Annotated in this window: 47 protein-coding genes and 2 pseudogenes; 27 read left to right on the top strand and 22 right to left on the bottom strand. The window is 71.6% G+C overall.

The features are described from left to right. Window positions 1-153 precede the first annotated feature (153 nt). A complete protein-coding gene (gene katG, locus ACWD01_RS32045; RefSeq protein ID WP_451166753.1) occupies window positions 154-2,385 on the bottom strand; it encodes a catalase/peroxidase HPI in 2,232 nt (743 codons plus the stop codon). 541 nt (window positions 2,386-2,926) lie between these two features. On the opposite strand from katG, the gene ACWD01_RS32050 reads away from it, so the two are divergent. Continuing rightward, window positions 2,927-3,337, top strand: a complete 411-nt coding sequence (locus tag ACWD01_RS32050; protein WP_451166755.1) for a Fur family transcriptional regulator — start codon at window positions 2,927-2,929, stop codon at window positions 3,335-3,337. Between the two features lie 111 nt (window positions 3,338-3,448). Here the strand turns inward: ACWD01_RS32050 and ACWD01_RS32055 are convergent, their stop codons facing one another. The 4 genes and pseudogenes from ACWD01_RS32055 to ACWD01_RS32070 all read right to left on the bottom strand — a co-directional run bounded on the left by ACWD01_RS32055 (window position 3,449) and on the right by ACWD01_RS32070 (window position 9,329). Next, a complete protein-coding gene (locus ACWD01_RS32055; protein ID WP_451166832.1) occupies window positions 3,449-5,764 on the bottom strand; it encodes a collagenase in 2,316 nt (771 codons plus the stop codon). Between the two features lie 230 nt (window positions 5,765-5,994). Beyond that, the gene (locus ACWD01_RS32060) at window positions 5,995-6,933 is read right to left on the bottom strand and encodes an ABC transporter ATP-binding protein (protein ID WP_451166757.1); all 939 of its coding nucleotides are present in this window, start codon (window positions 6,931-6,933) and stop codon (window positions 5,995-5,997) included. Between the two features lie 14 nt (window positions 6,934-6,947). Then, window positions 6,948-7,568 (bottom strand): annotated as a pseudogene (locus ACWD01_RS32065) (ABC transporter permease); the annotation flags it as partial. A 12-nt stretch (window positions 7,569-7,580) separates the two neighbouring features. After that, the gene (locus ACWD01_RS32070; protein WP_451166759.1) at window positions 7,581-9,329 is read right to left on the bottom strand and encodes an ABC transporter substrate-binding protein; all 1,749 of its coding nucleotides are present in this window, start codon (window positions 9,327-9,329) and stop codon (window positions 7,581-7,583) included. Between the two features lie 111 nt (window positions 9,330-9,440). On the opposite strand from ACWD01_RS32070, the gene ACWD01_RS32075 reads away from it, so the two are divergent. The 7 genes from ACWD01_RS32075 (at window position 9,441) to ACWD01_RS32105 (ending at window position 16,839) form a co-directional block, all read left to right on the top strand. Next, window positions 9,441-10,814: an aminopeptidase P family protein gene (locus tag ACWD01_RS32075; RefSeq protein WP_451166761.1), complete on the top strand. Its 1,374-nt coding sequence runs from the start codon at window positions 9,441-9,443 to the stop codon at window positions 10,812-10,814. A 74-nt stretch (window positions 10,815-10,888) separates the two neighbouring features. Beyond that, window positions 10,889-12,091: an NAD(P)/FAD-dependent oxidoreductase gene (locus tag ACWD01_RS32080; protein WP_451166763.1), complete on the top strand. Its 1,203-nt coding sequence runs from the start codon at window positions 10,889-10,891 to the stop codon at window positions 12,089-12,091. Continuing rightward, a complete protein-coding gene (locus tag ACWD01_RS32085; RefSeq protein ID WP_451166765.1) occupies window positions 12,081-12,404 on the top strand; it encodes a (2Fe-2S)-binding protein in 324 nt (107 codons plus the stop codon). Before ACWD01_RS32080 ends, ACWD01_RS32085 begins: the two co-directional genes overlap by 11 nt. After that, complete coding sequence (locus ACWD01_RS32090) at window positions 12,385-13,932, top strand: FAD/NAD(P)-dependent oxidoreductase (protein WP_451166766.1); 1,548 nt, start codon at window positions 12,385-12,387, stop codon at window positions 13,930-13,932. The genes ACWD01_RS32085 and ACWD01_RS32090 overlap by 20 nt, the downstream gene beginning before the upstream one ends. Before the next feature lie 70 nt (window positions 13,933-14,002). After that, window positions 14,003-14,923, top strand: a complete 921-nt coding sequence (locus ACWD01_RS32095) for a dihydrodipicolinate synthase family protein (RefSeq protein WP_451166768.1) — start codon at window positions 14,003-14,005, stop codon at window positions 14,921-14,923. 29 nt (window positions 14,924-14,952) lie between these two features. Continuing rightward, window positions 14,953-15,957, top strand: a complete 1,005-nt coding sequence (locus ACWD01_RS32100) for a proline racemase family protein (RefSeq protein WP_451166769.1) — start codon at window positions 14,953-14,955, stop codon at window positions 15,955-15,957. 156 nt (window positions 15,958-16,113) lie between these two features. Beyond that, complete coding sequence (locus ACWD01_RS32105; RefSeq protein ID WP_451166771.1) at window positions 16,114-16,839, top strand: GntR family transcriptional regulator; 726 nt, start codon at window positions 16,114-16,116, stop codon at window positions 16,837-16,839. A gap of 51 nt (window positions 16,840-16,890) precedes the next feature. On the opposite strand, the gene ACWD01_RS32110 is transcribed toward ACWD01_RS32105, so the two are convergent. Continuing rightward, window positions 16,891-18,210 (bottom strand): cytochrome P450, encoded by a 1,320-nt coding sequence (locus ACWD01_RS32110; protein WP_451166773.1) that lies wholly within the window; start codon window positions 18,208-18,210, stop codon window positions 16,891-16,893. Window positions 18,211-18,488: 278 nt separating this feature from the next. Here ACWD01_RS32110 and ACWD01_RS32115 point away from each other — a divergent pair, with 278 nt between their 5' ends. Both ACWD01_RS32115 and ACWD01_RS32120 read left to right on the top strand, forming a co-directional pair. Next, on the top strand, window positions 18,489-19,088 hold the full coding sequence (locus tag ACWD01_RS32115; RefSeq protein WP_451166775.1) for a PadR family transcriptional regulator: 600 nt from the start codon (window positions 18,489-18,491) through the stop codon (window positions 19,086-19,088). 98 nt (window positions 19,089-19,186) lie between these two features. Further along, entirely contained in the window at window positions 19,187-20,911 is a 1,725-nt protein-coding gene (locus ACWD01_RS32120; protein WP_451166777.1) for an acyl-CoA dehydrogenase family protein, read from the top strand. An 87-nt stretch (window positions 20,912-20,998) separates the two neighbouring features. Here ACWD01_RS32120 and ACWD01_RS32125 read toward each other — a convergent pair whose 3' ends face one another. After that, window positions 20,999-21,352: a hypothetical protein gene (locus ACWD01_RS32125; RefSeq protein ID WP_451166779.1), complete on the bottom strand. Its 354-nt coding sequence runs from the start codon at window positions 21,350-21,352 to the stop codon at window positions 20,999-21,001. Between the two features lie 389 nt (window positions 21,353-21,741). Between ACWD01_RS32125 and ACWD01_RS32130 the strand changes: the two genes are divergently transcribed. The 3 genes from ACWD01_RS32130 (at window position 21,742) to ACWD01_RS32140 (ending at window position 27,629) form a co-directional block, all read left to right on the top strand. Continuing rightward, entirely contained in the window at window positions 21,742-24,606 is a 2,865-nt protein-coding gene (locus ACWD01_RS32130) for a PQQ-dependent sugar dehydrogenase (protein ID WP_451166781.1), read from the top strand. A 21-nt stretch (window positions 24,607-24,627) separates the two neighbouring features. After that, the gene (locus ACWD01_RS32135) at window positions 24,628-26,385 is read left to right on the top strand and encodes a lectin (RefSeq protein WP_451166783.1); all 1,758 of its coding nucleotides are present in this window, start codon (window positions 24,628-24,630) and stop codon (window positions 26,383-26,385) included. Window positions 26,386-26,519: 134 nt separating this feature from the next. After that, window positions 26,520-27,629 carry a PP2C family protein-serine/threonine phosphatase gene (locus ACWD01_RS32140; protein WP_451166784.1) on the top strand — a complete coding sequence of 370 codons (1,110 nt, stop codon included), beginning with the start codon at window positions 26,520-26,522 and terminating at the stop codon, window positions 27,627-27,629. Window positions 27,630-27,719: 90 nt separating this feature from the next. On the opposite strand, the gene ACWD01_RS32145 is transcribed toward ACWD01_RS32140, so the two are convergent. The 7 genes and pseudogenes from ACWD01_RS32145 to ACWD01_RS32175 form a co-directional block, all read right to left on the bottom strand. Continuing rightward, a complete protein-coding gene (locus ACWD01_RS32145) occupies window positions 27,720-30,146 on the bottom strand; it encodes an ATP-binding cassette domain-containing protein (RefSeq protein WP_451166785.1) in 2,427 nt (808 codons plus the stop codon). A gap of 346 nt (window positions 30,147-30,492) precedes the next feature. Beyond that, window positions 30,493-31,590: a catalase family protein gene (locus tag ACWD01_RS32150; protein WP_451166786.1), complete on the bottom strand. Its 1,098-nt coding sequence runs from the start codon at window positions 31,588-31,590 to the stop codon at window positions 30,493-30,495. Window positions 31,591-31,720: 130 nt separating this feature from the next. Further along, the gene (locus ACWD01_RS32155) at window positions 31,721-32,176 is read right to left on the bottom strand and encodes a MarR family winged helix-turn-helix transcriptional regulator (protein ID WP_451166788.1); all 456 of its coding nucleotides are present in this window, start codon (window positions 32,174-32,176) and stop codon (window positions 31,721-31,723) included. A gap of 110 nt (window positions 32,177-32,286) precedes the next feature. Further along, window positions 32,287-32,490 (bottom strand): cold-shock protein, encoded by a 204-nt coding sequence (locus ACWD01_RS32160; protein WP_451166790.1) that lies wholly within the window; start codon window positions 32,488-32,490, stop codon window positions 32,287-32,289. A 156-nt stretch (window positions 32,491-32,646) separates the two neighbouring features. Further along, a pseudogene (locus tag ACWD01_RS32165) lies at window positions 32,647-32,989 on the bottom strand (fumarylacetoacetate hydrolase family protein); the annotation flags it as partial. Then, window positions 32,982-33,803, bottom strand: a complete 822-nt coding sequence (locus tag ACWD01_RS32170; protein WP_451166792.1) for an SCO6745 family protein — start codon at window positions 33,801-33,803, stop codon at window positions 32,982-32,984. The pseudogene ACWD01_RS32165 and the gene ACWD01_RS32170, both read right to left, overlap by 8 nt. Window positions 33,804-33,809: 6 nt before the next feature. Further along, a complete protein-coding gene (locus ACWD01_RS32175; RefSeq protein ID WP_451166833.1) occupies window positions 33,810-34,682 on the bottom strand; it encodes an alpha/beta fold hydrolase in 873 nt (290 codons plus the stop codon). A gap of 275 nt (window positions 34,683-34,957) precedes the next feature. Between ACWD01_RS32175 and ACWD01_RS32180 the strand changes: the two genes are divergently transcribed. The 4 genes from ACWD01_RS32180 (at window position 34,958) to ACWD01_RS32195 (ending at window position 38,647) form a co-directional block, all read left to right on the top strand. Beyond that, window positions 34,958-35,596 (top strand): HAD family hydrolase, encoded by a 639-nt coding sequence (locus ACWD01_RS32180; RefSeq protein ID WP_451166794.1) that lies wholly within the window; start codon window positions 34,958-34,960, stop codon window positions 35,594-35,596. Between the two features lie 77 nt (window positions 35,597-35,673). Then, complete coding sequence (locus ACWD01_RS32185) at window positions 35,674-36,366, top strand: TetR/AcrR family transcriptional regulator (RefSeq protein WP_451166795.1); 693 nt, start codon at window positions 35,674-35,676, stop codon at window positions 36,364-36,366. A 192-nt stretch (window positions 36,367-36,558) separates the two neighbouring features. Further along, window positions 36,559-37,431 carry an enoyl-CoA hydratase-related protein gene (locus tag ACWD01_RS32190; RefSeq protein ID WP_451166797.1) on the top strand — a complete coding sequence of 291 codons (873 nt, stop codon included), beginning with the start codon at window positions 36,559-36,561 and terminating at the stop codon, window positions 37,429-37,431. Beyond that, window positions 37,418-38,647 carry an acyl-CoA dehydrogenase family protein gene (locus tag ACWD01_RS32195; RefSeq protein ID WP_451166799.1) on the top strand — a complete coding sequence of 410 codons (1,230 nt, stop codon included), beginning with the start codon at window positions 37,418-37,420 and terminating at the stop codon, window positions 38,645-38,647. The genes ACWD01_RS32190 and ACWD01_RS32195 overlap by 14 nt, the downstream gene beginning before the upstream one ends. A 45-nt stretch (window positions 38,648-38,692) precedes the next feature. Here ACWD01_RS32195 and ACWD01_RS32200 read toward each other — a convergent pair whose 3' ends face one another. From ACWD01_RS32200 to ACWD01_RS32210, 3 genes are read right to left on the bottom strand one after another with little or no spacing between them, the layout of a single operon-like run. Beyond that, window positions 38,693-40,012 carry an aldehyde dehydrogenase family protein gene (locus tag ACWD01_RS32200; RefSeq protein WP_451166801.1) on the bottom strand — a complete coding sequence of 440 codons (1,320 nt, stop codon included), beginning with the start codon at window positions 40,010-40,012 and terminating at the stop codon, window positions 38,693-38,695. A gap of 41 nt (window positions 40,013-40,053) precedes the next feature. Beyond that, window positions 40,054-40,980, bottom strand: coding sequence for an NADP-dependent oxidoreductase (locus ACWD01_RS32205; protein ID WP_451166803.1), 927 nt, complete (start codon window positions 40,978-40,980; stop codon window positions 40,054-40,056). Window positions 40,981-41,027: 47 nt separating this feature from the next. Then, the gene (locus tag ACWD01_RS32210) at window positions 41,028-42,527 is read right to left on the bottom strand and encodes an MFS transporter (RefSeq protein WP_451166805.1); all 1,500 of its coding nucleotides are present in this window, start codon (window positions 42,525-42,527) and stop codon (window positions 41,028-41,030) included. Between the two features lie 159 nt (window positions 42,528-42,686). On the opposite strand from ACWD01_RS32210, the gene ACWD01_RS32215 reads away from it, so the two are divergent. Then, the gene (locus ACWD01_RS32215; RefSeq protein ID WP_451166807.1) at window positions 42,687-43,151 is read left to right on the top strand and encodes a MarR family winged helix-turn-helix transcriptional regulator; all 465 of its coding nucleotides are present in this window, start codon (window positions 42,687-42,689) and stop codon (window positions 43,149-43,151) included. Window positions 43,152-43,214: 63 nt separating this feature from the next. On the opposite strand, the gene ACWD01_RS32220 is transcribed toward ACWD01_RS32215, so the two are convergent. The 3 genes from ACWD01_RS32220 to ACWD01_RS32230 all read right to left on the bottom strand — a co-directional run bounded on the left by ACWD01_RS32220 (window position 43,215) and on the right by ACWD01_RS32230 (window position 45,577). Next, entirely contained in the window at window positions 43,215-44,444 is a 1,230-nt protein-coding gene (locus ACWD01_RS32220) for a hypothetical protein (protein WP_451166809.1), read from the bottom strand. 79 nt (window positions 44,445-44,523) lie between these two features. Next, entirely contained in the window at window positions 44,524-45,363 is an 840-nt protein-coding gene (locus ACWD01_RS32225) for a hypothetical protein (protein ID WP_451166810.1), read from the bottom strand. Between the two features lie 73 nt (window positions 45,364-45,436). Further along, a complete protein-coding gene (locus ACWD01_RS32230) occupies window positions 45,437-45,577 on the bottom strand; it encodes a hypothetical protein (RefSeq protein ID WP_451166812.1) in 141 nt (46 codons plus the stop codon). A gap of 98 nt (window positions 45,578-45,675) precedes the next feature. Between ACWD01_RS32230 and ACWD01_RS32235 the strand changes: the two genes are divergently transcribed. The 4 genes from ACWD01_RS32235 (at window position 45,676) to ACWD01_RS32250 (ending at window position 48,414) form a co-directional block, all read left to right on the top strand. Further along, on the top strand, window positions 45,676-46,077 hold the full coding sequence (locus tag ACWD01_RS32235; RefSeq protein WP_451166814.1) for a PucR family transcriptional regulator: 402 nt from the start codon (window positions 45,676-45,678) through the stop codon (window positions 46,075-46,077). Window positions 46,078-46,328: 251 nt separating this feature from the next. After that, window positions 46,329-46,532, top strand: a complete 204-nt coding sequence (locus ACWD01_RS32240; protein WP_100105551.1) for a cold-shock protein — start codon at window positions 46,329-46,331, stop codon at window positions 46,530-46,532. A gap of 167 nt (window positions 46,533-46,699) precedes the next feature. Then, the gene (locus tag ACWD01_RS32245) at window positions 46,700-47,791 is read left to right on the top strand and encodes a PP2C family protein-serine/threonine phosphatase (RefSeq protein WP_451166817.1); all 1,092 of its coding nucleotides are present in this window, start codon (window positions 46,700-46,702) and stop codon (window positions 47,789-47,791) included. 89 nt (window positions 47,792-47,880) lie between these two features. After that, window positions 47,881-48,414 carry a GNAT family N-acetyltransferase gene (locus ACWD01_RS32250; protein ID WP_451166819.1) on the top strand — a complete coding sequence of 178 codons (534 nt, stop codon included), beginning with the start codon at window positions 47,881-47,883 and terminating at the stop codon, window positions 48,412-48,414. A 12-nt stretch (window positions 48,415-48,426) separates the two neighbouring features. On the opposite strand, the gene ACWD01_RS32255 is transcribed toward ACWD01_RS32250, so the two are convergent. Continuing rightward, window positions 48,427-48,921: a GNAT family N-acetyltransferase gene (locus ACWD01_RS32255; protein WP_451166821.1), complete on the bottom strand. Its 495-nt coding sequence runs from the start codon at window positions 48,919-48,921 to the stop codon at window positions 48,427-48,429. A gap of 50 nt (window positions 48,922-48,971) precedes the next feature. Next, the gene (locus tag ACWD01_RS32260; protein ID WP_451166822.1) at window positions 48,972-50,237 is read right to left on the bottom strand and encodes a PucR family transcriptional regulator; all 1,266 of its coding nucleotides are present in this window, start codon (window positions 50,235-50,237) and stop codon (window positions 48,972-48,974) included. Between the two features lie 174 nt (window positions 50,238-50,411). Between ACWD01_RS32260 and ACWD01_RS32265 the strand changes: the two genes are divergently transcribed. From ACWD01_RS32265 to ACWD01_RS32285, 5 genes are all read left to right on the top strand, one after another. Then, window positions 50,412-51,236, top strand: a complete 825-nt coding sequence (locus tag ACWD01_RS32265; RefSeq protein WP_451166824.1) for an ABC transporter ATP-binding protein — start codon at window positions 50,412-50,414, stop codon at window positions 51,234-51,236. 2 nt (window positions 51,237-51,238) lie between these two features. Then, complete coding sequence (locus ACWD01_RS32270; protein WP_451166826.1) at window positions 51,239-51,943, top strand: ABC transporter ATP-binding protein; 705 nt, start codon at window positions 51,239-51,241, stop codon at window positions 51,941-51,943. Window positions 51,944-51,957: 14 nt separating this feature from the next. Beyond that, window positions 51,958-52,836: a branched-chain amino acid ABC transporter permease gene (locus ACWD01_RS32275; RefSeq protein WP_356893147.1), complete on the top strand. Its 879-nt coding sequence runs from the start codon at window positions 51,958-51,960 to the stop codon at window positions 52,834-52,836. A 1-nt stretch (window position 52,837) separates the two neighbouring features. Further along, window positions 52,838-53,947, top strand: a complete 1,110-nt coding sequence (locus ACWD01_RS32280; protein WP_451166828.1) for a branched-chain amino acid ABC transporter permease — start codon at window positions 52,838-52,840, stop codon at window positions 53,945-53,947. Window positions 53,948-54,009: 62 nt separating this feature from the next. Further along, a complete protein-coding gene (locus tag ACWD01_RS32285; protein ID WP_451166830.1) occupies window positions 54,010-55,350 on the top strand; it encodes an ABC transporter substrate-binding protein in 1,341 nt (446 codons plus the stop codon). Window positions 55,351-55,600: the final 250 nt, after the last annotated feature.

The raw sequence follows: 55,600 nt of genomic DNA on the forward strand, positions 1-55,600 counted from the left end.
GCCCGCGCCCGGGTGGGCCGGCCGCCCCCCCCCCCGCCGCCGCCCCCCGCCCCCCCCCCCCCCCGGGGGGGGGGGGGGCCCCCCCCCCGGCCCCCCCCCCCCGCCGAGGACGTCCGGGCCGGCCGGTTTCCCCGCCCGGCCCGGACATCAGGATCAGGCGAGGTCGAACCGGTCCAGGTTCATGACCTTGTCCCACGCGGCGACGAAGTCGTTCACGAACTTCTCCTTCGCGTCGTCGCTCGCGTAGACCTCCGCGAGCGCCCGCAGCTCGGAGTTCGACCCGAAGACCAGGTCGGCCCGGGTGCCGGTCCACTTGACCTGGCCCGTGCCGTCGCGGCCCTCGAAGGTGTTCGCGTCCTCGGACGTCGCCTGCCACGTCGTGCCCAGGTCGAGCAGGTTGACGAAGAAGTCGTTGGTCAGCGTCCCGGGGGACTCGGTGAAGACGCCGAGCGGCGACTGCTGGAGGTTCGCGCCCAGTACGCGCAGACCGCCGACGAGGACCGTCATCTCGGGGGCGCTGAGGGTCAGCAGGTTCGCCCGGTCGAGCAGCAGGTACTCGGCCGGCAGCCGGTTGCCCTTGCCGAGGTAGTTGCGGAACCCGTCCGCGGTCGGCTCCAGCGCGGCGAACGACTCCACGTCGGTCTGCTCCTGCGTCGCGTCCACGCGGCCCGGCGTGAAGGGCACCTGGACGTCGAAGCCGGCGTCCTTGGCGGCCTGCTCGACGGCGGCGGCGCCGGCGAGCACGATCAGGTCCGCGAGCGAGACCCGCTTGCCGCCGGTCTGCGCGGAGTTGAAGGACTCCTGGACGCCCTCCAGGGTCCGCAGCACCGTCGCCAGCTGGTCGGGGTCGTTGACCTCCCAGCCGTTCTGCGGCTGGAGGCGGATGCGCGCGCCGTTGGCGCCGCCGCGCTTGTCGCTGCCGCGGAAGGACGAGGCCGACGCCCAGGCGGTGGACACGAGCTGCGACACCGTCAGGTCGGTGGCGAGGACGCGGCTCTTGAGGTCGGCGACGTCCGCGGCGTCGACGAGCTCGTGCGTGACCTCGGGGAGCGGGTCCTGCCACAGCTGGGTCTCGCTCGGGACCTCCGGGCCGAGGTAGCGCACGACCGGACCAAGGTCACGGTGGGTGAGCTTGTACCACGCCCGGGCGAAGGCGTCCGCGAACTCGTCGGGGTTCTCGAGGAAGCGCCGCGAGATCTGCTCGTACGCCGGGTCGACGCGGAGCGACAGGTCGGTCGTCAGCATCGTCGGGGCGTGGGTCTTCGACGGGTCGTGGGCGTCGGGCACGGTGCCCGCGCCGCCGCCGTCCTTCGGCCGCCACTGGTGCGCGCCGGCGGGGCTCTTGAACAGCTCCCACTCGTGGCCGAACAGGATCTCGAAGAAGCTGTTGTCCCAGGTGGTCGGGGTGTCCGTCCAGACTCCCTCGAGACCGCTGGTGATCGTGTCGCCGCCCTTGCCCGTGCCGTGGCCGTTCCGCCAGCCGAGGCCCTGCTCCTCGAGTGGGGCGGCCTCGGGGGCGGGGCCGACGGCGTCGGCCGGGCCCGCGCCGTGGGCCTTGCCGAAGGTGTGACCGCCGGCGATGAGGGCGACCGTCTCCTCGTCGTTCATGGCCATCCGGCGGAACGTCTCACGGATGTCGCGGGCCGCGGCCAGCGGGTCCGGATTGCCGTTCGGGCCCTCGGGGTTGACGTAGATGAGGCCCATCTGCACCGCGCCGAGCGGGCTCTCCAGCTCCCGGTCGCCGGTGTAGCGCTCGTCGCCGAGCCAGGTGGACTCGGGGCCCCAGTAGACGTCCTCCTCGGGCTCCCACACGTCCTCACGGCCGCCGGCGAAGCCGAAGGTCTCGAAGCCCATCGACTCCAGGGCGACGTTGCCGGCCAGGATCATCAGGTCGGCCCAGGACAGCGCCTGGCCGTACTTCTTCTTGACCGGCCACAGCAGACGGCGGGCCTTGTCGAGGTTTCCGTTGTCCGGCCAGCTGTTGAGCGGGGCGAAGCGCTGCTGGCCCGCACCGGCGCCGCCGCGGCCGTCGCTTATCCGGTAGGTGCCCGCGCTGTGCCAGGCCATCCGGACCATGAGGGGGCCGTAGTGGCCGAAGTCGGCGGGCCACCAGTCCTGGGAGGTCGTCAGCACCTCCGCGATGTCCTGTTTCACGGCCGGGAGGTCGAGGGACCGGAACGCCGCGGCGTAGTCGAACTCCTCACCGAGCGGGTTCGCCACGGCCGGGTTCTTGGCGAGGATCTTCAGGTTGAGCCGCTCCGACCACCACTGGCGGTTTCCGCCGCCCTGGGTCGGGTGCGGGGCGCGCCCGTGCGCGACCGGGCAACCGCCCCCTCCGCCCTCCGTCTTCGGGTCTGTGACGATTGCATCCGGGTTCTCGGACATGGGAATCCTTTCGAGCGGGGCGGGATCGTGGTGCTCGGCAGTCACCGGCGGTGGAACGGCCGGGGCGCGTGAGCCCATTGAAGGGCCCGGCTTGCCCGACCGGTCCGACGTGGCGTGGGGCGCCCCTCGCAGGGAGGGGAAACGGCTTCCTCGCGGAGAGGGGGTACGGCTCTCTGCGCGGGGGACGGGGGCGGAGGGCTTCGACGACGGTCCGCGGCGACGCACCGCCTGCGCGACAGACAGCGACACCGGGGCCACCACGCCGACGCGGAGTGGTCCCGGCTCGCAAGGCCGTCGGCGGCATGACGTGAACGGCCGTCAGTCGCGGTCCCGCAACGCCGTGCTGCTGCTCGGCGGTGGTCCTGTCATGTCTCAGTCTCCTGCCGTAACGAAGGCTCCGGCGCCCTTGGCTATTGCCGGAACCGATCCTACGATGGACACAGTCCAGGTCAAGAAGTTTCCGCGTTTCATATCCCATCGGGATCCGGACACTGGCCGGTAAACTTCGGGTATTCCGCCGAGCCTGAATAGGTGAACCGATATGAGTGACCTGCTGCAGCGACTGCGAGGACGCGGCTGGCGGGTGACCTCCCAGCGGCGCGTCGTCGCGGAGGTCCTCGACGGCGACCACGTACATCTCACCGCCGACGAGGTGCACGCCCGCGCGGCCCAGCTGCTTCCCGAGATCTCCCGGGCGACCGTCTACAACACCCTGGGCGAACTGGTCTCCCTCGGCGAGGTCCTGGAGGTTGCCACCGACGGCCGCGCCAAGCGCTACGACCCCAACGCGCACCGGCCGCACCACCATCTGATCTGCTCCCGCTGCGGCACCATCCGGGACGTCCACCCGACCGGCGATCCGCTCGCCGACCTGCCGGCGGAGGAGCGGTTCGGCTTCACGGTGTCGGAGGTCGAGATCACCTACCGGGGCGTCTGCTCCTCCTGCGCCTGACGCCGGGGCCTCAGGCGGCGGACCGCCCTGCCGCGTCGGCGGCGCGGCATGAGGAGCCCGCGCGCCACCGTGTGGGCGGTGTGCGCGCGGGTGCGGGTGTCCTTCGGTCCGTCAGGCGCGGAGGGGGCCCTCGCAGGTGTATTCCGACGTGCCCGCCCGTCCGCCGGACCAGATGTCCACGTCGTCGAACGAGCAGTTCATGTCGGTCAGGTTGTTGTCGCCGCCCGCGGCGCGGTCTAGGAGGAAGTGGTCGACCGTCTCCGACATGTCCTTGAAGACGAGGTCGGCGTCGCCGGCGTCGGTCAGGTTCGCGGTGACGCGGCCGGTGCAGACGAACCGGGGACGCTCGGCCGTGCCGCTGCCGTGGCAGGCGGGGATGCTGCCGGTCGTCGCGACGAAGGACGCGCGGACCGCGTCGGCCGAGTCGTCGTGCAGCCGGTCCACGGGGACGTAGCCGGTGTCCGGCACGAACAGTTCGTCGACGTGGGCGATCTGCGCGTCGAGGAAGGCGTCGTACGCGCTCTGCAGCCCCGCGTCCTTGCCGAGCCGGTCGCGCCAGGCGTCGAAGGCGGCCGGATCGTCGGCGCGCAGGCTGCCGTACATCTCCCGCAGCAGGGAGGGGCGCTCGGTCCAGAGGAACTCGAAGAAGGTGCCCGCGTAGTCGTAGAAGCGGAAGCCGTCGCCGGCGTACGTGGCGTGCAGCAGCCGGTCCACCGTCATGCGCGGTCCGCCCTTCGCTGTGTCGTCGATGACGCCCTGCACGAGCGACTTGCGCACCTTGACACCGTCACTGCGGCTGGCCCCGGCGAAGAACTCCGCGGTGCCCTCGTCCATCGCCGTGGTCCGGTCGCCCTCGTACCAGGGGCCCTCGCCGAAGAAGCCGGGCACCGCCCAGCGGCCGTTGAGGTAGTGACCGTACTCGTGGCGGAACAGCTCCTCCAGGGTCAGCGAGGAGTCCTGCGGCACCCGGCGCTGGTACGTGTAGAAGGTCGCGCCCTTCTCGATGTAGATGCCGCCGTTGTCGGTTCCCATGCCGGTCAGGAGCGGGTGGAAGATCTCGTACTCCTTGCGGGAGGAGTACAGCACGATGTTCAGGGCGGAGTTCGGGTCCCCGGCGAGCGGCTCCTCACTGCCGACCACGCGGTGGAACTGCGCCTTGACCTGCTTGCTCGCGTAGTACAACTGGTCGACGGTGGCCCGGTCGAGGCCGGTGCGGACCCTGATGCGGTCGGTGCCGTCGACACCGTAGACGTACGTGTGCGGGAAGAGACGCTTCTCGATGTCGGACGCGCACACGTGGTACCGGGCGCAGGCCTTGTACACGCCCAGCCAGCCGGCGACCTTCGCCCAGGGGGCACTGCTGTCACCGAAGGTGCGCGCCGTGACGCCAAGAAGCGTGCCGAGGCCGGAGACGGTCTCGGTGCGCAGTCCGTCGATCTGGCCGAAGCGGCCGTACTCGCTCAGCGCGTCACGCACGACCCAGGCGTTGGGCCGGTCCTTGAGGTGGGTGTGGCGGGCGAAGGCCCGGAAGGCTGCCCGGTAGGACGGGGACGCCTTCGCCGCGGCGTGGAAGGCGGTGTCCTGGTTGCCGGGGTAGACGCCGAGGTAGTTCAGGCTGAGCGCGGCGAGGGCGGCCCCGGCCCATGAAGTGTCCTGTGCGGTGTCGGGGTGCCGGGTGTCCATGGTGGCCAGCACCCGCTTCACAAGCCCGAGTTGGTACTGGCGCAGGCCGGGTGCCGAGGCGGCGTAGAGCGCTTCGCGGAGGCTCTGCGCGTTGGTGCCGGTGGCGTCGAAGGTGCGGGACGCCGAGCCGAAGCGGGCGACGGCACGGCGCATGGTGGTCAGGGTCGGCGTGTCGGTGACGTCGATCTCGTCGCGCGAGAAGTCGTGGTAGGCGACGGCGTGGAGATACGTGAACATCTCCAGCAGGTGGCTGCCGTTCCTGCCGTCGTGGGAGTCGGCGAGGCCGGTGGCGCGGCGGGAGACGGCCTGGACGTGCGCGTCCGACATGACCGGGACGAGGCGCTGGTCCCAGGTCCACAGGATGGAGCGAAGGCAGCCGTCGGCGGTGACGGCGGGGTCGGCGAGGAAGTCCGCGAACTGCCCAGGGGTGAGGCCCGTGACGCCGTCGAGCGTGCAGGGCGCATGCGCCGCGCCGACCTCGGCCTTGCCCTTCTGTTCCGGGGTACGGGGTCCGGGGACGCGGCCGCCGGTGATGCCGCCCGGGGCCGGCAGCGGACGGGCGGCTCGAGGGTCCGGGGCCTCGGCCAGGCGGTCCACCTTGTCGGTGGGGTCCGTCTGGGATGCCGCCCGTGTCGCAGAGGGCGTGACGGGAGTCGTGGGGGCGGGTTCGGCCGCGGGGGCGGGCTGGACGGCCGTCACGCAGAGTGTGAGTGCTGTCGCGGCGGTGAGCAGGCCTGCGCGCAGGGATCTGCGCGCGACGGGGCGCGGACGTGGGCGTGGGTTTCTGGGCTGGAACACATCGGCTCCTGTGTGGGAGGTGGCAAGAGGTGCGCTGTGCGGCGGAAGGCGTTTCGGGCGTCAACTGCCGTGGCGCGAGCGCCAGTTGAAGGTGCGGCGCTATGTGATGCGTAACGTAGTAATGTGAAATGGCACTGTAAAGAGCTGTGCACCGCGGATCGCGGTTCGTGCCCCGGTCAGGGGGTCTCGGGGAAGTGGCAGGCCACCTGACGGACCTCGCCGGGGGCCGGAGGCCCGAGCTCCGGCGTCTCGGTCCGGCAGATCTGCCGCGCCTTCGGGCAGCGGGGGTGGAAGGCGCAGCCCGGCGGGGGAGAGGCCGGATTCGGCGGATCGCCGAGCAGCGTGATCCGCTCGCGGGCCCGCTCACGCACCGGGTCGGGCAGCGGTACGGCGGACAGCAGGGACCGCGTGTAGGGGTGGGCCGGGGCGTCGTACACCCGCTCCTTGGGGCCGATCTCGACGATGCGGCCCAGATACATCACGGCGACCCGGTCGCACACCCGCTTGACCACCGAGAGATCGTGGGCGATGAAGAGGTAGGCGAGAGAGAGGTCCCGTTGCAGCCGGCCCATCAGGTTGACGATCTGGGCCTGTACGGAGACGTCGAGCGCGGAGACCGGTTCGTCCGCGACGATCAGGCGCGGGCTTGTGGCCAGTGCACGGGCGATGCCGATGCGCTGGGCCTGGCCGCCGGAGAACTCGTGCGGATAGCGGTCGATGTGCTCGGGGATCAGTCCGACGAGCTCCATCAGCTCGGCGGCCCTGCGGCGCGCGTCGGCGGCCCCACTGCCCTGGACCAGAAGGGGGTCGGAGATGATCCGGGCCACGGTCTGGCGCGGGTTGAGGGAGGAGTGCGGATCCTGGAACACCATCTGGATCTCCCGCCGCAGCGGCCTCAGCTCGCGCTGCGAGAGACGGCTGATGTCGCGGCCGTCGTACGTGACCGAGCCGCCGGTCGGTTCCAGGAGACGCACGATCATCCGGCCCGTGGTCGACTTTCCGCAGCCGGATTCCCCCACCAGGCCGAGGGTCTCGCCCCTCGCCACATCGAAGCCGACTTTGTCGACGGCCCGCACGTGCCTGGCCGAGCGACCCCGCCCGCCGTGGAACGTCATGGTCAGATCCCGTAGCCGACGCGGGCGGCGTCGACGTACTCGCGGTGCTTGAGCGAGAGCGTCTGTCCGCGTACGACGCGGGCGATGCCGGGCCAGCCGAAGAGGCCGATGACCGCGGTCATCAGCACGATCCGGTTGACGTCGCGGGCCACGGACATCATCGCGATCATGAAGATGAGGGACGGGAAGGACATGGTGAGGTCCATCAGCCGGGAGAGCACGGCGTCGGTGGTGCCGCCGAAGTAGCCGGCCGCGGTGCCGGCCGCGACACCCGTGACGACGACGATGGCGGTGGCGGCGAAGGCGATGAGCAGCGAGACCCGGGCACCGTGCACGACCCGGGCGAACAGGTCGCGGCCGGTGACGGGTTCGACACCGAGCCAGTGCTCGGCGGAGACGCCGCCGAGCGGTCCGACGGGCTGCCCGCCGAGATAGGGGTCGACGGCGTTCTTGTCGAACTCTTCGGGGCCCCAGCCGCTCAGCGCGCTGAGCAGCGGAGCTGCCACCGCCATGAACACGAAGAGGGCCACCACGGCGAGGGAGAGTTTCACCGAGGTCCGGCGGCGCAGTTCCGCGCGAGCGAGCTGCCAGGGGCCGCTGCCCGGGGGGACGGTCCGGGATTCGATGGCTGCCACAGCGGCCGGCTCTCAGCGGCCGCTCCGGGAGGGTTCCTTGAGACCGACGGTGGCGTAGTCGATCTGGCCGCCGAAGGAGCTGTGGCCGAAGGCGCCGGCGATGTTGGTGCCGAGCAGCAGCGGCATGCGCTCGATGACGGCGGGCGCGGTCGGGGCCTTGGCGAGGATCCGTCCGTCCAGGTCCTGCCAGGCATTGGCGGCCTGCCGGGCGTCGGTCATGGCGGCGATCTCGTCCATCCGCTGCATGGTCGCCGGGTCGCGGAAGAGCGAGTGGTTGCCGGAGTTGCCCTTCTCCTTGATGTAGCGGCCGTCGAAGACGAAGGGCAGGAAGGTGGAGCCGGACGGGTAGTCCGGGCACCAGCCCGTGTAGACGAGGTCGGTGCGGTTCCCGATGTCGCCGATGCTGTCGTAGAAGGCGGACGGGTCGACGGTCTCGATGGTGACCTTGATCCCGGCCCGGCCGAGCGACTGCTGGATCGCCTCGCCGACGCCCTTGTCGCCACTGGACACGGTGATGCTGGTGGTGAAGCCGTTTGGGCGGCCGGCCTCCCTGAGGAGCTGCTCGGCCTTCGCCACGTCGCCGGCGAGGGGGATCTTCAGGGTGTCGGGCTGTTTGCCGCCGAAGAGGGAGCCCGGCATGAGGGCTGTGGCCGGGTCGTTCAACGCCGGACCGCCGGATGCGGTCAGTACGGCCTCGCGGTCGAGGGCGTACTGCACGGCCTGACGGGCCTTCACTTGGTCGAACGGCGCACGGCCCGTGTGCATCTGGAGCATCTCTGTGCAGTTGGTGGACTCGGCGAGCAGCCGTCGCCTGACGTCGGCCTTGGTCAGCACCTTGGGGATGCTTTCCGGGCGCAGCTTCCCCCAGGGAACGGCGGAGGCGTCGGCGCCGGAGGAGGCGATGAGGCGGTCGTCGATCTGGTTGCCCTTCAGGCCCATCGTCACGACGATCCTGTCCGGGTACGCCTTGCGCACGGTGTCGGAGTCGGGGTCCCAGTGAGGGTTGCGGACCAGCACCAGCTGCTTGTCCCTGGCGTACGACTCGATCCTGTACGGGCCCGAGGAGAAGGGACGGCTGTCGTACCGGGGGCCCATGTCGCGCGACTTCGGGACCGGAGCGAACGTCGGCAGCGCGGTGGCGTAGGGGAACTCGGCGAAAGGTTTGCGCAGTTCGAAGGTGATCGTGTGGTCGTCGGGCACCTTGACGGAGCCGAGGTGCTCGCCCTGGGCCGGGCCCCGGAAGTCATCGGCGCCGGCGAGGTAGCGGGCCGCGTAGTCGGGGCCGCCGGGCAGGTCGGGAGAGAAGGACCGCTCCACGTTGTACTTGATGTCGTGGGCGGTGACGGGCGACCCGTCCTCGTACTTCAGCCCCTTCTTGAGCCTGAACGTCCAGGTCCTGGCCCCGTTGGAGGAGGTGCCGAGGTCCTCGGCCAGGTCGGGGGTCAGCTCCCCGCCGTCGGCTCCGGGTTCGGCCCGGTACGTCACGAGGGTGCGGTAGAGCAGCCGGGTGCCGAAGTCCATGTCGCCCATGACCCAGTTGCGGGCGGGGTCGAGGTGGGTGAAGTCCTGGTTGGACAGGACGGTGAGGGTGCCGCCCTTCACGGGTGTGCCGCCGATGACGGCGCCCTGGTTGGCGAGGGCGGGATTCGTGCCCCGGCCCCTGCCGTCCGTGGCGTGGGTGTCGCCGGAGCAGCCCGCCGTGCCGAGGGCCAGGGCCGCCACCAGCGAGAAGGCGAGGGCGGTGCAGGTGCGCTTGTTCATCAGTGGTCACTCCGTGAACAGTCGGACAGCCCGAACGGCTGGGGTGTGACCGGTAACATAGTAATGTGAAATTGTACTCAACAAGTGGCGTGCGCGAATCAAGGAGGAAGCATGACGGGATCCATCGCCCGGGCCCACCGGACGGTCAGTCACGATCTGCCCGAATCCGAGGAGTTGGCGCAGTTCATGGCCGGGAACTGGATGGCGTCCCGGCTCCCCGACCCGGTCCGGCCTTCCGTCGCCGGCCTCACGCCCGTCCGTCGCGGCCGGCTGTCGGCCCGCTTCCCCGGTGAGCGGCTGATCGTCCCCGCGGGGGAGCTCAAGGTCCGCTCGAACGACTGCGACCACCGCTTCCGGCCGCACAGCGCGTACGCCTGGCTCACCGGCCTGACCGGCGAGGAGCAGGCCGGGCATGTGCTGGTCATGGAGCCGAACGGGCCGCACGGGCACGAGCCGGTGCTGTACGTACGGCCGCGCTCACCGCGCACCGACGCCGGCTTCTACCGGGACCGCCGCTACGGCGAATTCTGGGTCGGCCGGCGCCCCGATCTGGCCGAGGCCGAGCACATGACCGGAATCCGCTGTGTCGCTCTGGACGTGCAGGGGGCACTGCCGCCGGGCCGGGACGCTTCCACCGACGCCGAACTCGCGTCCGCACTGAGCGAGTTGAGACTCGTCAAAGATGCCTGGGAGGTGGAGCAGCTCCAACTCGCCGTGGACCACACCACCGCGGGCTTCGAGGACGTCGTCCGGTCCCTGCCGCGCGCGCTCGCCCATCCGCGCGGCGAGCGCTGGATCGAGGGCGTCTTCGGCCTGCGCGCCCGCGCCGAGGGCAACGGCACCGGCTACGAGACCATCGCGGCGGCCGGCGCCCACGCCTGCGTCCTGCACTGGATACGCAACGATGGCCCCCTGGACGCCCAGCAGTTGCTGCTCCTGGACGCGGGCGTGGAGACGGGCAGCCTGTACACCGCGGACATCACACGCACCGTCCCGCTCTCCGGGCGGTTCTCGCCCGTGCAGCGGCAGGTCTACGAGCTCGTGCTCGCCGCCCAGGACGCGGGCATCGCCGCGCTCAGGCCGGGGGCGCGATTCCGTGACTTCCACCGCGCCGCGATGCAGGTGATCGCGGAGGGGCTCACGGAGTGGGGCGTCCTCAAGAGCCCGGAGGGCGACTTCCACCGGCGATACACCCTGTGCAGCAGCGGGCACATGCTCGGGCTCGACGTCCACGACTGCGCGCAGGCGCGGGCGGACGCCTATCTCGACGGGGTGCTGGAGCAGGGCCAGGTGCTGACGGTCGAACCCGGCCTCTACCTCCAGCCCGACGACGGGACGCTCCCGGCCGAACTGCGCGGGATCGGCGTGCGCATCGAGGACGACCTCGTCATCACGGACGAGGGGGCGCGGCTGATGTCGCAGGCGCTGCCACGCACCCCGGACGCGATCGAGGCATGGATGGGGGCGCTGACGGCGGGGCACTGATCCACAGTCAGGTCCGAGGTTCGGCGGGGGCGGACCTCTTCCCTCCGCGCAGTGCAATGTGAAATATTACTCTCGTGCCCACGAGGAACTCACCGGATCTCATCGTCGTCGGAGCGGGTGTGGTCGGCGCCGCCTGTGCCTACTACGCGGCCCGCTCCGGCCTCTCCGTCACTGTGATCGACCGCGGCCCCGTCGCGGGCGGCACCACGGGAGCCGGAGAGGGAAATCTGCTGGTCTCCGACAAGGAGCCGGGCCCCGAGCTCGAACTGGCCCTGCTGTCCACACGGTTGTGGCGTGAGCTGTCCGACGTGCTGCCGTCCCGTGTCGAGTACGAGGCGAAGGGCGGCCTGGTCGTCGCCTCCGGCGAGGCGTCCCTGGCGGTCCTGCGTGACCTCGCCGCGCGGCAGGAGCGGGCGGGAGTGAAGAACCAGGAGGTCGTCGGCGGCCGGCTCCGCGACCTGGAGCCCCACCTGTCCCCGGGTCTGGCGGGTGGCTTCCACTATCCGCAGGACGCCCAGGTGCAGCCCGCGCTCGCCGCGGCGCATCTGCTGCGCGCCGTGGGCGGGCAGGGCTCCGCCCGGGTCCTCCTGCGGCTGGGGGAGGAGGTCACCGGCGTGCTCAAGGGCCCGAGTGGCGAGGTACGGGGCGTACGGACGGCGGGTGGTGATCTGCACGCCCCCTGTGTGGTGAACGCCGCCGGCGCCTGGGGCGGGCAGCTGGCCGGGCTTGCGGGAGTGGACCTGCCGGTGCTTCCCCGCCGGGGCTTCGTCCTGGTCACCGAGCCGCTGCCGCGTGTGGTACGGCACAAGGTCTACACGGCCGATTACGTCGCCGATGTCGCCAGCGGCGCGGCGGCGCTCCAGACCTCCGCCGTCGTCGAGGGCACCCCGGCGGGGCCGGTCCTGATCGGCGCGAGCCGGGAACGGGTCGGCTTCGACCGCACCCTGTCGGTGGAGGCCCTGCGCCGCCTCGCGGTCCAGGCGACCTGCCTGTTCCCGGTGCTCTCCCGGGTGCGGGCGATACGGACGTACGCCGGTTTCCGCCCGTACCTGCCGGACCATCTGCCCGCGATCGGCCCAGACCCGCGTGTACCCGGCCTGCTGCACGCCTGCGGGCACGAGGGCGCGGGGATAGGGCTCGCCCCTGCCACGGGGATGATCGTCGCTCGCATCCTGTCCGGGACCGGACTCCCCATGGACATCGAGCCGTTCAGGCCGGACCGTTTCGAAACTGCAGCGCCCCGCCCACCGCGGAAGGAGACGTGCCATGACGCGTGACCGCACCCCCGCCGAACTCGTCGGCGCGGCCCCCGAGCCGCCCTCGTTCGAGATCACGTTCGACGGGCGCACGATCCCCGCGCTGCCCGGTCAGTCCGTCGCCGCCGTCCTCTGGTCGGCCGGCGTCCTTGCCTGGCGCACCACGCGCCGGGGCGGCCGCCCGAGCGGAGCCTTCTGCGGCATCGGCCATTGCTACGACTGCCTCGCCGTGATCAACGGGCGGCCCAACAGGCGGGCCTGTCTGGCGCCCGCCCGTCCCGGCGACACGGTCACCACTCAGGAAGGACACGGTCATGCCGAACTCGCCGTCTGACCGGGCCATCGGCGACCCGTCTGCCGCGGTGTACGACCTCGCGGTGATCGGCGCGGGCTGCGCGGGCCTCGCGGGTGCCGTCACCGCATCCGAACAAGGGCTCTCCGTCGCCCTGCTGGACACGGCGGGCCGGATCGGCGGCCAGTTCTACCGCCACCCCGCCCCGGCCCTCGGTGCGGTGCGCCCGGAGGCCCTGCACCACGACTGGTCCGCCTTCGCCGGTCTGCGCGGCCGCCTCGAGGCGAGCGACGCCGTCCATCTCCCCGGGCACCACGTCTGGACCGTGGAGCGGCAGGAGGGGGCGGACGCGCCGTGGACGGTGCACGCGGTCACCGGCGTGGACGGCGACGGCGAGCGCCCCGTGCGGGTTCGGGCCCGTGCGGTCCTGCTCGCGACCGGCGCGTACGAACGCCAACTGCCCTTCCCCGGCTGGACGCTGCCGGGGGTCGTGGGTGCCGCAGGAGCGCAGGCGATGCTGAAATCCGGGCTCGTCCTGCCCGGCAGGCGCGTCGTCGTGGCGGGCAGCGGCCCGCTGCTGCTCGCTGTCGCCGCCTCACTCGCCACGGCCGGGGCTCGCGTTCCCGCGGTGGTGGAGGCGGCCGGTTATCTCGGCTATGCGCGCCGGCCGGCCGTCCTCGCCGCCAACCCGCAGAAGCTGGCCGAGGCCGTGGTCCACGGTGCGGCTCTGCTCGGGCACGGCGTGCGGCTGCGCACCCGCAGCGCGGTGACCCGGGTCCACGGCACGGACCGGGTGGAGGCGGTCACCGTCTCCCGGATCGACCGTGACTGGCGGCCCGTACGGGGGACGGGCCGCCGGATCGTCTGCGACGCCCTTGCGGTCGGGCACGGTCTCGTCCCGCAGACCGAGCTCGCCACCGGCCTGGGATGCGCGATGCGGCGTACACAGGACGGGACGTACGCCCTGGCGCTGGACGCGCTGCAGCAGACCTCGGTGCCCGGTCTGTGGGCGGCGGGCGAGCCCGGTGGCATCGGCGGCGCGCAACTCGCCCGGGTGGAAGGCGAGATCGCAGGCATCGCGGTGGCCGCCCAACTGCGCGGCGGGCCCGGACCGGCGCGCGACGGGCGGGTGCGGGAGCTTCGACGGAGGCGTGAGCGCATGCGCGCCTTCGCCGGCGCCATGGCCGCGGTGCACGCGCCGGGGCCGGGCTGGGCCGAGTGGCTGGACGACGCAACGGAAGTGTGCCGCTGCGAGGAGGTGTCGGCGGGCGCCGTCCGTGAGGCGGTCGACGACTACGGCGCCCGTGACGCCCGCACGGTCAAGCTCCTCACCCGCGCGGGCATGGGCTGGTGCCAGGGCCGGGTGTGCGGGGCCGCCGTGACCTGCCTCGCGGCGGGGGAGGGCACCGGGTCCCGGCCGTCGTCTCCCGAGCGCAGACCGCTCGCGGTGCCCGTGCCCCTGGGCGTGCTGGGAGCCCTCGACGAGAGCGCGCCGGACGCCACGCCCACAGGCACGTCCGAACAGCCCGGCACCGCCCGTCCGGACGGCGCCGACGGCCCCGGCGACTGAGAGACGCGGCGCCCCTGCGGGTGTCGCCAACGGCTCGACCAGATGTCACACCTACAAAAGAGGTTCCCGCATGACCGCCACCAGAGCCACCCCCGCATGGACCGCCGACCGCCCCTGGCGCGGCATCATGGTCGCCACCGCTCTCCCCCTGCGCGACGATCTCTCCGTCGACCTCGACGCCTACGCCGAGCACGTCCGCCGGCTCGTCGACGAGGGCTGCGACGGCGTCGTGCCCAACGGTTCCCTCGGCGAGTACCAGACTCTCACCGACGACGAGCGTGCCCGTGTGGTCCGCACCGCCGTCGAGGCTGCGGGCGACGGCGCGCGTGTGATGCCCGGGGTCGCCGCCTACGGCAGCGCGGAGTCCCGCCGCTGGGCGGAGCAGGCAGCCGAGGAGGGCTGCGGAAGCGTGCTGCTGCTGCCGCCGAACGCCTATCGCGCCGACGAGCCGGCGGTGCGCGCCCACTACGCGGAGGTCGCCCGCGTGGGGGTGCCCGTGGTGGGCTACAACAACCCCGTCGACACCAAGGTCGACCTCACCCCCGACCTGCTTGCCCGGCTGCACGGCGACGGCAGCATCGTGGCCGTCAAGGAGTTCAGCGGTGATGTGCGCAGGGCCTACGAAATCGGCGAACTCGCCCCGGACCTCGATCTGCTGATCGGCGCGGACGACGTGCTGCTGGAGCTGGCCCTCGCGGGTGCGGTCGGCTGGATCGCCGGCTACCCGAACGCCTTCCCCGCCACCTGCGCCGAGCTCTACCACGCCGCCGTCTCCTGGCAGCTCGACACCGCAGTGCCCCTCTACAAGTCACTGCACTCGCTGCTGCGCTGGGACTCCAGGACCGAGTTCGTGCAGGCCATCAAGGTGTCCATGGACGTCGTCGGCCGCCGCGGCGGCCCCACCCGTCCGCCGCGTACGCCGTTGCCCGCCGCGGCGGCGGCCGCAGTGCGCGCGGCGACCGAGAAGGCCGTCGCCGACGGCCACCACTGACCAGATCCGCCTCGCAGGAAGGGACGTCCGTGCGGACCCGCCATGTCTTCCACGCCGTCGACACACACACCGAGGGCATGCCCACGCGCGTGATCACCGGGGGCGTCGGGGTGGTCCCCGGCGCCACGATGGCCGAGCGCAGGCTCCACTTCATCGAGCACCTCGACCGTCTGCGCACGCTCCTGATGTACGAGCCGCGCGGCCACGCCTCGATGAGCGGCGCGATACTCCAGCCGCCGACCCGCTCCGACGCCGACTACGGAGTGCTGTACATCGAGGTCTCCGGACTGCTGCCGATGTGCGGGCACGGCACCATCGGCGTGGCCACCGTCCTCGTCGAGACCGGCATGGTCACGGTCACCGAACCCGTCACCACCGTCCGCCTCGACACCCCCGCCGGGCTCGTCTCCGTCGACGTGCAGGTCGAGGACGGTGCGGCCAAGGCGGTCACGCTCACCAACGTCCCCGCGTTCTGCGCCGGCCTGGACCGCAAGGTGGACGTGGCGGGGCACGGGACGGTGACGTACGACCTCGCCTTCGGCGGGAACTTCTACGCCTTCGTCGAACTGGACTCGCTGGGGCTGCCGTTCGACCGGTCCCGCAAGGACGAACTGCTTGCGGCCGGACTCGCCGTCATGGACGCGATCAACGCCTCCCCGGACCGCCCCGTACACCCGGAGCAACCCGAGATCGCGGGGGTCAAGCACGTGTATCTCGCCGCCCCCGACTCTGACGCGCACCGCTCACGCCATGCCATGGCCATCCACCCCGGCTGGTTCGACCGCTCACCGTGCGGCACCGGCACCTCCGCGCGAATGGCGCAGCTGCACGCTCGTGGCGCATTGCCGCTGCACCGCGACTTCATCAACGAGTCCTTCATCGGTACCGAGTTCACCGGCCGGCTCGTGGCGGAGACCGAGGTCGGCGGCGTATCGGCGGTCGTGCCCCGTATCACCGGACGCGCCTGGATCACGGGCACCGCGCAGTACTTCCTCGACCCGGACGACCCCTTCCCCGGAGGGTTTCTCCTGTGACCACCGCCCCGGCCAGGGCGTCCCACGCGCCCCGGCCGACCCTTCCGACGTCCTGGTGCGGCTGTCCGTCCAGCCACCTGCGAAAGCAACGTGACATTGTACGCTGGTGATCCTCTCTCGGCCACGAGGGCACAGGGCGAAGGGAACACCACCACCATGGGCCACCTGAAGCAGCGCAACCTCATCACCGCCAGGGAGCGGCTGCGTGACCAGGTCGCTCACGCCCTGCGCGCCGCGCTCATCTCCGGCGAACTGCGTCCCGGCGAGGTCTACTCCGCGCCCGGCCTCGCCGAGGACTTCGGAATCTCCGCGACACCAGTGCGCGAGGCGATGCTCGACCTGGCCCGGGAGGGCCTCGTCGAGCCGGTCCGCAACAAGGGCTTCCGCGTCACCGAGGTCAACGAGCGCGATCTCGACCAGTACAGCGAGATCCGCATCCTGATCGAGGTCCCCATGGTCCGCCGGATCACCCGAAGTGCCTCCCGCGAAGACCTGGAGGCGCTGCGGCCGGTGGCCGAGGAGATCGTGCGTGCCGCGCGCGAGCACGACCTCATCGGCTATCTCGAGGCCGACCGCCAGTTCCATCTCTCTCTTCTCGCGCTCGCGGGCAACGACCGGCTCGTCGAGACCGTCGGCGATCTGCGCAAGCGTTCGCGACTGTACGGGCTGACCGCACTGGACGAGCGCGACCAGCTGATCCCGTCCGCCGAGGAGCATGTCGAACTGCTCGACCTGATGGTGGCGGGTGACGCGAAGGGCGCCGAGAAGTGCATGGCCCGCCACCTCGGACATGTGCGCTCGCTCTGGGCCGAGGGCGCGCAGGAGAAGGAGCGCCGGTCCGCCGCACCCGGCCCCAGGAGGCAGCTGGGCGCCGCCCGCTGAGCCTGGTCCGCAGACAGACCTACCGACCCGGGCCACCGCCCACCGGCCGCTCTACCGAGCGGGCCGCCGTTCCACCACGACCTCCAGCGGCGCCCGGAAGGACAACAGGCCGAGCATCGGCGGTCGTGCCCCTTCTGGCGTGAGTCGGACCTCCGGCAGTCGGCGGGCCACCGCCCGCAGGGCGATCGCCGCCTCCGTGCGTGCCAACGACGCGCCAGGACAGCGGTGGCGTCCGGCGCCGAACGCCAAATGCTGACGGACGTTCGCCCGGTGCGGGCACATCCGCTCGGGGTCGGCGAACACGGCCGGGTCCGAACCGCTGCCCATCAGCATGAGGAGCAGCTGCGCGCCCGCCGGGAGTCGCGTACCCGCCAGTTCCACCGGTCGTGCGGTGACCCGGCGCCAGGAGGTCACCGGCGGCTCGCGCCGCAGTACCTCCTCCACCCACGCCTCGGCCAGGCCCGGTTCCTGCGCCGGGCGCGGCCAGAGTCCCGGCTCGCCGAGCGCGCTGCGCAGCACGGTCGCGATCAGCTGACCGGTGGTGGACTGCCCGGCGATGAAGATGAAGAAGCAGGCACTGACCGCGGTCGCCGTGTCCAGCGGTTCTCCATCGGGCAGGCGATGGCGGGAGAGCGCTCCGACGAACGAGTCCGGCGACGACGTGGCAGCGGAACCGCGTACGGTCTGTGTCAGCCACTGGTGGAACTCGCCGACGAGGCGGGCCAGTTCAAGCTGCCGCTCGGCCGAGGGCCGGCCCCAGAACAGCTCCAGCGACGCGTCGCTCCAGCGGATCAGCGTGTCGGGCGTGACACCCCGGATGCCCAGCAGTTCCATCAGCACCCGGCACGGCAGGATCTGGGCATAGGAGGCGAAGAGGTCACAGCGCCCGTCGGCGCCGACCCGGTCCCGCGCCGCGTCCAGCAGCTCCTCGGCGCAGCGCTCGATCACCGGCACGGCGGCCGCGACCCGCCGGGCGTTGAAGAACCGGTTGACCAGCCGGCGAAGCCCGGCGTGACTGTCGGTGCCGTTGTTGGCCAGCGCGGGCGGGAGCGTGAAGCCGGCCCTCGCGAGCGTCCGCAGGACGGCGACAGGCAGCGGGGCGAGCGCGTGCTGCGCGTTGTCGGGCAGGAAGACGGCGGGTTCGGCCAACACCCGGCGCACGTCCTGGTGGCGGCTGACCAGCCACAGCCCCGTCGCCTCGTCGTGGTGCACTGGCGCCTCGGCGCGCAGGACGTCCAGCCACGGGTAGGGGTCGCGTACGAAGCCCTCGCCGAGCAGGTCGAACCGGTCATCCGCCGGATCGAACCGGTCATCCGCCCCCGGAGCGTCCCCGGTCCGCGTCGCGTGCGCCGAACCTCTCCGATCAGGCATGTCGGCCACCTCGGGTGCCGCCACCGCGGTGTCCGAGGTCCGCACGTACGGGGCCGGAAAAGTCACGCGCGGACGTTAACACGCACCGTCTGCCGTCCTCGCCCGCATGTGCCCGGTATCACGCACCGGGCATGGGATCCGCCCGGCCCGGCCCGCTCCATCCGGCCCGCGCCGCCCCCGCCGCCCGCCCGTGCGGCGGGGCGTGGCGCGCGTGAGCCGTGTCTCACCGGAGCGGCCACGGCTTGCCTATGCAACAAGTTGCATAGCAGGATCGCCGTATGGCGCTCGAACACGCGATCCTCGTCTCCCTGCTGGAGAAGCCGGGCTCCGGGTATGAGCTGGCCCGGCGGTTCGAGCGGTCCATCGGCTACTTCTGGACGGCCACCCACCAGCAGATCTACCGCGTCCTCAAGCGCATGGAGGCCGACGGATGGATCGATGTGCGGGAAGTGGCGCAGCAGGGCCGGCCGGACAAGAAGGAGTACTCGGTCTCGGTGCACGGCCGGTCCGCCCTGGGTGAGTGGCTCCACGAGCCGATCCAGCCGGAAAGCGTTCGGCACGAGCTCGCCGTGAAGATCCGCGGGGCGGCCTTCGACGACCCGCACGCCCTGATCGGCGAGGTCGAGCGGCATCAGCGGATGCACCGGGACCAGCTCGAGCACTACCTCGCCGGCGAGCGACGGGACTTCGGGCGGAGTGAACCCGCCGCGTCCGGCGGCCAGGCTGTCGACGACCGACCCCCGGGCGGTCAAGCTCCCGACGCCGGGCGGGAGTTGCAGCATGCCGTCCTCCGCGGCGGGATCGCGTACGAGCGGATGATGATCGCCTGGCTCGACGACGTACTGGCCACCCTGCGCCGCCTCGACCGCGACCGATGAAGGCGTCCGTAGCCCACGCACTTACCCCCCGGGCCCTCGTCGGCCCGCACCACCCCTCTTCCTGCCCCTCGACACCCCGAGCCGGAAAGGCACCCCTCATGGCTGACCCGCTGCTGTTCAACCCTCGCACCTACGACCCCGCGCACTTCGACCCGGAGACCCGCAGGCTGCTGCGCGCCACCGTCGACTGGTTCGAGGCGCGCGGCAAGCGCAGGCTGATCGAGGACTACCGCACCCGCGCCTGGCTCGCGGACTTCCTCGCGTTCGCCGCGGAGGAGGGGCTGTTCGCGACCTTCCTGACCCCCGCCGCCGAGGCCGGGGCGCAGCAGCAGGACAAGCGCTGGGACACGGCGCGGATCGCCGCCCTCAACGAGATCTTCGGCTTCTACGGGCTCGACTACTGGTACGCCTGGCAGGTCACCGTCCTCGGCCTCGGACCGGTCTGGCAGAGCGACAACGCCGCGGCCAGGACGCGTGCCGCCGAACTGCTGGACCAGGGCGAGGTGTTCGCCTTCGGCCTCTCGGAGAAGGCCCACGGCGCCGACATCTACTCCACCGACATGCTGCTGGAGCCCGACGGCGAGGGCGGCTTCCGGGCCCGTGGCTCCAAGTACTACATCGGCAACGGCAACGCCGCCGGACTCGTCTCCGTCTTCGGCCGCCGCACCGATGTCGAGGGCCCCGACGGCTATGTCTTCTTCGCCGCGGACAGCCGCCACCCCGCCTACCACGTCGTGCAGAACGTGGTCGACTCCTCCAAGTACGTCAGCGAGTTCCGGCTGGCGGACTATCCCGTCGCCCCCGAGGACGTGCTGCACACCGGCCGTGCCGCCTTCGACGCCGCGCTCAACACCGTCAACGTCGGCAAGTTCAACCTGTGCACCGCCTCCATCGGCATCTGCGAGCACGCGATGTACGAGGCGGTCACCCACGCCCACAACCGGATCCTGTACGGCCGCCCCGTCACCGCCTTCCCGCACGTGCGCCGCGAGCTGGCCGACGCGTACGTCCGGCTGGTCGGGATGAAGCTGTTCAGCGACCGCGCCGTCGACTACTTCCGCTCCGCGGGCCCCGACGACCGCCGCTACCTGCTCTTCAACCCGATGACCAAGATGAAGGTCACCACGGAGGGCGAGAAGGTCATCGACCTCCTCTGGGACGTCATCGCGGCCAAGGGCTTCGAGAAGGACACCTACTTCGCCCAGGCCGCCGTCGAGATCCGGGGCCTGCCGAAGCTCGAGGGAACGGTCCACGTCAATCTCGCGCTGATCCTCAAGTTCATGCGCAACCACCTGCTGAACCCGGCCGAGTACGCGCCCGTGCCCACCCGGCTCGACGCGGCCGACGACGACTTCCTCTTCCGGCAGGGACCGGCCCGCGGCCTCGGCTCCGTACGGTTCCACGACTGGCGTCCCGCCTTCGACGCCTACGCCCACCTGCCCAACGTCGCCCGCTTCCGGGAGCAGGCGGAGGCGCTGTGCGAGTTCGTCGCCACCGCCGCCCCCGACGAGGAGCAGAGCCGTGACCTCGACCTGCTCCTCGCCGTGGGACAGCTGTTCTCGCTCGTCGTGCACGGTCAGCTGATCCTGGAGCAGGCCGGGCTGACCGGCCCGGACGAGGACGTGCTCGACGAGCTGTTCGCCGTCCTGGTCCGCGACTTCTCCGTGCACGCCGTCGAGCTGCACGGCAAGGACTCCGCCACGGCTCAGCAGCAGAGCTGGGCCATGGCCGCGGTCCGGCGCTCCGTCGTCGACGAGGGCCGGGCGGCGCGGGTGTGGGCGCGCGTCGAAGCCCTCTCGGGGGCGTACGAGATGAAGCCCTGACCCGGTAGCGGCAGCGGGCGGTCCGGAAGCGGCCGGCGCGGGTTCCGCCCGCACCGGCCGCCCGGCGTGACCGGCGGCCGTACGGTGTCACCGGCCCCGGCGCAGTTCCCTGACCACGGCGCGGGTGCATGCGACGGCGCCCCACAGCAGGAGCACGTTCGCCATCGACCCCAGGCCGAATGGCAGCACCAGGTCGAGCGCGGACGGTTCCTGATCCGTGGTGTCGGGTTCGGCTCCGAAGGCCGGGGCGAGGATGTGGAGCAGCAGGATCGCGACCAGGACCGAGCCCGGGAAGGTCGCCAACTGGAGTACTGCCGTGGCCGGTTCGGTGCGGCCGAGATGTTCCACGACCAGCGCGCCGGCCGCCACGAGGGCCAGGTAGCAGGCGGCCGCGGTGCGGCACGGCCCGACGCCGCGACACAGGGTGCAGGGACGGGACATGCGGGCCTCCGCGGGGGCATGGGGCGAAATGCCCGCGCACCGAGAAGCACGAGCTGGGCTTGCCATATTATTGAACATGTTCAAGTCCTGTGTCGCGCGGGGTCCGAGTCCAGGACGGAACGGTGCGGGCCGCTCGGCAAGTCCCAGCCGGGCTCGCCGCGGGGAGCGCCCGTCCTGGCGCACAGCGGCTTTGTCCTGGCCCTGGAGGAAGTGGGGGAAGTCGACGCCAAAGGGCTTACGGAGTCGCGAGAGGGCCGCTAACTTGCTTACGGGCCACCCAAGTTGCGGCCCAGAACGACCTGTCGGCGTGACGGCGCACGCCTGCGGTTTCACGACGTGGCCCTCCCCGGGGCCACTCGGGCACCCCCCACCTCTTTCGGGAGACACCTGTGCGCCCAAGGCTCTTAGGATTCCGACGGGCAGCGGCCGGCCTTCTCGCCGCCCTGCTCTCCGCCGCACTCTTCACTCCCGCCGCGCCCGCGGCCGCGGCGCCCGCACCACCCACTCCACCCAGACCGCCCGCGGCCCAGCAGGCCGCCGCCGAGGAGTTCCAGCAGGTCACGCTCGCCAAGGGCGTCGCCGAGACCGGCGAGCCCATGACGATGGCCGTACTGCCCGACCGGTCCGTGCTGCACACGTCGCGCGACGGCACCGTGCGGATCACCGACGCGGCCGGCACCACCCGGGTGGCGGGCAAGCTGGACGTCTACAGCCACGACGAGGAGGGTCTGCAAGGCGTCGGCGTGGACCCCGGCTTCGCCTCCAACCGGCACATCTACCTCTACTACGCGCCCAAGCTCACCACCCCGGCCGGCGACACCCCCGGCGACGGCACGGCCGCCGACTTCGCCCCCTTCGACGGCGTCAACAGGCTCTCCCGCTTCACCCTCGCCGCCGACGGAAAGCTGGACACCGCCAGCGAGAAGAAGATCCTGGACGTCCCCGCCTCCCGCGGCATCTGCTGCCACGTCGGCGGCGACATCGACTTCGACGCGCAGGGCAACCTCTATCTGACGACCGGCGACGACACGAACCCCTTCGCCTCCGACGGCTACGCGCCGCTCGACGAACGCGCCTCGCGCAACCCGGCCTACGACGCCCAGCGTTCCAGTGCCAACACCAACGATCTGCGGGGCAAGGTGCTGCGGATCAAGGTCGCCGCGGACGGCTCGTACACCGTCCCCGCCGGCAATCTCTTCGCCCCCGGCACCGCCAGGACCCGGCCCGAGATCTACGCGATGGGCTTCCGCAACCCGTTCCGGATGAGCGTCGACCAGCAGACCGGGACCGTCTACCTCGGCGACTACGGCCCCGACGCCGGCACCGCGGACGCGTCCCGCGGCCCCGCCGGACAGGTCGAGTTCAACCGGATCACCAAGGCGGGCAACTACGGCTGGCCCTACTGCACCGGCGCCAACGACGCCTACAGCGACTACGACTTCGCCGCCGGGACCTCGGGCGCCAAGTTCTCCTGCGCCGCCCCGAGGAACACCTCGCCGCGCAACACCGGCCTGACCGACCTGCCGCCCGCCGAGCCGGCCTGGCTGCCGTACGACGGCGGCTCGGTGCCCGAGTTCGGCAGCGGTTCCGAGTCCCCCATGGGCGGACCGGTCTACCGCTACGACGCAGGGCTCGACTCCCTGGTGAAGTTCCCTGAGGCGTACGACGGCGACTTCTTCGCAGGCGAGTTCGGCCGCAAGTGGATACGCCGCATCGAACAGAGCGGCGACGGCACGGTCCAGTCCATCAACGCCTTCCCCTGGAGCGGCACCCAGGTGATGGACATGGCCTTCGGCCCGGACGGCGCGCTGTACGTCCTCGACTACGGCACCGGCTACTTCAGCGGCGACGAGAACTCGGCCCTGTACCGGATCGAGCACGTCACCGGCGGCCGCTCGCCCCTCGCCCGGGCCAAGGCCGACCGCACCTCCGGGCAGGCGCCGCTGACCGTGGCGTTCTCGTCTGCCGGCAGCTCCGACCCCGACGGCGACACGCTGTCCTACGCCTGGAAGTTCGGCGACGGCGCCACGTCGAACGCGGCCAACCCCTCGCACACGTACACTGCCAACGGCCGCTACACCGCCGAACTGACCGTCTCCGACGGCACCGGCCGGACCGCCACCGTCTCCGTACAGATCACCGTCGGCAACACCGCCCCCACCGTGCGCCTCGAACTGCCCGCCGACGGCAGCATCATCGACCCCGGCGCCGCCGTGCCGTTCCGCGTCACCGTGAGCGACCCGGAGGACGGCGCCGTCGACTGCTCCAGCGTCAAGGTGACCTTCATCATCGGCCACGACAGCCACGGCCATCCGCAGACCTCCGCCACCGGCTGCTCCGGGACCGTGCAGACCATCGCGGACGGCGAGCACGACCCGAACGCGAACATCTTCGGCGTCTGGGACGCGGAGTACACCGACAAGGGCGCGAACGGGCAGCCCGCCCTCACCACCCACGACCAGCACATCAGCCAGCCCACCCACCGCCAGGGCGAGCACTACGGCGACTCTGCCGGCGTGCAGGTCGTGAGCCACGCGGCGGCGCACGGCGGGAAGACCGTCGGCTACATCGACAACGGCGACTGGATCTCCTTCAAGCCGTACGTCCTCGGCAACGCCACCCGCTTCACGGCCCGCGTCTCCTCCGGCGGCTCCGGAGGCATCGTCGAGGTACGCGCCGGGTCACCCACCGGCACGCTGCTCGGCACCGTGACCGTGCCGGTGACCGGCGGCTGGGAGACGTTCGAGGAGGTCGGCACCGCACTGTCGAACCAGCCGTCCGGCACCACGACCCTGTACCTGGTCTTCAAGGGCGGCAGCGGCTCCCTGTTCGATGTCGACGACTTCCACTTCACCACCTCGGCCACCGGGGCCCGGACCGGCGAGATCAAGGGCGTCAACGGCAAGTGCCTCGACGTCGCCGACGGCGCGACGGCCGACGGCACGCAGGTGCAGCTCTGGACCTGCAACGCGACCGCCGCCCAGCGCTGGACGGTGCATGGCGACGGCACGCTGCGCGCGCTCGGCAAGTGCCTCGACGTGAGCGGCGGAGGCAGTGCCGACGGTACGAAGGTGCAACTGTGGACGTGCAACGGAAGCGGCGCCCAGCAGTGGTCCGCGCAGGCCGACGGATCGGTGCGCAACCCGCAGTCCGGCAAGTGCCTCGACGCCGAGGGCAGCACCTGGAACGACGGCACCAGGGCCCATCTGTGGACCTGCCACACCGGCCCCAACCAGACATGGACCCTGCCCTAGCAGGAAGGAGGCGACACCGACATGAGACGACACCTCATCACCCGCACCGGGGCCCTGCTCGCCGGGCTGCTCCTGTGCGCCGGCACCGCGCCCGCCGTGGCGTCCGCCGCTCCCGTTCCCTCGGAGACCGCCCCCGGCTCCGCCGTGCGGACGGCCGCCGACGACCCCGCGTACCGGGTCCTCGCCTTCTCCAGGACGGCCGGCTTCCGCCACTCGTCGATCGACGACGGGCTCACCGCCCTGCGCGAACTGGGCGGCGCCCACAACTTCACCGTGGACGCCACCGAGGACCCGACCGCCTTCACCCCGGCCAACCTCGGCAGATACCGGGCCGTGGTGTTCCTCTCCACCACCGGCGACGTGCTGAACGGGACGCAGGAGACGGCGTTCGAGCAGTACATCCGCGGCGGCGGAGGCTACGTCGGCATCCACGCCGCCGCGGACACCGAGTACGACTGGCCGTTCTACGCCGGACTGGCCGGCGCGCTGTTCCACTCGCACCCGCACAACCAGAGCGCGACGGTACGCGTCGAGGACCGCGCCCACGACGCCACCGCCCACCTCGGCAGCACCTGGCAGCGGTTCGACGAGTGGTACAACTACCGGTCCAACCCCCGCACCACCGCGCACGTCCTCGCCTCGCTCGACGAAGGCAGCTACTCGGGCGGCAACATGGCGGGGGACCACCCCATCGCCTGGTGCAAGGACTACGAGGGCGGCCGGGCGTTCTACACGGGCGGCGGCCACACCGACGAGTCGTACACCGAGCCCGCGTTCCGCCGGCATCTGCTCGGCGGAGTCCGGTGGGCGGCCGGGATGACCGAGGCCGACTGCCGGCCGGAGACCGGATACACCGCGCTCTTCGACGGCAGCGGGACGGCCGGCTGGGAGCAGGCGGGCCCCGGCTCGTTCTCCCTGGCCGACGGCACCCTCACCTCCCAGGGCGGCCTGGGAATGCTCTGGCACTCGGCCCGTGAGGTGACCGGCGACTACTCGCTGAAGCTGGACTGGCGGATGGACGGCGACGACAACTCCGGCGTCCTCATCGGCTTCCCCGCGTCCTCCGACCCCTGGTCTGCGGTGAACAACGGCTACGAGATCCAGATCGACGCCACCGACGCCGCCGACCGGACCACGGGCGCGGTGTACGGCTTCAAGTCCGCCGACATCGCCGCCCGCGACGCCGCCCTGAACCCTCCGGGGGAGTGGAACACCTACGAGATCCGGGTCACCGGCGAGCGTCTGGAGGTCTTCCTCAACGGCAGGAAGATCAACGACTTCACCAACACCGACCCGGCCCGCAGCCTGCGCCAGGGCCACATCGGCATCCAGAACCACGGCGACGGCGACCAGGTGTCCTTCCGCAACATCCGCCTCGCCGCCGCGGGCACCGGCTCCGGAACCGGCGAGATCCGAGGGGTGAACGGCAAGTGCCTCGACGTCGCCGACGGCGGCACGGCCGACGGCACGCAGGTGCAGCTGTGGAGCTGCAACGGGAGCGCCGCCCAGCGCTGGACGGTGCCCGGTGACGGCACGGTGCGCGCGCTGGGCAAGTGCCTCGACGTGAGCGGTGGGGGCAGCGCAGACGGAACCAAGATCCAGCTGTGGACCTGCAACGGGACCGGCGCGCAGAAGTGGTCGGCGCAGGCCGACGGCTCGGTGCGCAATCCGCAGTCGGGCAAGTGCCTCGACGCCGAGGGCGGCACCTGGAACGACGGCACCTGGGTCCATCTGTGGACCTGCCACACCGGCCCCAACCAGAAATGGACCCTGCCGTAACGAGTCGTACGGAGCCGTGAGGAGTCCGCAGCCGCATCCGCCCGGGCCCGCACGCGGGGCCCGGGCGGACCTCTGACCCGGGGGCGCGACCGGCGGGCGCTGCACGCCGGGCGTGGCAGGTGTAGAGAGGAGGTGTGCCGCAGCGCCTCGAAGGACTTCGCCCGTCGGCGCGAGCGGGCCGGGCGATGGTGGCCGTCCCGATCGCGCTGATGGTGGCCGTCGTCGTCATCGACGTTCTCGCGCCGCCCGACATCCACCTCGGCCCCCTGCTGGTCGCCGCCCCGGCGATCACCGCGTCGTTCGCCGGCGCCTGGACGACGGGGCTGGTCGCGGCCCTCGCGGTGGCGGCGCAGGCGTTCATCGCCGTCCTGCGCGACCGGGACGAGCTGTTCTCGGCGAACCACCAGGCGCAGATCGCCGCCCTGGTCCTGGTCGGATCGAGCCTCGTGATCTTCTGTGTGCTCCGGGAGCGCCGCGCCAGAGAGCTGATACAGGTGCGATACGTGTCAGAGACCGCCCAGCGCGTCGTCCTGCGGCCGCTGCCCAAGCACATCGGACCGCTGCGCGTCGCCTCGCTCTACCTCGCCGCCGAGGCGGAGGCCCAGATCGGCGGCGACCTGTACGCGGCCGCACGCACCGGCTCCGGCACCCGGCTGATCGTGGGGGACGTACGGGGCAAGGGGATGACCGCGGTCGGTGACGCGGCGCTGCTGCTCGGCGCCTTCCGGGCCGCCGCCCACCGCCGGGCGACACTGCCCGAGCTGGTGACGTATCTGGACGGAAGCGTGTGCTGGGACATGGCGGAACCGGGAGAGACGGACCGGTCCGGCGAGACCTTCATCACCGCCGTGATCCTGGACATCCCCGACCACGACCTGACGGTCGACATGGTCGACTGCGGACACCCGCCGCCGGTCGTCCTGCGCGACGGCCGCGTCAGGACCATCGACGCCGACCAGCCCGCGCCTCCGCTCGGCCTGGGCGACCTGGCGCACCCCCGCTACCACGTCGAGACCTTCACGTTCGAGCCCGGCGACCTCCTGCTGCTCTATACCGACGGGGTACTCGAGGCCCGCGACTCCACCGGCGCCTTCTACCCGCTCACCGAACGCATCTCCGGCTGGACCGGGAGCGACCCGGACGCGTTCTTGCGCCATCTGCGGCGCGACCTCCTGGACCATGTCGGCGGCCACCTGGGCGACGACGCCGCGATGATCGCCATCGAGCGCCCGCTCCCGTCCTGACCGTCTTGACGGGCTGCTCCGGGCACACGTGACGGCGACTCCGCCGGCCCGCAGGCCGACGGAGTCGCGCGGGGCTCGCGCCGGGCGCGGTCAGGCGCCGACGTAGGCCGCGAGGTGCTCGCCGGTGAGGGTGGAGCGGGCGGCGACCAGGTCGGCGGGGGTGCCCTCGAAGACGATGCGGCCGCCGTCGTGACCGGCGCCGGGGCCGAGGTCGATGATCCAGTCGGCGTGCGCCATGACCGCCTGGTGGTGCTCGATGACGATCACCGACTTGCCCGAGTCGACGAGCCGGTCGAGCAGGCCGAGCAACTGCTCGACGTCGGCGAGGTGGAGGCCGGTGGTCGGCTCGTCCAGGACGTACACGCCGCCCTTGTCCGCCATGTGCGTGGCCAGCTTCAGCCGCTGCCGCTCGCCGCCCGACAGCGTGGTCAGCGGCTGCCCGAGCGTGAGGTAGCCGAGCCCGACGTCGTCCAGCCGCTCGAGGATCTTGTGCGCCGCCTTGGGGTATCCCCCGCTCGAAGAGCTAGGGGAAGTGTGCGCCTCGCCGGCGCCGAAGAACTCCTCCGCCTCCGCGACCGACATCGCGAGCACCTCGCTGATGTCCTTGCCGCCGAAGGTGTACTCCAGCACCTCCGCCTGGAAGCGTTTGCCCTCGCACTCCTCGCAGGGGTTGGTGACACCGGCCATCATCGCCAGGTCGGTGTAGACGACGCCCGCGCCGTTGCAGTTGGGGCAGGCGCCCTCCGAGTTGGCGCTGAACAGGGCCGGCTTCACACCGTTGGCCTTCGCGAACGCCTTGCGGATCGGGTCGAGCAGTCCGGTGTACGTCGCCGGGTTGCTCCGCCGCGAGCCCTTGATCGCCCCCTGATCGACGGAGACGACATCCGCCCCGGCCGGAACCGACCCGTGGATCAGCGAACTCTTGCCGGAGCCGGCGACGCCGGTGACGACGCACAGCACGCCGAGCGGGACGTCGACGTCGACGTTCTTCAGGTTGTGCGTCGAAGCGCCGCGGATCTCCAGCGTGCCGGTCGGCTTGCGGACGTCCTCCTTGAGGGTGGACCGGTCGTCGAGGTGGCGGCCGGTGACGGTGTCCCCGGCCCGCAGCCCCTCGACGGTGCCCTCGAAGCAGACGGTGCCGCCCGCCGTACCGGCGCCGGGTCCGAGGTCGACCACATGGTCGGCGATCGCGATCGCCTCCGGCTTGTGCTCCACGACGAGGACCGTGTTGCCCTTGTCCCGCAGCCGCAGCAGCAGCTTGTTCATCCGCTGGATGTCATGGGGGTGCAGGCCGATCGTCGGCTCGTCGAAGACATAGGTCACGTCGGTGAGGGAGGAGCCGAGGTGGCGGATCATCTTGACGCGCTGCGCCTCGCCGCCCGACAGGGTGCCGGCCGGCCGGTCGAGGGAGAGATAGCCGAGGCCGATCTCCACGAACGAGTCCAGGGTCCGCTGCAGCGCGGTGAGCAGGGGCGCGACCGACGGCTCGTCGAGGGCGCGGACCCATTCGGCCAGGTCGCGGATCTCCATCGCGCAGGCGTCGGCGATGGAGATCTTCTTGATCTTCGAGGACCGGGCGCCCTCGCTGAGCCGGGTGCCGTCGCACTCGGGGCAGGTGGTGAAGGTGACCGCCCGCTCCACGAACGCCCGGATGTGCGGCTGCATCGCCTCCTTGTCCTTGGACAGGAAGGACTTCTGGATCTTGGGGATCAGACCTTCATAGGTGAGGTTGATGCCGTTGACCTTCACCTTGACCGGCTCGCGGTAGAGGAAGTCCTGCATCTCCTTCTTGGTGAACCTGCGGATCGGCTTGTTCGGGTCGAGGAAGCCCGACTGCGCGTAGAGCCCCACGGTCCACTGGCTGTCCGACTTCCAGCCGGGGATGGTGAACGCGCCCTCGGCGATCGACTTGGAGTCGTCGTAGAGCTGGCTGAGGTCGATGTCGGACACCGAGCCCCGGCCCTCGCAGCGCGTGCACATGCCGCCGGTGCGGTGGAACGTCGCCTTCACGGTCCTGGTCTTGGCGTCACCGCGATCGACGGTGATCCCGCCGCTCGCCCGGACGGACGCGGTGTTGAAGGAGTACGCGCTGGGCGGGCCGATGTGCGGCCTGCCGAGGCGGCTGAAGAGGATGCGCAGCATCGCGTTGGCGTCGGTGGCGGTGCCGACAGTCGAACGGGGGTCGGCGCCCATCCGCTGCTGGTCGACGATGATCGCGGTCGTCAGCCCGTCGAGTACGTCGACCTCGGGCCGCGCCAGCGTCGGCATGAAGCCCTGCACGAAGGCGCTGTACGTCTCGTTGATCATCCGCTGCGACTCAGCGGCGATCGTGCTGAACACGAGCGAACTCTTGCCCGAGCCGGAGACGCCCGTGAACACCGTCAGCCGGCGCTTCGGGATCTCGATGCTGACGTCCTTGAGGTTGTTCACGCGTGCTCCGTGCACGCGGATCAGGTCGTGGCTGTCGGCAGCGTGCGGCGCAGGCGACTGCTGGTCCGTCTTCGTGGCCTTGCTCATCGTCTCTCCATCCGTGGGGCGGGCCCGCCTGCGCGGCCTCCGCCGTCGTCGCCCGGCTCGATCCGACCAAGCTTCGATCCATACGTCCGGCTGCCCTCCGTCGCCGCGGCCGTCAGCAGTGCCCCGCCGCCCCCGTCGAAGGACAGCGGCACCCTATCCGGCCCCACTGACAGCCGAGGCGCCGTGCACCGCGACCTCATGGCGGCAAATGAAGGGGTGAAGTCCATGCCCGACCACGCTATGCGCGGCCCCGCCCCGGGCGCTTCTCGATTACTGACCGGTCCTGTCCCGGGCCACGCACACATGGCCGGCCGCCCGTGCGGGCGGCCGGCCAGGGCGGTTCCGGTCAGAGAAGGTCGGCGCTGCTCGCCGGCTCCCGGCGGGGCTGGTCGTTGATGCGGTGGCGCTCGATGGAGGAGCGGCGGTAGACCTCTTCGCGCACCCGCTGTATCTCGCCGATCGGCCGGTGGTCCTCACGCGTGCGCCACGGTGTGATCGACGTTCCGTCCGCCGCCGTGAGGTTCTCCTCGCCGCCGATGTCCTGGCGCGGCAGGTCGATCCGGGCGACCGTGACCCACGGGGAGAGCCGCTCCGGCCACTGGACCGACGTGTTGTCCACGGGCATCCGCGCGAGATCGGCGTTGAGCTGGGCCTGCAGTTCGAAGGCGTGGTCGCGCTCGACGGCCTCCGCCACCAGCGTGTTGCGGAACGCCTCGCCGTCCGCCTGCACATCGACGTCGAGGTGCGCGACGGAGGAGACCGGGACCGTGCGGATCTTGGCGATGTGATCGCCGTACCGGAAGGCGCCCATGCTGTTGTACGTGTAGGAGAGCAGGTTCCGGCGCTGCACCTGGGTGAACGAGAGCATGGCGAACAGCTCGTCCCACAGCCACTCGTCCGCGCTCGCCAGCGTCCCGCGGCGGGTGAGGAATTCGCCCATCCACGACTTGCGCCGGGACGGATTCACCAGGGCGTCGGGCAGCTCGGCGAACAGGTCCTCGATGACCATGTAGTCGTACGCGGTGTTGGCGAAGAACACCGTGTTGTTGATCAGGTTCAGATCGAAGGTGCCGGTGTCGGACTCGTCGGCGAGCAGCGTCGTGCCGGGCACGCCGAACATCTTGACGCCCATGCCGCACGCCGCGCCGAGCAGCGAGTCGGCGCGGAGATGGCCGAGCCCGTTGGAGTAGCGCACGACCGCGTCGTACGTCGCGGGGGTGGCGAAGATGCCCTGGGCGTAGGGGGCCGGGACATCACCGATCGTGACCGTCGCCTTCATCAGGCCGTAGGTCTTGCCGTGGGCGGTGCGCACCGCGCGTCCCACGCCCTGCCGCTCCACGGACTCACGGGTGCGGCGGCCGACGGTGCTGACGACCTCGTCGAGTTCCTGCTGGTAGGTGGGGCGTTCGACGGGGGTGTACTGCTCGTACCGGACGAATTCCATCGCGGGTCTCTCCTCTTCGTGTTCACCGCTCGAGGCCGTGTTCTCCGTTCCCAAAGAAACATAGCGCACGATTCAATCGTGCACGATGTAACTGCTTGTGAGGAAGCCCACGAGAATGACGGAACTCCGGTCAGCCGGCGGGCGTACCCAGCCGGTCGGTCAGGGCGCGCAACTGGTCACGCAGCTGCGCCGCCTCCTCGGCCGTCAGCCCATAGGCCCGGCCCATCGACCCCGGCACCTCCTCGGCGCGCTCCCGGAGCGCCCGGCCCCGCTCCGTCGCATCGACCGTCACCACCCGCTCGTCGTCCGGCTGCCGCTCCCGGCGCAGCAGCCCCGCGCTCTCCAGCCGCTTGAGCAGCGGCGACAGCGTGCCGTAGTCGAGCCCGAGCACCCCGCTCAGCTCTTTCATCGGCACCGGACCGCGCTCCCAGACGGCGAGCATCACCAGATACTGCGGATACGTGAGGTCCAGCGCGGCCAGCACCGGCCGGTAGGCCGCCGTCACCGCCCGCGACGCGGAGTACAGCGCGAAACACAACTGGTCGTCGAGGGTCATGGACGCGGCCGGGGTGTCGTTGTCTGCCATGCCCCCATTCTCGCCAGCCGCTGAACCAGCCGCCGAACCCGTCACCGAACCAGCGCCGAACGAGTCGTCGCCCCGCGCCGGGCGGACGCGGGGCGACGGGAGGGGGAGGATCAGGCGGGGGTGACGTTCTCGGCCTGGGGGCCCTTCGGGCCCTGCGTGACGTCGAACTGCACCTTCTGTCCCTCGGCGAGTTCCCGGTATCCGGTGGTGGCGATGGCCGAGTAGTGGACGAACACGTCCGGGCCTCCGCTGTCCTGGGCGATGAAGCCGAAGCCCTTCTCAGGGTTGAACCACTTCACTGTGCCGGTAGCCATCGTGCTTGTTCTCCTTCGTGCGGACGCGGGAGCGGGCCCGCGTCGGGGGTGCGAGGCGATCGTCACGGCTGCGCGGCCCGCCGTGCAGCCGACACGCCCATGCACACGAGTGATCGTTTCATCGGGGGACGAAACGAGGAATCGAAAGGGAATCGACGGGCGGACCCGACGGCGGTGGCGCCCGCCGCCGTCAGGGCCGGGTCCGGGGCCGGACACGGCGGTGGGCAACGGCACCGGGTCCACGCCCGGCACCACGGTGTTGGACGCCGCGCCGATGCCTTCGACGGTCAGGGTGACCGTGTCACCCGGCTTCAGGGCGTCCGCTCGCCGCGCACGGCCCGAGGCCGACCCGCATCTCGGCGGACTGGAGGTCGCGGGCGCACCAGTTGTTGAAGCTCGTGTGGCCGACGATGTGGTCCCGCGCCTGCTCGGGGTCAGATCACGGCCCGGTCGGCCGACGACGGCCCGCGACCTCAAACTCGAAGTCCCCGTCAGCCGATCGTCAGCAGACCGGCGTCGAGGACCGCGCGGCGGAACGGGCTCGCGAGTTCGGCGAGGCGTTCGCAGTCGGTGTCACCGAGCGCGGCGTAGGCGGGCAGGGCCAGTCGGTCGGTGCGGTCCTCGATGTGCCTCCGTAGCCGCGCGCCCTCCGTGCTGAGGGACTCGCCGTCGAGAAGACCCCGCGTACGCAGGCGTTCCTCGGCGGCGGCCCACTCCTCCTCCGGCCAGGCGCGGCTCGCCTTGAGGAAGTCGACGGGGACGTCACCGGTGGCGGCGTGCAGGACCAGGGACTCCAGGGCGCCGACGCCCTCGCTCAGCAGACACGCGACATGGCCGTCGCCGCGGAACTCCCGGAGCAGCGTCTGCGCGTGCCACAGCTCCAGCACCGGCTCGTCCGGCCACGGCAGCGCGGCGTGCGCGGCGAACAGCGGGCGGCCCTGCACGTGGTCGCGGGCCGCCTCGGCCGCCCTGCGGGTCAGCGTCAGGACCTCGGGCAGAGCGGGGAGTTCGTGGACCTCCGCCCGTCGCAGGGCCTCCTGCGCGGCGGCGTGCCGCGCGTCCAGCACCTGCTGCGGCGTCGCCTTGTCCCAGACGCCGTCGATCGCCCGTCGTACGACAGCGGGGTTGAAATTGTAGAAGGTCGAGGCGACCAGCTCGGCGGAGGCCCGGCCGAAGGCGGCGCTCCGGGACGCGAAGTATCCGGCGTGGGCGCCCAGTCCGAGGTCGGTGTACCGCTGCCGTGCCTCGGGGACGAAGTAGATCATGGCGTGCAGGGGTTCGAGCCGGCGCCAGGCTTCTCGTGCGCTCTTCATCTCAGGTCACCTTCTCCGGGAGTCGACGGACGGGGACTTCGCTGTGGTTCCGGTTTCGCCGTGCGCCCTCAGGTGGCTGAGCAGCAGGGAGTTGAGCGTCTCGGGCGCCTCCTCCAGGACCCAGTGGCTGACGCCGTCGAGCGTCTCGAACCGGTACGGCCCGCTCACCCACTGCCCGGTCTCCCGCGCGGCCGCCGGGCCGAACGCGCTGTCCCGGGTGCTCCACACGTACAGCGTCGGCACGTCGACGACGCCGATCGCGCCGTCGGGGCGGCCCGCCCGGTACCAGTTCAGCGCCGCGGTGAGCGCGCCCGGCCGGGACAGGTGCCGCACGTAGGCGTCCGCGCTCTCCTGCGGGACCTTTCCGGCGTACGAGGCGCGCAGTTCCGCGGCGTCGGCCGCGAGCATCCGCTCCTCGGTCGCGGGCGTCTCGCGCCAGTCGATCATGTAGCGGGATCGTTCGCGCTGGTCCTCGTCGGTCCGCAGGGCCGTGGCCAGAGCGCCCGGGTGCGGGGTCGACACCACCGTCAGGGTGCGTACGCGGCCGGGGTGGGCGTCGGCGGTCCACCACGCCACCGCGCCTCCCCAGTCGTGGCCGACCAGGTCGAACGACGCCCAGCCCAGCTCCTCCGTGATCGCGACGACGTCCTCGACCAGGGCGCCGACGCGGTAGTCCTCGGGCCGCTCCGGGCGGGCCCCGGGGGAATACCCGCGCTGGTCGGGCGCCACCACCCGGCAGCCGCTCGCGGCGAGCGCCGCGAGCTGCCGTTTCCACACGAGCCGCGTCTGCGGAAAGCCGTGCAACAGCAGCACCGGGCGGCCGTCGGACGGACCCGCCGCGGTCGCGTCGAACACGCCCGCGGCAGTGGAGATACTCAGCTCGGTCACGACCCACCCCTTCATACCGACTGGTCGGTCAGCCTCCAGTCGGGGCATTGGATTGTCAAGGCCGGACATCCCTCAATCGGGGTCGCGCGCCGCGTGTTTGGCCGGACTGGGCGCCAGGCGTAGCGGGTCCGCGGCCCGCAGGCTGCCGCGCCAGGCCCCGCGAGGCTGCGGTTGAACATGAGGCCGGATTCAACTATAACCGTGAGGCATGGACAGCGTGGCGTGAGGCCGGCGGAGAGCCGGTCGTGAGAGAGGGCGTGGGCACTGTGCCGGACGTAGCGGAAGAGACCCGGACCGCGGTCCTCGTGGACTTCGGCGGGGTGATCACATCCAGCGTGCTGCGGGCCTTCACCGACTTCGGCGCCTCGCTCGGCGGCGACCCGCGCCTGCCGCTGGACCTCCTCGGCCGGGACCAGCCGTCACGCGCCCTGCTGGCCGACCACGAGTGCGGCCGCATCGACGCCGCGGCGTTCGAGCGGGGATTCGCCGAGCGTCTGCGCGCCCACGGCGCCGACGTGCGGGCGGAAGGACTCGCGGCGCGGATGCAGGCCGGCATGACGATCGACCAGGACATGCTGACCCTGCTCGGCGGTCTCCGCGCCGCCGGGTATCCCGTCGCGCTGGTGTCCAATTCGTTCGGCACCGGGACCTACGACGGCGTCGACCTCGCCGCCGTCGCCGACGTGCGGGTCATCTCCGCCGAGGTCGGGATCCGCAAGCCGTCCCGGCGCATCTACGCGATCGCCTGTGAACGCCTCGGCGTCGCCCCCGAAGAGGCCGTCATGATCGACGATCTGCGGCAGAACCTCGACGGAGCGGCACGGCTCGGGATCGGGGGAGTGCTGCACACCGGTGCCGCCGACACCCGCCGCCGGCTCGCCGAACGCTTCGGGATCACCCCCTGACCGGCCGGCCGGACCGGGGTGCGCGGGCGCCCTCCGCGTTCATGACTCCGGCGTCGGATTCAAGTAAGGTCCCGGGGATGGACACCACCGCGCTCGGGGAGAACGACAGCGAGCAGGCCCCGCCGATGGCGCCGCTCTCGTCCCACCGCGAGCCGCCGACGACGAAGCGCGGAGCACGCACCCGCGCCTCGCTGGTGAAGGCCGCGCGGAAGGTGTTCGAGCGGGACGGCTACCTCGACGCCCGGCTCGCCGACATCACCAAAGAGGCCCAGTGCGCGGCGGGTTCCTTCTACACCTACTTCACCAACAAGGAAGAGGTGCTCGCCGCCGTCCTCCTGGAGGCGCAGGAGGACATGCTGCACCCCGGCATGGGCCGGGTGGCGGGGGCGGACGATCCGTACGCGGTGCTCGAAGCGAGCAATCGCGCCTACCTCAAGGCGTACCGGCGCAACGCCAAGCTGATGGCACTGCTGGAGCAGGTCGCGCAAGTGGAGCCGGAGTTCCGCGAATTCCGCAGCCGGCGCACGGACGCCTTCATCCGCCGCAACGCCCGCGGCATCGCCGACCTCCAGGCGCGCGGGGTCGCGGACCGTGAGATCGACCCGATGATGGCCTCCCGGGCGCTGTCCGGCATGGTCAGCGTGATGGCCTACAGCGCTTTCGTGCTGGGCGAGAAGCAGGGGGAGGGTACGCCGGCGGAGTTCGAGGAGCTCGTGTCCACGGTCACCCGGCTCTGGGCGAACGCCCTGCGCTTCCCCGGCCACGCCTGACCCTGGCTGCTGCGGCCCTTCGGCGAACGCCGCCCTGGCGTCCGTCCCGCGGGCCTGCCCCCCGACTCCTCGTGCGCTCCCGGCCGTTGCCGTCCCTCTGAACCGGCTCACCGCGTGCCGCCGTGTGCCCACCACTTGAACTTGAAGTCGGATTCAATTACAACTGGGAGTCCACCACGGAGAGGGTTCCCTGTGAACGCTGCACAGAGAGTCGCCACCAACCCGGAAGGCGGAGACGGCGACGCGCCCGCCGAGCTCGTCCTCGCCGAACACCGCGGGCCCGTGCTGGTGCTCACCTTCAACCGCCCCGCCAAGCTGAACGCCTGGACCGACGAACTCGAGAACCGCTACTTCACCCTCCTCGACGCCGCAGAGGACGACCCGGACGTCCGAGCCGTCGTCGTCACCGGCGCCGGACGCGGCTTCTGCGCCGGCGCCGACCTCCAGCGGCTGCGGTCGGTCGGCGAAGTCGCAGAGGTCGCGGAGGTCGCCGGCACGGACATGGCGCGGCGCCGCCCGCGCGACCTGCCGCTGACCCTGCGCAAGCCGCTGATCGGCGCGGTGGGCGGCGTCGCCGCCGGTCTCGGCATGGTCGAGGCGCTCTACTGCGACGTCCGCTTCGGCTCGCCCGCGGCCCGGTTCACCACGGCGTTCGCCCAGCGCGGACTGATCGCCGAATACGGGATCTCCTGGCTGCTGCCCCGCCTGGTGGGGCACAGCAGGGCCGCCGACCTGCTGCTGTCGAGTCGCATGGTGGACGCCGAAGAGGCCTTCCGCATCGGACTCCTCGACCACCTGGTCCCCACCGGCAGCGTCGTCGACACCGCGGTCGCGTACGCCACCGATCTGGCGACGCGCTGCTCCCCGGCCTCCATGGCCACCATCAAGAGCCAGCTGCGCGACGACGCGGACGGCGCCTACGCCGATTCCGTGGCCCGCGCGGAAGCCGTCATGCTCCAGGCCTTCCGCGGCGCCGACTTCGTCGAAGGCGTGGCGAGCCATCTCGGCAAGCGCCCACCGAGTTTCCCCTCCCTACCCGTCAGGAGTTCAGATGTCCCTGTTTGAGACGTCGGACCGCGCCAAGAAGTACCAGGCGGATCTGCTCGAGTTCATGGACTCGCACATCTACCCTGCGGAGGCCGTCTACCACGAGCAGATGCGCGCCTCCGGCGACCCGCACTTCCACCCGCCGGTCCTGGAGGACCTCAAGGCGGCGGCACGCGAACGCGGGCTGTGGAACCTCTTCCACCCGCACCCGGAGTGGGGCCCGGGGCTGACGAACCTCGAGTACGCGCCGCTGGCGGAGATCATGGGACGCAGTCACATCGCCTCGGAGGCGTGCAACTGCAACGCTCCCGACACCGGCAACATGGAGGTGCTCACGCTGTTCGGCAGCGACGAGCACAAGGAGAAGTATCTGAGGCCCCTGCTCGACGGAACGATGGCCTCGGCCTTCGCGATGACCGAGCCGCGCGTCGCCAGTTCCGACGCCACCAACATCGAGCTGCGGATGGAGCGGGACGGCGACGCGTACGTGCTCAACGGCCGCAAGTGGTTCGCGTCCAACGCCCTGCACCGCAACTGCAAGGTGCTCATCGTCATGGGGAAGACCGACCCCGACGCCGCTCCGCACCGGCAGCAGTCGATGATGGTCGTCCCCATCGACGCCCCCGGGATCACGGTGATGCGCGGACTGCCGGTCTTCGGCTACCAGGACCGCGAGGGGCACGCCGAGATCGACTTCACCGACGTGCGGGTGCCGGCCAAGGACGTGCTCAAGGGCGAGGGTGAGGGCTTCGCGATCAGCCAGGCCCGGCTCGGGCCCGGCCGTATCCACCACTGCATGCGGGCGATCGGTGTCGCCGAGCGGGCGCTGGAGCTGATGTGCCGGCGCGCCCAGTCGCGGGTGACGTTCGGCAGTCCGGTCGCCGAACGGTCCAACATCCAGGACTGGATCGCGGAAGCGCGCATCGACATCGAGATGATCCGGCTGCTCACCCTCAAGGCCGCGTATCTGATGGACACGGTCGGGAACAAGGAGGCGCGCACCGAGATCGCGGCGATCAAGGTGGCCGCGCCGAACATCGCGCTGAAGATCGTCGACCGGGCGATCCAGGTGCACGGGGCGGCCGGGGTCACCGAGGACTTCCCGCTGGCCATGATGTACGCGCAACTGCGCACCCTGCGCCTGGCGGACGGTCCCGACGAGGTCCACAAGCGGGCCATCGCGAGGCAGGAACTGCGGCAGTACCGCGACACCGCCGCGGCCGTGGCGGGCTGAGAGGACGTCGCCGGCCCGGCGCGAGCCGGGCCGACGGCGGGTGGATCAGCGGCGCGGCTCGGCCAGGACGGCCTTGCGGTGGCTGAAGGTCTCGATGGAGTACCGGCCGTGGTAGCTGCCCATGCCGCTCTCGCCGACACCGCCGAACGGCAGGTCGGAGACGGTGAGATGGGCCAGCGGCAGGCCGAACCCGAGGCCGCCGGAGGAGGTTTCGGCCGCGAGCCGTTCCCGGGTCGTCTCCGACTCGGTGAACGCGTACAGGGCCAGCGGCTTGTCGCGGTCGTTGATGAAGGCGATGGCCTCGTCGAGCCCCGACACCTCCACGATCGGGAGGATCGGGCCGAAGATCTCCTCCCGCATGACGGGGGCGTCCGGCGACACCCCGGCCAGCACGGTCGGCGCGATGTACTTGGTCGCGCGGTCGTGCTCGCCGCCGACGACACGGCGGCCGGACGCGAGGAGGGCGGTCAACCGGTCGAAGTGGCGCTCGTTGACGATCCGGCCGTACTCGGGGGACGCGGCGGCGTCCGCTCCGTACAGGCCCTCCACCGCCCTGGCCAGCGCGCCTTCGAGGGCCCGTGCGGTCCCGGGGTCGGTGAGGACGTAGTCGGGCGCGACACAGGTCTGCCCGGCGTTGAGGAACTTCCCCGCCGCCAGGCGGGCGGCGACGGCGTCGGGATCGGTGTCCCGGTCCACGAACGCCGGTGACTTTCCGCCCAGTTCGAGGGTGACAGGGGTGAGATGCCGGGCGGCCGCGGCCATCACGACGCGGCCGACGGTGCCGTTGCCGGTGTAGAGGATGTGGTCGAAGCGCTGCTCGAGCAGGGCGGTGGTCTCCGGCACCCCGCCCTCGACCACGGCGACCGCGTCGGTGTCGAGATACCGGGGCAGGAGACGCGCGACGGCGGCGGACGTGGCCGGGGCCAGTTCGCTGGGCTTGGCGACCACCGCGTTGCCCGCGGCCAGGGCGCCGGCCACCGGGGCGAGCAGCAGTTGCAACGGGTAGTTCCACGGGGCGACGACCAGCACCACTCCCAGCGGGTCGTACTGGGTCCACGCGCTCGCCTTCCCCAGGAACGCGGGCACCGGGGCCGGTTCGGGGCGCAGCCAGCCGTCGAGGTGCTCCAGGGTGTGGTCGATCTCGCGGATGACGAAGTCGATCTCCGTGCGGTACGCCTCGGTCCGGCTCTTTCCCAGGTCGGCGTGGAGCGCCGCGGCGAATGTCTCCCCGTGCTCGGTGAGCAGGGTGCGCATCCGCCGCAGCTGTCCGGTACGCCAGTCCACGGGCCTGGTGGTGCCGGTGCGGAAGGTGGCGCGCAGCCGGGCGACGAGCTCGGCGGGCTGCGCGGGCGCGGTGGTGGTCAAGGCTTCCCTCACAGGTGCGGTGGGCGGACGGGGTGGCTTGCTCAGGCGACGGTGACGACGACCTTGCCGCGGGTGTGGCCCTCCTGGTTGAGCCGCTGGGCGTCGGCGGCCCGCTCCAGCGGGAACGCGGCGGCCACGTCCACCCGAAGCTGCCCCCGCTCGGCGAGGGCGGTCAGCGCCTCGAGGTCCCCGGCGTCGGGGCGGACGAAGACGTACCGGCCCCCGAGCGCGAGGACGGCGCCGTCCGCGACGGAGGCCAGGCGGCCGCCCTCGGCGAGCAGTTCGGGGGAGATCTTCAGCGCGTCGCCGCCGATCAGGTCGAGCACGGCGTCGACACCCTGCGGCGCCAGGGCGCGGACCCGCTCGGCGAGGCCCTCGCCGTAGGCGACCGGCTCGGCGCCGAGTCCGCGCAGGTAGTCGTGGTTGCGCTCGCTCGCCGTGCCGATGACGCGGGCGCCGAGCGCGCGGGCGATCTGCACCGCCAGGGAGCCGACGCCACCGGCCGCGGCGTGGACCAGCACGGTGTCGCCACTGCCGACGTTCAGGGCGCGGGTCAACGCCTGGTACGCGGTCAGACCTGCCAGCGGCAGGCCGGCGGCCTCCTCGAAGGAGAGGTTGGCGGGCTTGCGGGCGAGGGTGCGGACCGGGGCGGCGACGTACTCCGCGAAGGTGCCGCGGGAGACGAAGTCCTCCCGGGCGTAGCCGATCACTTCGTCACCCGGCGCGAACTCGGTGACCCCGACGCCGGCCTCCTCGACGACGCCCGCCACGTCCCAGCCCGGGATCACCGGGAAGACGGTGTCCATGACGCCGTCCAGATACCCGGCCTGGATCTTCCAGTCGACCGGGTTGACGGAGGCGGCCTTCACCCGGATCAGGACGGCGTCCGGGCCGAGCTTCGGGTCCGGGACGTCGCCGTATTCGAGGACGTCCGGGCCGCCGTAGGTGCGGTAGGTGATGGCCTTCATGGGGTGCTCCTTGATGCGGTGCGGTGGTGCGTACGCGGATGGGGGGGTCAGGCGGTGGCGGCGGCCGGCTCGGGGGCCGTCGCGGCGGCGGGCGGATGCTCCGTACGGGGCGCCTGCCGCCGCGGCTTGAGGCCGAACAGGGCGATGGCCAGGACGGCGGCGAAGGCGGCGCCGGCGATGGTGAAGCTCAGGGTGAACTGGCTCTCTGCGGGCAGCGGGGGCACTCCGGCCGGCAGGTTCTCGATGGTCCTGGAGACGAGCAGCGTCGTGATCAACGCGCTGCCGATCGAGCTGCCGACCGAGCGGGAGATGGAATTGATGCCGTTGGCGACGCCCGTCTGGTGGGGCGGCACCCCCGCGACGATCAGTGCGGGCATCGCGGCGTAACCGAGGCTGATGGCTGTTCCGACGGCCATTCCCGCGCCGACGACCGAGGCGGTCGAGGAGTGTGCGGCGGCCAGCCACGCGAAGCCCGCGATACCGGTCACCGCGCTCAGCGCGAGGGTGAGACGGGGGCCGATCCGGCGGATCAGCACGCCGCCGAACTGGGCGGCGACGAGGGAGGCGAGCGTACTGGGCAGCAGATACTGGACGGAGGCGCGCAGCACGGAGGCGCCGAAGCCGTAGCCCGCGACGTCCTGCGGGATCTGCGCCAGATAGGAGACGCCGAGGAACTGGGCGAACATCCCGAACCCGACGAAGAGGCCCGCGAGGTTGCTGAAGAGCACCGGGCGGTTGACGAACATCCTCATGTCGACCATCGGTTCGCGCACGCGGTTCTCGGTGAGCGCCCAGACACCGGCCATGACGACCGCCGCCGCGAAGCTGCCCAGGGTGCGGGCCGAGGTCCAGCCCCACTCGTGCCCCTGGGTGATCGGCAGCAGAAGCAGCACCAGGAACAGCGCGAGGGTGAGCGCGCCCGGCAGGTCGGTGCGGCCGCCGCTCTTGGCGCGGCTCGCCGGTACGAAGAGGACGACGGCGAGGAGCGTGACCAGCGCGAGACCGGCGGCCAGCCAGAAGACACGGTGGTAGTCGGCGTCCGCGCCGCGGGTCAGCAGTCCGGTGGTGACGAGCGCGAAGCCGCTGCCGAACGCCAGGGTGCCGCTGACCAGCGACATCGCTCCGGGCAGCCGGTGGGCGGGGATCTCCTCGCGGAGCACGGACAACGCTAGCGGGAAGATCGCCGTGGCGGCGCCCTGCAGGACCCGGCCCACGATCAGCCAGAGGAGCGAGTCGGTGGTGGCCGCCAGCACGGAGCCCGCGATCATCACCGCCAGCACGCCGACGAGGGTCGGCTTCTTGCCGTGCTGGTCGCCCAGGCGGCCGAGCAGGGGCGTGAAGACGGCGGCGGAGAGCAGCGTCGCGGTCGTGACCCAGCTGACCTCCGCGGCACTGCTGCCGAGGCTGGTTCCGATCAGCCCGAGGATCGGGATCACCAGCGTCTGCATCATCGACACGACCATGGCGGCGAGGCTCAGGACGAGGACGACTGCGGTCTCATGCCGGTGTCGGCCGGGGGGCGGGGCGACGGCAGTGGTTCGGGACACGGGTGCTCACTTCGGGGCAGGGCGGGCGTGGGCCGGGGGAGCCCGGAGACGGGGGTTCGACCGGAACAGAAAAGTGCTTGATGAACTCAAGCAATGAGAAGGACCGTAGACGTCAATGGTTGAGGAAGTCAAACGTTGACTTTCACCTACACTGGAGCCATGTCCCGCACCCCCGCGCCGCACGCCGCCCCCGAGACCCCTGACCACAAGGGCGTCGACCCCACCCACGTCGACCTGCTCGAGCGCCTGGCGCGGGCCGCCGCCGGCTACTACCGGGATCTCACCGCGTCCGCCGCGGAGCAGGGGCTCACCATGACGCAGGCCAAGGTGCTGATCCTGCTGCGGCAGCCGCTGCCCATGCGGGCTCTCGCGGGACTGCTCGCCTGTGACGCGTCCAACATCACCGGGCTCGTCGACCGGCTCGAGGCCCAGGGGCTGGTCTCCAGGCACCACAACCCGGCGGACCGCCGGGTCAAGAACGTCGTCGCCACGGAGAAGGGCATGGAGGCCGTCCGCCTCGTCCGTGCGGGTATGCGCTCCACGTCGGCGGCGTTCGACCGCCTGGACGACGAGGGCCGCCGCAACCTCTACGAGCTGCTGGGGCGACTGCACCCGGAGGCCTGATCACGGCCGCGCGCCCGGAAGGTCAGGGCCTCCCCGCCTCCGGGGCGGGGAGGGCATCGGTGCTCAAGGCTCCTGTCTCGACGCGTCCTTGAAGCGTCCCAGCGCCTTGGTCAGCAGGCCGCGTGGGGAACCGGGGCCGGAGCCGGACGCCTTGGCGGCGGGCTCGGGGGACGACGGCCGCGGCAGGTTGTCCGGTCCGGTCACCTCGGCCAGTGCGGCCTGGGCCAGCTCGGCCGCCTCCCGGTACAGGTCACGGGAGCGGGTCATGGCCTCCAGCGCCTCGGCGTACGTGGCGACGAGCTCCCGGGCGTGGGCCAACTCCTCCTCCACGGTGAGCAGATGCCAGCGGTGCCGCAGGCTGTCCAGGGCCTGTTCCGCCTCTGCGGTCAAGGTCCGCGGCAGCTCGGCGAAGGCCGCCACCTTCTCGACGAGTTCCGTCGGCTCCGAGCCGTCCAGGAAGACGCTGCGGACGGTGAAGCGCTCCGCGTCGTACTCCGGGCGCGCCGGCGCCGAGGGCAGCACCACGGCGCCGCCCCGAGGCACCCGTACGTGCAGGTCCTTGATCGCCCAGTTGACGATCTGGAACTGCTCCGGCGCCGCCCGGTGCTCCACCACCCGATGGCGCAGGCTCGGCGGCAGAAACGATGTCACGGACCGGCGGCCGCGCGCGTCGGGGGTCATCGCCTCGTGCACGACGACGTGAATGTTCCAGCTCCCGCGGGCGCAGTCCCTGAGGAGACGGCGCATCTCCTTGTCGTCGGCCGGCAGCCGGTTGGTGGTCCGCAGACGCAGACCGCCGGCGGGGTCGTGGTCCCAGGCGACACGGTTGTTGTCCGGCCAGAACATCGTGGCGGGGGAAGGCCATTGCTGGTCCCACCTGCGTTCCGCCTCGGCGGCCAGCGTCCATGCGACGGCCTCGCCGTCACCCTGCCGCCCCTGGGTGTCGTAGCACCTCAGCTGGGCGCGCACGACGACATCCCCGGCGACGCGCCAGCGGGCCTCGAAGAGGCGGCGCGCGGAGGAGTCCGGCGCGGGCGGCGCGCTCCCCTGGGCGGGGAGCACGGGGGAGAGGCCGCCCACGCCGGGGGCGGAGGGTGTCGAGGGTCCGGTGGAGTCGGAGGGGCCTGCGGGGCCTGACGGGTCGAGATCGAGGAAGTCGTCGATGACCCCGGCGGCCTTGAGTGCGATGAGGTTGCGCCGGACGTCCTGCTCGGGGGCGGGCCCGAGGTGGCGCCCGTGCCCCAGCCACGTCGTGTCGGGGGCGGCGGTCGAGGAGATGCTTGTCTTTGGCATGGAGTCGTTCTCTGGGGCGGTCGCGGGCCGCTCCAGTATGGCCGGATGCGCGGCGGACGATGCGGCGAGGGGGACGGGGTCACCCGAAAGCTCCGGATGACCCCGATATCCGCGGCGCGAACAGCCACGGTCGGTTACGGCGCGGGCTCGTCAGTGCCGGCGGCGGGGTCGGAACCGGTGTGCTGGTGGGCGACGCCGGACGGCGGCCCGTAGAAGAAGGCGCGGACGCGGTACGAGGCCCGCTTCTCGTGGGGCAGGGTGACCAGGCCGAACGAGTTGACGTCCGGGTCGAGGACGGCGACCACCCGGAATTCCGGGCTGCCACCGGCTTGACCTCCAGCAGCTGCCCCTCTTCATCGGTGGCCCGGTCCGTCCAGCGGAACCGGATGCCGTTGGCGTGCATGACGACGGCGCTCAGGTCCGCCGGCGCGGCGGCGTCCTCCCCGCCGCCCCTTGTGACCGAGGTGGTGGCAGCCGGCTGCCCCGGAGTCGTCGTCGGCGCCGTCCAGTCGTGGTCGCTCTGCTGCGTCATCCCGTCGAACGACCCTTCGGGCAGGGTCACTTCGACCGCTTTCGAGACCGGACCGTAGAAGGCGCGGAGCCGGTAGAAGAACGGCGTGTCCGGAATCAGCTCGGGGTGGGTGTAGCTCGTCTGCCGGGGAGTCAGGAACTCCAGCGCGGTGTAGGGGCCCTGCCGCTCCGTGGCGAACTCGACGACGCGGCCGGCGGCCTTCTTGTCACGCGCCCGCCACTTCAGCCCGATGTCGGTCGGCGTCACCGGGACGGCCGAGAGGTCGTCGGCGGGAGGGGTGGCGTCCTGCTGCGGGGGTGCTCCGGGCTGCGGGTGCGCAGCTCCGGAGCACCCGGCCAGCGACCCCACGAGCATCAGAAACGCCGGGATCCAAGTTCTGGCGGTCATTACCTGCCTCGCGGGGGGTGGGGTGGGACGCGATCACGCGATGGTGACCTTTTGACGGTCCTTCTGGCGGGGCCTACTTGCGCCAGAACCGGATACCGCTCCAGTCGACTCTGACCGGCCCGCTGCCGCTGCTGGTGCGGTAGGCGCCGAACTTGTCGTAGAAGTCGCCGGACGGGCTGGAGACGCTGTGCCGCAGCGAGCCGTTGATGGCCACCGTCCGCCGCCCCCCGTACGCAGCCGCTGCGCGTCGCCGTCAGCCGGCTCACGGCGGACCTGGCCGACCTGCCCGAGCTGCGGTCGGACGCCGACGACGTGCTCCGGGTGAAGACCGGCGCCCCACAGAGCCCCCAGGTCGCCGCACTGACCGACGTCCATGCCCAGGTGCTCCTGGCCCACCTCTCGGACGCCCTGGACCGCCGGCCGCGGCTGCGGCACCCCGGCGTCCAGGCGATGCTCGAACACGACCGCACCCGTCACACGCGCTACGCCGAATCGGTGGCGGCCTGGCTGGACGCCGTCGGGAACGTCGGCGAGGCGGCACAGCGGCTCAGCGTTCACCCGAACACCCTCAAGTACCGCCTCCGGCGTACCCGAAAAATCTTCGGGCTCGACCTCGACGCACCGGACGACCGGCTCTCCTGCTGGCTGCAGCTGCGGATCGCGACCTCGGACTCCGGCCCGGGACACGGGTGGCGGGGGACCGCCGCACCCTGACCGGAGGGATCCGGACGGCGCTTTCCAGCCGTCGCGATCGAGCCTTGATCAGGGCACGCGGCGGTTTTCCATGGTGAAGAGCTGACAGGCCGTGTAGCGTCAGTGCCAGCTGTCATGGTTCCGAAGTACCGGTCGCCCGTGAGCGCGAGTTCACGGGCGTTTCGCTGTTCAAAGCCTCTGAGGACCAGGGCGATCACCTCCGGGTCCCGCACCGTGCGGGAACCGATTCATCAGTCCCCTTGGAGGACAAAATGGCCAGTGGAACAGTCAAGTGGTTCAACTCGGAAAAGGGCTTCGGCTTCATCGAGCAGGACGGCGGCGGCCCGGACGTCTTCGCCCACTACTCGAACATCGCCAGCTCCGGCTTCCGTGAGCTCCAGGAAGGCCAGAAGGTGAACTTCGACGTCGTGCAGGGCCAGAAGGGCCCGCAGGCGGAGAACATCACACCCGCCTGACCCGTACAGCTCCGACGCCCGCCCCGGCCCGCCGGGGCGGGCGTCGCCGTACCGTCCCCCGTTCGGGCGGCCACTTCGCGGCGTCCGGGCGCGCAGCGGGGTGAAGCGTGCGGCGACACGGTTTCCAGCGGTGGATCCGGTCGCGCACGTCGTGCCTAATGGGACGAATGCCCGACCGTACGCACTTCCGACTCCCGGCCGACGCCGCGCTGATCGTCGGCCGTGCGCTGCCCTGCGTCCTGCTCGTCCTGGCGGTGGCTCTGGACCTGATCACCCCCGACACGGAGCACTTCGAGAACTTCCTGTTCGCCGTGCCCGCCCTCGCGGCGGTCACCTGGGGCGTCCTCGGCACCCTGGGGTTCGGCCTGCTCTCCATGGCGCTGTTCGCGGCGTTGGGCACCCGCGGCGACGCTCTGACCTCCGGCGACACGGGGCTCAGCTTCCTCGCACTGACGCTCGTGGTGGCCGCGGCGGTGTGGGTGAGCCGGGTCCGCACCCGGCGGGAGCGCGAATGGAAGGACCTCGTCGCGCTGGCCGATGTGACCCAGCGGGCGGTCCAGCGGCCCATGCCCTCCCGGCTCCGCCCGGTGGACCTGCATCTGCTGTACGAGGCGTCGGCGCACGGCGCCCATGTGGGCGGGGACTTCTGCAAGGCGCTGCCGGTCGGTGGCGGGGTGCGCCTCATCCTGGGCGACGTGCAGGGCAAGGGGCTCGGCGCGGTGGAGGCGGCCTCGTTGCTGCTGAGCTCCTTCCGTGAGGCCGCGTACTCGGAGCCCGGACTGCCCGAGATCGCGCGCCGGCTGGAGCTCAGTATGCGCCGGTACCGGCAGCGGGCCCCCGACGCGGAGGGCGCCGACCGCTTCGCCACCGTGGTCCTGGCGGAGATCCCCGACGACGCCCCGGTGGTCCGGCTGCTCAGCCTCGGCCACCCGCCACCGCTGATCCAGCACGGCACCACGGTCACCGGCATCGACTTCCCCGCACCCTCACTGCCCGTCAACCTGCCGGTGCTCCTTGAGCAGGAGCACGACGTACGGGAGCTCCCCTTCGAGCCCGGGGACCGGCTGCTGCTGTTCACCGACGGGGTGAGCGAGACACGTAACCGGAAGGGGGACTTCTACCCGTTGGAGGAACGCTTCCGCCAGTGGGCCGGCTGCCCCGCCGGCGAGATCACCTCGCTCCTGAAGCGCGACCTCCAGCACTTCGGCTTCCACGGCCTGGAGGACGACACCGCGGCCCTCCTCGTGGTCCGCCACTGACCGCGGCGACCGGTCCCTCGACAGCTTGCCGCCCCGGCGGCTGAGCACCGATTACCGGTGGTCTCCTGGTGTCCGGCAGGATGGGGCTCATGACCGACATCCGCACCCCCCGCCTCCTGCTCCGCCGCTGGCACGACGACGACCTCGTGCCCATGGCGGACATCAACGCGGACCCTCAGGTCATGCGCTGGGTCGACGACGGTTCCGTGCACGACCTGGAGCGCACGGCCGAGGAGATCGAGCAGTGGGAGGAGGAGTGGGACGAGGAGGGCTTCGGCCTCTTCGCGGTCGAACTCCTCGCCTCCGGCGAACTGGCCGGCTTCACGGGGCTGTCCGTGCCCGAGTACCTGCCGGAGGTGATGCCCGCCGTGGCGATCGGCTGGCGGTTCGGCCCGCACTTCTGGGGCCAGGGATACGCGTCCGAAGCCGCCCACGCGACACTGGAGTTCGCGCTCCAGGACCGCGGGCTCGACCGCGTCATCAGCATCACCCGGCCGGGGGACGACGCCTCCGAGAACGTCATCCGCAAGCTCGGCATGGAGCCGGAGCTCGAGACGACCCATCCGGTGCACGGCTACCCGCTGCGCGTCCACAGCATCGACCTCACCGAGTTCCAGGCGTAGCCCGGCGGCCGGTCAGTTCGCGTCGGTCCACACGGTCTCGAAGTGCCTGACGCGCTCGTCCTGTCCGGCCGGCCGCATACCGGCTGCCGTCATGACGCGCTGGGATGCGATGTTGTCGTGGTCGGCGTCGCCCCTCACACGGGTGACGCCGCGCGTCCGCGCGAACAGCAGCAGTCCGCGGAGGGCTTCGGAGGCGTATCCCCTGCCTCGCGCCGACGGGGCGAGGCCGTAGCCGATCGTGACCGTGCCGTTCTCGTCGGCCGGTCCGTGGAAGCCCAGGCCGCCGATCGCCCGGCCGCTCTCGCGGATCTCGTAGTTGCCGAACGGCTGCGGATCGCCGGTCTCCGCGCACGTTCCCAGGAAGCGCCCGGCGGCGGCCACGTCCCCGTCGGTCGGGTACCCCGGCGCCCATCGGACACCGTCGTCCGGCTCCCTCGCCACCACGCGCTCAGCCTCGGCCGCGGTCATCGGATGAAGTACCAGTCGTGCTGTCACAAGATCGCCCATGGTGAGGATCGGTATCAGGCGGGACGGCCGGCCCGCACCCGGATTACCCGTCAGCCCGTCGCCTGTCCCCCCGACGAAGCCCCCGATCCCGCGCCGACCGGGGCCGGCGCCGCCATCTCGCCCAGGGTGAGCAGCAGCCGGTCCCGCGGGTCGTGCAGGCTCCGGCCGGTGAGCTGCTCGATCTGCCGCATCCGGTAGATCACCGTGTTGCGGTGGCAGAACAACTGCTCGGCGGCGTGCGTCGGGGACCCGTGGTGGGCGATCAGCGCCCTCAGCGTCTCCAGCAGTACGGCCGCCTGGTGCGGCGGCTGCGCCAGGATCGGGCTGACGGTCTGCTCCACCAGGACGGCGGTCGCCTCCGGGCTCGCCCGCAGCAGCACTTCGGGCAGCCGGTCGGTCACCGGCACCACCTCCGGCGTGCCGCTCGACACCGTGTCGGCGGCTCCGGCGGCGAGCCGGTAGGCGGTGGCGAAGCCCGCCAGGCCGTCCGGGGACGCGGCCACCCCGGCGCGGCCGGCGACGGCAGGCCGCAGCGCGCGCACCACGCCCTCCACACCGGCGGCCCCGGTGGCCACCAGGCCGAAGTAGATGTCCCCGCGGACGTGCCAGTAGGACGTCAGCCCCAGGCGCTCGAGCCGGTCCTCCGCCCCGCGGATCGGTCCGTCGAGCATCCCGTCGAAGTGCGCGACCACGCAGGCCACCGGCTCGTCGGTGCGGATGACGAGCACCTCCCGGGCCTCCGCCGCGAAGACCGGGTCGGCGCCCCGCCCCTCGACGAGGCCGTCGAGCAGCCGCTGCCGGCGCCGGAGGTCCTGACTCTGCAGCCGGGCGGACTCCCGGCGGTAGGACTCCACCAGCGTGGCGTTCTGCACGTCCAGGGCCGCCCAGATCCGCTGGCCGGCGATGAGCAGCACCCGGTCGTCGAAGTCGTGGTCGGGGTGGCCCCGCTGGGTGAGCAGCGCCTCCCACAGGACCCGGGTGCCGAGGCTGTAGGCGTTGAGCACATGTTCCATCCGCACACCCTGCCGGGCCCGGCGCCGGCCGGTCTCCCGCCAGACGTGGATGGCCCGCTCGCCGTCCTGGGCGAGACCGGCCATGGTCCGGATGCCGCGGTGGATGTGCTCCCGGGTGCTGGAGCGGATGTCGGCCCGCAGCTCCGGACCGGCGACGTCGAGCCAGTCCTTGGCCAGCAGGGTCAGCGTGATGTCGTCGGCGATCGCGTCGGCGCGCGGCAGCAGTGACGCCCAGGCACGCTCGATGTCGCGCTGCAGGTCTTCGTCGTCGGGGGGCACCGACGCTGTGGAGGTCATGCCCATGCCGGGGAGGATCGCACGCAGCGCACAGCCGCACCAGACCCGCGTACACGTGCAGGGCGATGCGCACCAGGAGTTTTGTGCGCTCCGCCCATGTCGGTTTCTGTGCTCAGCGCCCACCGTAGGGGCTCGTCACAGCCGACGAGGAGCCCGGCCAGGGCCAGACAGGGAGCCCCAGTGAGCGGAGCAGCGACCGGACCCGCGGTCCGGAACGGCGAACCCGCAGCAGTCCTCTCGATCACCGACGTGTCGGTCCGGTTCGGGGGAGTCCAGGCGCTGTCCGAGGTGGCGCTCGACGTGGCGCCCCGACAGGTGCTGGGGGTGATCGGCCCCAACGGGGCCGGCAAGACCACGCTGTTCAACGTCGCCTGCGGCTTCGTCCGCCCGGACACCGGCAGGCTGCTCTGGAAGGGGCGCGAACTGACCGGACTGCGCCCCCACCAGCTGGCCGGCCTCGGCATCGGCCGCACCCTCCAGGGCCTGGGCCTGTTCGACAGGATGACCGTGCTGGACAACGTCATGGTCGGCGCCGACCGGCACGCCGGAACCGGCTTCTTCGCCGCTCTGTTCGGCGCCCGCCGCAGCGCCAGGGACGACACCGCGCTCGCCGGCCGGGCACGGGCCGCCCTGGCCGACCTCGGCGTCGAGCAGTACGCGGAGCGCTACCCCGGCAGCCTGCCCTACCCGGTCCGCAAACGGGTCGCCCTGGCCCGCGCCCTCGTCGGCGAACCGGAACTGCTGCTGCTCGACGAGCCGGCGAGCGGCCTGTCCAACGACGAGATGGCGGAGCTCGGTGAGCTGATCCGCGGACTCACCGACCGGATGGCGGTGATGCTCGTGGAGCACCACATGGACCTGGTGATGAGCGTCTGCGACGACATCACGGTCCTCGACTTCGGGCGGGTCATCGCCCGCGGCGGGCCGGACGAGGTACGGCGCGACCCCGCCGTCGTCGCCGCCTACCTCGGCGACGAGGTGGATCACGAGCGGACGGGAACCTGACCATGTTCGAAGTACGCGACCTCACCACCAGCTACGGCCCCGTCCCCGCCCTCGACGGGGTGTCGTTCACCGCCCCGCAGGGCAAGGTCACCGCCGTGCTCGGCGCCAACGGCGCGGGCAAGACGACCCTGTTGCGCACCGCCTCCGGCCTGGTCAGGCCCGACCGCGGACAGGTGCTCCTCGACGGCCGGGACATCACCCGGACGCCCGCCGAGAGCATGGCCCCGCTCGGTCTGTCGCATGTCCCGGAGGGGCGCGGCGTCATCACCGAACTCACCGTCGAGGAGAACCTCCGGCTCGGCGGCCTGCACCGCCCCGGCCGGTCCCGGCCGGCCGACATCGAGCGGATCTGCGGTCTCTTCCCGGCGCTCGGCGAACGGTACGACGCCACCGCGCACGTCCTCTCGGGCGGCGAGCGGCAGATGCTCGTCATCGGCCGTGCCCTGATGGCCGCCCCGAAGGTCCTCCTGCTGGACGAACCGTCGCTCGGCCTGGCACCGCGGGTCGTCGCCCAGATCTTCGACCTGCTCCGGTCGCTCGTGGCGAGCGAGGGACTCACCGTCGTCCTCGTAGAGCAGAACGCCCGCAGCGCCCTGTCGATCGCCGACGTCGGCGTCGTCCTCAACCTGGGCAAGGTCGTGGTCCAGGACGACGCACCGGCCCTGGCCGCGGACGAGAAACTCCGCCACGCCTACCTCGGATTCTGACCACGGGAGACTTTGTGCAGCAGCTCCTCACCACCGCGCTCAGCGGTCTGACCCTCGGCGCGGTCTACGCGGCGTTCGCGCTGGCGCTCTGCCTGATCTGGCGGTCGACCCGGATCGTGAACTTCGCCCAGGCGCCGATGGCCATGATCACCACCTATGTCGCCCTGGTCATCATCGACGCCGGCCACTCGTACTGGTTCGGCTTCGCCGCGGCACTGCTCTGCGGACTGCTCCTCGGCGCCGTCGTGGAGCGGGTCGTGATCCGCCCCGTCGAGGGCAAGGCCCACATCAACGCGGTGATCCTCACCCTCGGCCTGTTCATCCTCCTCCACTCGCTCGCCGCCATGATCTTCGGCTCCCGCTACCGCTCCTTCCCCGCCCCCTTCGGGCTCCGCGGCTTCACCGTGGGGGAGACCACCATCGCGCTGACCGGCTTCGGCATCTTCACCGTCATCGCCGTCGTGATCGTCATGGCCCTGCTCGTCCTGCTCTTCCGCTACACCGAGGTCGGCCTGAAGATGCGGGCCGCCGCCTTCAACCAGGAGGTCGCCCGGCTGCTCGGCGTCAAGGTCGGCAGGATGCTCACCCTCGGCTGGGCGCTGGCCGCACTGGTCGGCTCACTGTCCGGGCTGCTGATCGCCGGCGGCAGCCTGGTGCACCCGGCGTACATGGACTCCGTCGTCGTCTACGGATTCGTCGCCGCCGTCCTCGGCGGCCTCGACAGCCCCGTCGGCTCGGTGATCGGCGGCATGCTGCTCGGCCTGTCGCTGAGCGCCGTCAGCGGCTACGTCGGCTCCGAACTCGTCCCGCTCGCCGCCCTCGCCATCCTCATGGCCGTACTGCTCCTGAAACCCGGCGGCCTCTTCTCCCACCTCGCGGAACGGAGGGTCTGACATGACGACCACCTCACCCACCAGCGAGGGCACCACCGCCGCACCGAAGCAGGACGGCCCCGGCGGACCCCTCGCCGGGATCCGGCGCCGCTGGGACTCCTCGGTGCTGCTGCGGCACCTGGCGCTCGCCGTCCTCGGCCTCGCCGCGGTCACCGCCGTCATGGAGTCCACCGGCTCCTTCGCCAACTCGCAGCTCGCGTCCATGGCCTACCTCGGCATCGCCGCCGGCGGCCTGACGGTGCTCACCGGGCTCAACGGCCAACTGTCGCTGGGCCACGGCGCCTTCATGGCCATTGGCGCGTACACCACGGCGCTGCTCCTCGACGGAGCCGGGCCCGCGCTGCCGCTGCCGGGCGTGCTGGCGGCGGCCACCCTCGTCGCGCTCGTCGTCGGAGCCGCCGTCGGTGTCGCGGCCGCCCGGCTGCACGGCCCCTACATCGCGGGAGCCACCCTGGCGCTCGCGATCGCGGTGCCCGGCGCCGCGCTCTACTTCGAACGCCTCGGCGGCGAACAGGGCCTGGGCGTACGCGTCCCGGACATCCCGGTGTGGGTGCTCGACGCGGCGTACTTCGTCACCGGCAGCGAGCTGAACTCCACGAAGTACGTCGCCTACATCGGCTGGATCTGCCTCATCGCCACCTACGTCCTGCTCGCCAATCTGATGCGCAGCCGGGTCGGCCGCACCTGGCGGGCGGTCCGCGACGACGAGGTGTCCGCCGAGATCGCCGGCATCCACCTCGGCCGGGCCCGGGTGCTGGCCTTCGTGGTCAGCACCGCCTGCGCCGGGCTCGCCGGAGCCGTCATGGCGATGGTCGTCAGGATCACCGCACCCAGCGGATTCTCCCTCAACCTGTCCCTGGCACTGCTCAGCGCCGTCGTCCTCGGCGGCCTCGGCAGCCTGGCCGGCGCGCTGATCGGCTCCGCGCTGCTGACCTTCCTGCCGCACCTGGTCACCGACCTGGGCGTGGACGCCGGACTCACCGACGTCCGAGCGGCCGAACTCGCCCCGCTGGTCTACGGGCTCACCATGATCATCGTGGTCCTCGTGGCGCCCGCGGGCATCACCGGCACCCTCCGCAACGCCTGGCGGCGGCGCCGGCGCGCCGCATGACGGCAACGACCCCACCGGCGCGGCGGCCAATCGGGCCGCGCACCCACGAAGGAGGCACCACCGTGCACAGAACGGCCCACCGCGCGACAACGCTCGTCAGCGTACTCACCGCGGCCGCCCTGCTCGCCGCGTGCGGCGCGGGCGGGCGGCCCGACGAGGGCGGCGACAAGAACAGCGCGCCCGACGTCGGCATCACCGAGAAGACCATCAAGATCGGCGCGCACTTCCCGCTGACCGGCGTCGCGGCTCCCGGCTACAGCGAGATCCCCAGCGGCCACAAGGCCTACTACGACTACGTCAACGCCAACGGCGGGGTGAACGGCCGCAAGATCGAGTACGTCGTCAAGGACGACGCCTACAACCCGACCAACACGAGCACCGTCACCAACGAACTCGTCCTCAAGGAAGAGGTCTTCGGCATGGTCGCCGGCCTCGGCACCCCGACGCACAGCGCGGTGGTCGACTTCCTCAACGCCGAGAAGGTGCCCGACCTGCTCGTCTCCAGCGGCTCACTGGCGTGGGGCGACGACCCGAAGAAGCACCCGTGGACCTTCGGCTGGCAGCCCGACTACATGATCGAGGGCAAGATCGTCGGTCAGTGGGTGAAGGAGAACATGCCCGACGCCCGCGTCGGCCTCTTCCTCCAGGACGACGACTTCGGCCGTGACGGCGCGGCCGGCGCGCACAAGTACCTCGACGACCAGATCGTGGAGACGGTCAAGTACACCCCCGGCAACACCGACGTCGCCCCGCAACTGGCCGCGCTGCAGGCCGCGAAGGTCGACATCGTCCTCGGGTTCAACGTGCCGTCGTACACGGCGCTGAGCCAACTGACGTCGATGAAACTCAACTTCAAGCCGACCTGGTTCTACAGCAACGTCGGCTCCGACCCCGCCCTCGTCGGCTCGCTGCTGGCGCGGTTCTCCAAGGGCGCGGTGAAGGGCAGCGACAGCCTGCTCGACAACGTGCTGACCACCGAGTACATCCCCGGCACCGACGCCACCGACAGCGAGTGGGTGAAGCTGTGGCAGAAGGTGTGGGACAAGCACGGCGCCAAGGGTGAACTGACCAACTACCGGGTCTACGGCATGTCGCAGGCGTACACCTTCGTCCAGGCGCTGCAGGCGGCCGGGAAGAACCCGACCCGCGAGGGCGTCGTCAAGGCGCTCGAGAAGGTCGGCGGCGAGCTGGAGGGTCCCGGCCTGGCGCCGTTCCGCTACTCCGCGGACAGCCACCTCGGCATCTCCGGTATGCAGGTCGTGAAGCTCAAGGGCGGCAAGGGCGAGCCGCTGACCCCGGTGCTGGTCACCGACGTCGGCGACGCGCCGATCAAGGAGGACGACTCCGCGGCCAAGGACGCCCCGCCGGCCAGCGGCATCCCGGACGTCAAGCCGGCGTCCTGACCTCAGGGCCGCCGGGAGGCCGGCGACGGGGCCGATCATGGGGCCCTCGCCCGCGTCGTCCCGGCCGTTCCTGACCTGACAGACTCCGGCCGCCGCCGGCCACGGGGGACCGGCGGCGGCCGGCGTCGCGTTCGCCCGCGCCCCGGCCGTCGTCGGTTCAGCGTGATCTAGCGAGGAACCCCGGGCCTTCAGGCCCGGGAGGAATCGCTTCTCTGGACTGCTCTAGACCCGCACTGGCGCACGGGTCAGC

The sequence above is a fragment of the Streptomyces sp. NPDC002835 genome, assembly GCF_053591995.1.

Coding starts and splice junctions, on each gene's coding strand:
- ACWD01_RS32240 (WP_100105551.1), top strand. CDS start 46,329: ATGGCCAGTGGAACAGTCAAGTGGTTCAACTCGGAAAAGGGCTTCGGC.
- ACWD01_RS32060 (WP_451166757.1), bottom strand. CDS start 6,933: ATGACGTTCCACGGCGGGCGGGGTCGCTCGGCCAGGCACGTGCGGGCC.
- ACWD01_RS32185 (WP_451166795.1), top strand. CDS start 35,674: ATGGACACCACCGCGCTCGGGGAGAACGACAGCGAGCAGGCCCCGCCG.
- ACWD01_RS32155 (WP_451166788.1), bottom strand. CDS start 32,176: ATGGCAGACAACGACACCCCGGCCGCGTCCATGACCCTCGACGACCAG.
- ACWD01_RS32260 (WP_451166822.1), bottom strand. CDS start 50,237: ATGGGCATGACCTCCACAGCGTCGGTGCCCCCCGACGACGAAGACCTG.
- ACWD01_RS32160 (WP_451166790.1), bottom strand. CDS start 32,490: ATGGCTACCGGCACAGTGAAGTGGTTCAACCCTGAGAAGGGCTTCGGC.
- ACWD01_RS32095 (WP_451166768.1), top strand. CDS start 14,003: ATGACCGCCACCAGAGCCACCCCCGCATGGACCGCCGACCGCCCCTGG.
- ACWD01_RS32225 (WP_451166810.1), bottom strand. CDS start 45,363: ATGACCGCCAGAACTTGGATCCCGGCGTTTCTGATGCTCGTGGGGTCG.
- ACWD01_RS32205 (WP_451166803.1), bottom strand. CDS start 40,980: ATGAAGGCCATCACCTACCGCACCTACGGCGGCCCGGACGTCCTCGAA.
- ACWD01_RS32280 (WP_451166828.1), top strand. CDS start 52,838: ATGACGACCACCTCACCCACCAGCGAGGGCACCACCGCCGCACCGAAG.
- ACWD01_RS32070 (WP_451166759.1), bottom strand. CDS start 9,329: ATGAACAAGCGCACCTGCACCGCCCTCGCCTTCTCGCTGGTGGCGGCC.
- ACWD01_RS32245 (WP_451166817.1), top strand. CDS start 46,700: ATGCCCGACCGTACGCACTTCCGACTCCCGGCCGACGCCGCGCTGATC.
- ACWD01_RS32215 (WP_451166807.1), top strand. CDS start 42,687: ATGTCCCGCACCCCCGCGCCGCACGCCGCCCCCGAGACCCCTGACCAC.
- ACWD01_RS32150 (WP_451166786.1), bottom strand. CDS start 31,590: ATGGAATTCGTCCGGTACGAGCAGTACACCCCCGTCGAACGCCCCACC.
- ACWD01_RS32115 (WP_451166775.1), top strand. CDS start 18,489: ATGGCGCTCGAACACGCGATCCTCGTCTCCCTGCTGGAGAAGCCGGGC.
- ACWD01_RS32255 (WP_451166821.1), bottom strand. CDS start 48,921: ATGGGCGATCTTGTGACAGCACGACTGGTACTTCATCCGATGACCGCG.
- katG (WP_451166753.1), bottom strand. CDS start 2,385: ATGTCCGAGAACCCGGATGCAATCGTCACAGACCCGAAGACGGAGGGC.
- ACWD01_RS32135 (WP_451166783.1), top strand. CDS start 24,628: ATGAGACGACACCTCATCACCCGCACCGGGGCCCTGCTCGCCGGGCTG.
- ACWD01_RS32250 (WP_451166819.1), top strand. CDS start 47,881: ATGACCGACATCCGCACCCCCCGCCTCCTGCTCCGCCGCTGGCACGAC.
- ACWD01_RS32120 (WP_451166777.1), top strand. CDS start 19,187: ATGGCTGACCCGCTGCTGTTCAACCCTCGCACCTACGACCCCGCGCAC.
- ACWD01_RS32270 (WP_451166826.1), top strand. CDS start 51,239: ATGTTCGAAGTACGCGACCTCACCACCAGCTACGGCCCCGTCCCCGCC.
- ACWD01_RS32050 (WP_451166755.1), top strand. CDS start 2,927: ATGAGTGACCTGCTGCAGCGACTGCGAGGACGCGGCTGGCGGGTGACC.
- ACWD01_RS32110 (WP_451166773.1), bottom strand. CDS start 18,210: ATGCCTGATCGGAGAGGTTCGGCGCACGCGACGCGGACCGGGGACGCT.
- ACWD01_RS32075 (WP_451166761.1), top strand. CDS start 9,441: ATGACGGGATCCATCGCCCGGGCCCACCGGACGGTCAGTCACGATCTG.
- ACWD01_RS32195 (WP_451166799.1), top strand. CDS start 37,418: ATGTCCCTGTTTGAGACGTCGGACCGCGCCAAGAAGTACCAGGCGGAT.
- ACWD01_RS32085 (WP_451166765.1), top strand. CDS start 12,081: ATGACGCGTGACCGCACCCCCGCCGAACTCGTCGGCGCGGCCCCCGAG.
- ACWD01_RS32145 (WP_451166785.1), bottom strand. CDS start 30,146: ATGAGCAAGGCCACGAAGACGGACCAGCAGTCGCCTGCGCCGCACGCT.
- ACWD01_RS32170 (WP_451166792.1), bottom strand. CDS start 33,803: ATGAAGAGCGCACGAGAAGCCTGGCGCCGGCTCGAACCCCTGCACGCC.
- ACWD01_RS32105 (WP_451166771.1), top strand. CDS start 16,114: ATGGGCCACCTGAAGCAGCGCAACCTCATCACCGCCAGGGAGCGGCTG.
- ACWD01_RS32125 (WP_451166779.1), bottom strand. CDS start 21,352: ATGTCCCGTCCCTGCACCCTGTGTCGCGGCGTCGGGCCGTGCCGCACC.
- ACWD01_RS32090 (WP_451166766.1), top strand. CDS start 12,385: ATGCCGAACTCGCCGTCTGACCGGGCCATCGGCGACCCGTCTGCCGCG.
- ACWD01_RS32220 (WP_451166809.1), bottom strand. CDS start 44,444: ATGCCAAAGACAAGCATCTCCTCGACCGCCGCCCCCGACACGACGTGG.